Source organism: Mesorhizobium sp. M0659, assembly GCF_040320605.1.
Classification (GTDB): Bacteria; Pseudomonadota; Alphaproteobacteria; order Rhizobiales; family Rhizobiaceae; genus Mesorhizobium.
The window spans coordinates 400,582-447,837 of sequence record NZ_JAMYPY010000004.1; the positions used below are offsets into that span (position 1 = coordinate 400,582).

At 63.3% G+C, this 47,256-nt stretch carries 43 protein-coding genes and 2 tRNA genes (1 of these 45 only partly in view); 21 read left to right on the plus strand and 24 right to left on the minus strand.

All coding sequences use genetic code 11. From position 1 onward, the window contains the following. Nucleotides 1-364, plus strand: partial view of a 2'-deoxycytidine 5'-triphosphate deaminase gene (locus NKI31_RS09515; protein WP_023738218.1) — the 3' end only. The gene continues 731 nt to the left of window position 1, outside the view; the window shows 364 of its 1,095 coding nt (coding positions 732-1,095); its start codon lies beyond the left edge, outside the window; its stop codon occupies nucleotides 362-364. Between the two features lie 101 nt (nucleotides 365-465). Next, nucleotides 466-1,236, plus strand: a complete 771-nt coding sequence (locus tag NKI31_RS09520; protein WP_023699518.1) for an ABC transporter substrate-binding protein — start codon at nucleotides 466-468, stop codon at nucleotides 1,234-1,236. Between the two features lie 46 nt (nucleotides 1,237-1,282). Here the strand turns inward: NKI31_RS09520 and araD1 are convergent, their stop codons facing one another. The 4 genes from araD1 to chvE all read right to left on the minus strand — a co-directional run bounded on the left by araD1 (nucleotide 1,283) and on the right by chvE (nucleotide 6,518). After that, on the minus strand, nucleotides 1,283-2,278 hold the full coding sequence (gene araD1, locus NKI31_RS09525) for an AraD1 family protein (protein ID WP_023669636.1): 996 nt from the start codon (nucleotides 2,276-2,278) through the stop codon (nucleotides 1,283-1,285). Nucleotides 2,279-2,479: 201 nt separating this feature from the next. After that, nucleotides 2,480-3,766, minus strand: a complete 1,287-nt coding sequence (gene mmsB / locus NKI31_RS09530; protein WP_023669637.1) for a multiple monosaccharide ABC transporter permease — start codon at nucleotides 3,764-3,766, stop codon at nucleotides 2,480-2,482. Continuing rightward, nucleotides 3,763-5,295, minus strand: a complete 1,533-nt coding sequence (gene mmsA, locus NKI31_RS09535; protein ID WP_027049369.1) for a multiple monosaccharide ABC transporter ATP-binding protein — start codon at nucleotides 5,293-5,295, stop codon at nucleotides 3,763-3,765. The genes mmsB and mmsA overlap by 4 nt, the downstream gene beginning before the upstream one ends. Nucleotides 5,296-5,447: 152 nt before the next feature. Further along, the gene (gene chvE / locus NKI31_RS09540) at nucleotides 5,448-6,518 is read right to left on the minus strand and encodes a multiple monosaccharide ABC transporter substrate-binding protein (RefSeq protein WP_023681943.1); all 1,071 of its coding nucleotides are present in this window, start codon (nucleotides 6,516-6,518) and stop codon (nucleotides 5,448-5,450) included. 294 nt (nucleotides 6,519-6,812) lie between these two features. Here chvE and NKI31_RS09545 point away from each other — a divergent pair, with 294 nt between their 5' ends. Then, on the plus strand, nucleotides 6,813-7,820 hold the full coding sequence (locus NKI31_RS09545; RefSeq protein WP_023681942.1) for a LysR family transcriptional regulator: 1,008 nt from the start codon (nucleotides 6,813-6,815) through the stop codon (nucleotides 7,818-7,820). A gap of 4 nt (nucleotides 7,821-7,824) precedes the next feature. Here NKI31_RS09545 and NKI31_RS09550 read toward each other — a convergent pair. Then, nucleotides 7,825-7,898 (minus strand) — tRNA-Gly (locus NKI31_RS09550). 180 nt (nucleotides 7,899-8,078) lie between these two features. Here NKI31_RS09550 and NKI31_RS09555 point away from each other — a divergent pair. Next, entirely contained in the window at nucleotides 8,079-8,342 is a 264-nt protein-coding gene (locus NKI31_RS09555; protein ID WP_023696688.1) for a DUF6460 domain-containing protein, read from the plus strand. 67 nt (nucleotides 8,343-8,409) lie between these two features. Here NKI31_RS09555 and NKI31_RS09560 read toward each other — a convergent pair whose 3' ends face one another. After that, nucleotides 8,410-9,312 carry a histone deacetylase family protein gene (locus NKI31_RS09560; RefSeq protein ID WP_023827396.1) on the minus strand — a complete coding sequence of 301 codons (903 nt, stop codon included), beginning with the start codon at nucleotides 9,310-9,312 and terminating at the stop codon, nucleotides 8,410-8,412. Nucleotides 9,313-9,529: 217 nt separating this feature from the next. Between NKI31_RS09560 and NKI31_RS09565 the strand changes: the two genes are divergently transcribed. After that, complete coding sequence (locus NKI31_RS09565; RefSeq protein WP_023696686.1) at nucleotides 9,530-10,867, plus strand: MATE family efflux transporter; 1,338 nt, start codon at nucleotides 9,530-9,532, stop codon at nucleotides 10,865-10,867. Here the strand turns inward: NKI31_RS09565 and NKI31_RS09570 are convergent. Together NKI31_RS09570 and NKI31_RS09575 are read right to left on the minus strand one after the other, a co-directional pair. Continuing rightward, nucleotides 10,864-11,934: a quinone-dependent dihydroorotate dehydrogenase gene (locus NKI31_RS09570; RefSeq protein ID WP_352651351.1), complete on the minus strand. Its 1,071-nt coding sequence runs from the start codon at nucleotides 11,932-11,934 to the stop codon at nucleotides 10,864-10,866. The genes NKI31_RS09565 and NKI31_RS09570 overlap by 4 nt on opposite strands. After that, nucleotides 11,931-12,281, minus strand: coding sequence for a DUF952 domain-containing protein (locus tag NKI31_RS09575; protein WP_352651353.1), 351 nt, complete (start codon nucleotides 12,279-12,281; stop codon nucleotides 11,931-11,933). The genes NKI31_RS09570 and NKI31_RS09575 overlap by 4 nt, the downstream gene beginning before the upstream one ends. Before the next feature lie 105 nt (nucleotides 12,282-12,386). Here NKI31_RS09575 and NKI31_RS09580 point away from each other — a divergent pair, with 105 nt between their 5' ends. Then, nucleotides 12,387-12,821, plus strand: a complete 435-nt coding sequence (locus tag NKI31_RS09580) for a hypothetical protein (RefSeq protein WP_352651355.1) — start codon at nucleotides 12,387-12,389, stop codon at nucleotides 12,819-12,821. Nucleotides 12,822-12,954: 133 nt separating this feature from the next. Then, nucleotides 12,955-13,614 carry a response regulator transcription factor gene (locus NKI31_RS09585; protein ID WP_023715341.1) on the plus strand — a complete coding sequence of 220 codons (660 nt, stop codon included), beginning with the start codon at nucleotides 12,955-12,957 and terminating at the stop codon, nucleotides 13,612-13,614. A 104-nt stretch (nucleotides 13,615-13,718) separates the two neighbouring features. Here the strand turns inward: NKI31_RS09585 and NKI31_RS09590 are convergent, their stop codons facing one another. Further along, a complete protein-coding gene (locus NKI31_RS09590) occupies nucleotides 13,719-17,222 on the minus strand; it encodes a PAS domain-containing hybrid sensor histidine kinase/response regulator (protein WP_352651357.1) in 3,504 nt (1,167 codons plus the stop codon). A 252-nt stretch (nucleotides 17,223-17,474) separates the two neighbouring features. Here NKI31_RS09590 and mscL point away from each other — a divergent pair, with 252 nt between their 5' ends. Further along, nucleotides 17,475-17,894 carry a large conductance mechanosensitive channel protein MscL gene (mscL, locus tag NKI31_RS09595; RefSeq protein WP_023681933.1) on the plus strand — a complete coding sequence of 140 codons (420 nt, stop codon included), beginning with the start codon at nucleotides 17,475-17,477 and terminating at the stop codon, nucleotides 17,892-17,894. A 158-nt stretch (nucleotides 17,895-18,052) separates the two neighbouring features. Then, nucleotides 18,053-19,219 (plus strand): pyridoxal phosphate-dependent aminotransferase, encoded by a 1,167-nt coding sequence (locus NKI31_RS09600; protein WP_023818773.1) that lies wholly within the window; start codon nucleotides 18,053-18,055, stop codon nucleotides 19,217-19,219. An 18-nt stretch (nucleotides 19,220-19,237) separates the two neighbouring features. On the opposite strand, the gene hemA is transcribed toward NKI31_RS09600, so the two are convergent. Continuing rightward, nucleotides 19,238-20,515 (minus strand): 5-aminolevulinate synthase, encoded by a 1,278-nt coding sequence (gene hemA, locus NKI31_RS09605; protein WP_352651360.1) that lies wholly within the window; start codon nucleotides 20,513-20,515, stop codon nucleotides 19,238-19,240. Between the two features lie 279 nt (nucleotides 20,516-20,794). Here hemA and galE point away from each other — a divergent pair, with 279 nt between their 5' ends. Then, nucleotides 20,795-21,790 (plus strand): UDP-glucose 4-epimerase GalE, encoded by a 996-nt coding sequence (gene galE, locus NKI31_RS09610; protein ID WP_023669652.1) that lies wholly within the window; start codon nucleotides 20,795-20,797, stop codon nucleotides 21,788-21,790. A 97-nt stretch (nucleotides 21,791-21,887) separates the two neighbouring features. Continuing rightward, nucleotides 21,888-23,138 (plus strand): D-amino acid dehydrogenase, encoded by a 1,251-nt coding sequence (locus NKI31_RS09615; RefSeq protein ID WP_352651362.1) that lies wholly within the window; start codon nucleotides 21,888-21,890, stop codon nucleotides 23,136-23,138. Nucleotides 23,139-23,145: 7 nt separating this feature from the next. On the opposite strand, the gene NKI31_RS09620 is transcribed toward NKI31_RS09615, so the two are convergent. Further along, on the minus strand, nucleotides 23,146-23,355 hold the full coding sequence (locus tag NKI31_RS09620; protein ID WP_031203497.1) for a hypothetical protein: 210 nt from the start codon (nucleotides 23,353-23,355) through the stop codon (nucleotides 23,146-23,148). Nucleotides 23,356-23,501: 146 nt separating this feature from the next. Here NKI31_RS09620 and NKI31_RS09625 point away from each other — a divergent pair, with 146 nt between their 5' ends. Beyond that, complete coding sequence (locus NKI31_RS09625; RefSeq protein ID WP_352651365.1) at nucleotides 23,502-25,328, plus strand: alanine racemase; 1,827 nt, start codon at nucleotides 23,502-23,504, stop codon at nucleotides 25,326-25,328. Here NKI31_RS09625 and NKI31_RS09630 read toward each other — a convergent pair whose 3' ends face one another. The 7 genes from NKI31_RS09630 to NKI31_RS09660 all read right to left on the minus strand — a co-directional run bounded on the left by NKI31_RS09630 (nucleotide 25,329) and on the right by NKI31_RS09660 (nucleotide 32,458). Next, nucleotides 25,329-26,705 carry an FGGY-family carbohydrate kinase gene (locus tag NKI31_RS09630; protein ID WP_352651367.1) on the minus strand — a complete coding sequence of 459 codons (1,377 nt, stop codon included), beginning with the start codon at nucleotides 26,703-26,705 and terminating at the stop codon, nucleotides 25,329-25,331. Further along, a complete protein-coding gene (gene rhaM / locus NKI31_RS09635) occupies nucleotides 26,702-27,019 on the minus strand; it encodes an L-rhamnose mutarotase (protein WP_352651369.1) in 318 nt (105 codons plus the stop codon). Before rhaM ends, NKI31_RS09630 begins: the two co-directional genes overlap by 4 nt. After that, nucleotides 27,019-28,014: an ABC transporter permease gene (locus tag NKI31_RS09640; protein ID WP_352651371.1), complete on the minus strand. Its 996-nt coding sequence runs from the start codon at nucleotides 28,012-28,014 to the stop codon at nucleotides 27,019-27,021. The genes rhaM and NKI31_RS09640 overlap by 1 nt, the downstream gene beginning before the upstream one ends. Further along, nucleotides 28,011-28,988: an ABC transporter permease gene (locus NKI31_RS09645; RefSeq protein ID WP_352651373.1), complete on the minus strand. Its 978-nt coding sequence runs from the start codon at nucleotides 28,986-28,988 to the stop codon at nucleotides 28,011-28,013. Before NKI31_RS09645 ends, NKI31_RS09640 begins: the two co-directional genes overlap by 4 nt. Continuing rightward, the gene (locus NKI31_RS09650) at nucleotides 28,985-30,526 is read right to left on the minus strand and encodes a sugar ABC transporter ATP-binding protein (RefSeq protein ID WP_023708171.1); all 1,542 of its coding nucleotides are present in this window, start codon (nucleotides 30,524-30,526) and stop codon (nucleotides 28,985-28,987) included. Before NKI31_RS09650 ends, NKI31_RS09645 begins: the two co-directional genes overlap by 4 nt. 84 nt (nucleotides 30,527-30,610) lie before the next feature. Continuing rightward, the gene (gene rhaS / locus NKI31_RS09655; protein WP_023669661.1) at nucleotides 30,611-31,606 is read right to left on the minus strand and encodes a rhamnose ABC transporter substrate-binding protein; all 996 of its coding nucleotides are present in this window, start codon (nucleotides 31,604-31,606) and stop codon (nucleotides 30,611-30,613) included. A 48-nt stretch (nucleotides 31,607-31,654) separates the two neighbouring features. Next, nucleotides 31,655-32,458 carry a DeoR/GlpR family DNA-binding transcription regulator gene (locus NKI31_RS09660; RefSeq protein ID WP_023669662.1) on the minus strand — a complete coding sequence of 268 codons (804 nt, stop codon included), beginning with the start codon at nucleotides 32,456-32,458 and terminating at the stop codon, nucleotides 31,655-31,657. A gap of 183 nt (nucleotides 32,459-32,641) precedes the next feature. On the opposite strand from NKI31_RS09660, the gene NKI31_RS09665 reads away from it, so the two are divergent. The 3 genes from NKI31_RS09665 (at nucleotide 32,642) to ggt (ending at nucleotide 38,024) form a co-directional block, all read left to right on the plus strand. Further along, nucleotides 32,642-34,744 carry a bifunctional rhamnulose-1-phosphate aldolase/short-chain dehydrogenase gene (locus NKI31_RS09665; RefSeq protein WP_352651375.1) on the plus strand — a complete coding sequence of 701 codons (2,103 nt, stop codon included), beginning with the start codon at nucleotides 32,642-32,644 and terminating at the stop codon, nucleotides 34,742-34,744. Nucleotides 34,745-34,851: 107 nt separating this feature from the next. Continuing rightward, the gene (gene rhaI / locus NKI31_RS09670) at nucleotides 34,852-36,144 is read left to right on the plus strand and encodes an L-rhamnose catabolism isomerase (protein WP_023818765.1); all 1,293 of its coding nucleotides are present in this window, start codon (nucleotides 34,852-34,854) and stop codon (nucleotides 36,142-36,144) included. Between the two features lie 140 nt (nucleotides 36,145-36,284). Continuing rightward, nucleotides 36,285-38,024, plus strand: a complete 1,740-nt coding sequence (gene ggt, locus NKI31_RS09675; protein ID WP_352651378.1) for a gamma-glutamyltransferase — start codon at nucleotides 36,285-36,287, stop codon at nucleotides 38,022-38,024. 17 nt (nucleotides 38,025-38,041) lie between these two features. On the opposite strand, the gene NKI31_RS09680 is transcribed toward ggt, so the two are convergent. The 3 genes from NKI31_RS09680 to NKI31_RS09690 all read right to left on the minus strand — a co-directional run bounded on the left by NKI31_RS09680 (nucleotide 38,042) and on the right by NKI31_RS09690 (nucleotide 41,780). Continuing rightward, nucleotides 38,042-38,389, minus strand: coding sequence for a hypothetical protein (locus tag NKI31_RS09680; RefSeq protein ID WP_032885862.1), 348 nt, complete (start codon nucleotides 38,387-38,389; stop codon nucleotides 38,042-38,044). A 185-nt stretch (nucleotides 38,390-38,574) separates the two neighbouring features. After that, nucleotides 38,575-39,924 carry a sigma-54-dependent transcriptional regulator gene (locus NKI31_RS09685; protein ID WP_023730992.1) on the minus strand — a complete coding sequence of 450 codons (1,350 nt, stop codon included), beginning with the start codon at nucleotides 39,922-39,924 and terminating at the stop codon, nucleotides 38,575-38,577. Continuing rightward, on the minus strand, nucleotides 39,921-41,780 hold the full coding sequence (locus NKI31_RS09690; protein ID WP_023818763.1) for a sensor histidine kinase: 1,860 nt from the start codon (nucleotides 41,778-41,780) through the stop codon (nucleotides 39,921-39,923). The genes NKI31_RS09685 and NKI31_RS09690 overlap by 4 nt, the downstream gene beginning before the upstream one ends. 230 nt (nucleotides 41,781-42,010) lie before the next feature. Between NKI31_RS09690 and NKI31_RS09695 the strand changes: the two genes are divergently transcribed. Both NKI31_RS09695 and NKI31_RS09700 read left to right on the plus strand, forming a co-directional pair. Then, nucleotides 42,011-43,345, plus strand: coding sequence for a dicarboxylate/amino acid:cation symporter (locus NKI31_RS09695; RefSeq protein WP_023818762.1), 1,335 nt, complete (start codon nucleotides 42,011-42,013; stop codon nucleotides 43,343-43,345). A 135-nt stretch (nucleotides 43,346-43,480) separates the two neighbouring features. Beyond that, on the plus strand, nucleotides 43,481-44,062 hold the full coding sequence (locus tag NKI31_RS09700) for a histidine phosphatase family protein (RefSeq protein WP_352651380.1): 582 nt from the start codon (nucleotides 43,481-43,483) through the stop codon (nucleotides 44,060-44,062). 21 nt (nucleotides 44,063-44,083) lie between these two features. Here NKI31_RS09700 and NKI31_RS09705 read toward each other — a convergent pair whose 3' ends face one another. Beyond that, nucleotides 44,084-44,836 (minus strand): pseudouridine synthase, encoded by a 753-nt coding sequence (locus NKI31_RS09705; RefSeq protein WP_352651412.1) that lies wholly within the window; start codon nucleotides 44,834-44,836, stop codon nucleotides 44,084-44,086. Between the two features lie 148 nt (nucleotides 44,837-44,984). Between NKI31_RS09705 and NKI31_RS09710 the strand changes: the two genes are divergently transcribed. Both NKI31_RS09710 and NKI31_RS09715 read left to right on the plus strand, forming a co-directional pair. Next, nucleotides 44,985-45,146, plus strand: coding sequence for a hypothetical protein (locus NKI31_RS09710; protein WP_352651382.1), 162 nt, complete (start codon nucleotides 44,985-44,987; stop codon nucleotides 45,144-45,146). 28 nt (nucleotides 45,147-45,174) lie between these two features. After that, the gene (locus tag NKI31_RS09715; RefSeq protein ID WP_352651384.1) at nucleotides 45,175-45,384 is read left to right on the plus strand and encodes a hypothetical protein; all 210 of its coding nucleotides are present in this window, start codon (nucleotides 45,175-45,177) and stop codon (nucleotides 45,382-45,384) included. A gap of 102 nt (nucleotides 45,385-45,486) precedes the next feature. Here the strand turns inward: NKI31_RS09715 and NKI31_RS09720 are convergent, their stop codons facing one another. Continuing rightward, nucleotides 45,487-45,945 (minus strand): hypothetical protein, encoded by a 459-nt coding sequence (locus tag NKI31_RS09720; protein WP_023669674.1) that lies wholly within the window; start codon nucleotides 45,943-45,945, stop codon nucleotides 45,487-45,489. A 190-nt stretch (nucleotides 45,946-46,135) separates the two neighbouring features. On the opposite strand from NKI31_RS09720, the gene NKI31_RS09725 reads away from it, so the two are divergent. Beyond that, nucleotides 46,136-46,441 carry a DUF982 domain-containing protein gene (locus NKI31_RS09725; protein ID WP_352651386.1) on the plus strand — a complete coding sequence of 102 codons (306 nt, stop codon included), beginning with the start codon at nucleotides 46,136-46,138 and terminating at the stop codon, nucleotides 46,439-46,441. 26 nt (nucleotides 46,442-46,467) lie between these two features. Beyond that, a complete protein-coding gene (locus NKI31_RS09730; protein WP_352651388.1) occupies nucleotides 46,468-47,064 on the plus strand; it encodes an SOS response-associated peptidase in 597 nt (198 codons plus the stop codon). A 97-nt stretch (nucleotides 47,065-47,161) separates the two neighbouring features. On the opposite strand, the gene NKI31_RS09735 is transcribed toward NKI31_RS09730, so the two are convergent. Beyond that, nucleotides 47,162-47,237 (minus strand) — tRNA-Phe (locus NKI31_RS09735). Nucleotides 47,238-47,256: the final 19 nt, after the last annotated feature.

Genomic DNA, 47,256 nt, shown 5'->3' on the forward strand with positions numbered 1-47,256 from the left:
CGAACTGGTGCTCGACCCGGACGAGTTCTACATCCTGGTCAGCCGCGAAGCCGTGCACGTGCCGCCGCTCTACGCCGCCGAGATGACGCCCTTCGATCCGCTGGTTGGCGAATTCCGTGTTCACTATGCCGGCTTCTTCGATCCGGGCTTCGGCCATTCGGCCTCAGGCGGCACCGGCAGCCGGGCGGTGCTCGAAGTGCGCAGCCACGAAGTGCCGTTCATCCTCGACCACGGCCAGATCGTCGGCCGGCTGGTCTACGAACACATGCTGAAGCGGCCGCAGGCGCTTTACGGCACCGACCTCGGCTCGAATTACCAGGCGCAAGGCCTCAAGCTCTCCAAGCATTTCCGCCCCGCCGGCTGAACCTTCGATCACCGTCAGGCAAAATACTTGCCTGCGCTGCCTCACCATGCTTGGCTGCCTTTCGGTGGCCGGCAAGAGAACGGCGCGCAAGGGGAACCGAAATGCAGATTTCAAGATGGATCATATCGGCAGCGAGCGCTGCCATGCTGGTGATATCGGCCGGCTCGCTGGCTGAGGCGCAGGAGAAATTGAAGATCGGCACCGAGGGCGCCTATCCGCCCTTCAACACCATCACCGCGGACGGCAAGATCGAGGGCTTCGACATCGACATTGCCAATGCGCTGTGTGCGCAGATGAAGGTCGAGTGCGAGATCGTCACCCAGGACTGGGACGGCATCATCCCGGCGCTGCAGGCGAAAAAGTTCGACGCCATCATCGCCTCGATGAGCATCACCGAGGAGCGCAAGAAACAGGTCGCCTTCACCAACAAATACTACACGACGCCGCTGGCGCTGGTGGCGCCGAAGGACAGCGACCTCACTTCCACCGAACCGGCAGCCCTTGCCGGCAAGACGGTGGGCGCGCAGGCCTCGACCACCCAGGCCGACTATGCGCAGGACGCCTATGGCAAGGCCGGCGCCGAGGCGAAACTCTACCCCACCCAGGAAGAGGCGATCACCGACTTGCAGAACGGCCGTCTCGACGCCGTCATCTCCGACAAATTCGTGCTGATGGACTGGCTGAAGAAGGCGAGCGACGGCTGCTGCAAGCTTGTCGGTGACGTCAAGGGCACCGAGACGCAAGCCGGCATCGCTGTCCGCCTGGAGGACACGGCACTTCGCGACAAGCTCAACGCGGCGATAGACGCCATCGTCGCCGACGGCACCTACAAGAAGATCCAGGCCAAGTATTTCGACTTCGATATTTATTGACGGTGGGCGCTGCCAATCTCCCCCCTCAAGGAGGGAGATTACGCTCTCAAAGCGCCTTCACCGCCACCTTAACCGGCTGCTCAATCTCCAGCGGGTTGCGCAGCGGCAGGCCGAAATCCCCGGCCTCGATCTCGAACACGTCGCCAGCCTGAGTCTTGATGCCGTCGGCAAAGGACAGCGTCGCCGTGCCGAACATGTGCACATGCACGTCGCCCGGCTGGCGGAAGGCCGAATATTTGAAGTGATGATGTTCGAGATTGGCGATTGTGTGCGACATGTTCGCTTCGCCCGACAGGAACGGCTTTTCCCACAGCAAATTGCTGTCGCGATAGATTCGCGATGAGCCCCTGACGTCGGCCGGCAGGTCGCCGATCAGGATTTCCGGCCCGAACGAGGCGTTGCGCAGTTTGGAATGTGCCAGGAACAGATAGTTCACCCGCTCGGTAACATGATCGGAAAACTCGTTCGACAGCGTGAAGCCGACGCGGAACGGCGCGCCGTCGTCGCCGATGACATAGATGCCGGCGATTTCCGGCTCCTCGCCGGCGTCCTGCGCAAAGGCCGGCGACATCAGTGCGGCGCCCGGCGCCACCGCCATGGTGCCGTTGCCCTTGTAGAACCATTCCGGCTGCACGCCGGTCTGGCCCTTGGCCGGCTTGCCGCCTTCGAGCCCCATGCGGAACATCTTCATGGAATCGGTAAGCTGCTCCTCGCCGCCATCGCTGAGCTTCTTGTGCATGGAATCGCGCGTCGCCGCCGAGCCGAGATGGGTCAGGCCGGTGCCGGTCAGATGCAGATGCGCAGGATCGGGATGGTTGATCGGCGACACCAGCCGGCCCTTCTTGTAGACGGCGTCGAGGTCTATCGCTTCACCGAACCCCTTGCGCTCGATCAGCGCGGCGAGGCCCGTTCCGGTGCGCGCGGCTTCCATGGCCAGCGAATAGACGCTGCGGGCGCCGTTGATGATCCTGGTCTTGCCGCCGCCATTGCGGGCGACGACGCGGATGGTCTCGGCGTCGTCGAGGATCTGGGAGATTAGCATGATGAAATCCTCTCTCATGTGCCTTGGCCGGGTTGCCCCTTGGCAAACCTTGACCTGCGCGGCTCGGACCTCGCCGCGCCACGGGTTGAACTCTTCGTCCGGATTGCGCTCGCGAGCTCCATCCCTCGGGGGACTTCTTATGCCGACAACTTGCCGGCTGCGCCGCGACCGTATGCCTCCTGCTTGCCTCGCTGAAGCTTGTCAGGCCTTGTTCTTGTTGTAGACGTCGAAGATCACGGCGCCGAGCAGCACCAGGCCTTTGACCACCTGCTGCCAGTCGACATTGACGCCCATGATCGACATGCCGTTGTTCATCACGCCCATGATGAAGCCGCCGACGACCGCCCCGATAACCTGGCCGACGCCGCCCATCGCCGAGGCGCCGCCGATGAACACTGCGGCGATGACATCGAGCTCCGAGCCGAGACCCGCCGCCGGCACCGCCTGGCCGAGACGAGCCGCGATGATCAGGCCGCCAAGCGCCGACAGCACGCCCATATTGATGAACACCATCAGCGTCAGCCGCTCGGTGTTGATGCCCGACAGCTGCGCCGCCTTGGGATTGCCGCCCATGGCGTAGATGCGCCTCCCGATGGTCATGCGCTTGGTGACGAAGACGAACAGCGTGATCAGCACGCCCATGACCAGCAGCACCACGGGCAGGCCGCGGTAGCTGGCAAACTCATAGACCAGGAACAGCGCCAGCGCGCTGGCGACCAGCGTCTTGACGACGAACAGGGTGAAGGGCTCGGCCTCATAACCATGGCGTTCTCGTTTGCGCCGGGTGCGGACCCCGAAATAGGCATAGGCGAGCACGGCGATCAGCCCCAGCACGACCGTCGTCATGTGCAGGGTCACGCCGCTGCCCATGATGGTCTTGCCGGCTGCGTTCACGACCGGCGGGACGAGCGTCAGTGGGCCGATCACATCCGGGATGAAGCCGGAGCTGAGCATCTTGAAGTCGTCGGGAAGCGGACCCACCGACGAGCCGCCGCCAAGCAACGCCTGGCAAATGCCGCGGAAGATCAGCATGCCGGCCAGCGTGACAATGAAGCTCGGTATCCGGTGATAGGCGATCCAATACCCTTGCGCGGCGCCGATCAGGCCACCCGCGACCAGGCAGACGATCGAAACCACCAGCGGATTGCTCAGCGGTCCGAGCTGCCAGATAACCATCATGTTTGCCGCCAGCGCGCCGATGAAACCGGCGACCGATCCGACGCTGAGGTCGATATAGCCCGATACGATCACCAGCAGCATGCCGAGCGCCATCACGATGATGAAGGAGTTCTGCTGCACCAGATTGCTGAGATTGACCGGCTTGAACAACGTCCCCGACGTGGTGAACTGGAAGAACAGCATGATGACGATCAGCGCTATGATCAGCCCGTATTCGCGCAAATTCGTCGCCAGCGCCGAGACGGCGATGCGCGGGCGCTGTTCGTCGGCGACGTTGCCCTGCGGGGCGGGGGCGCTTTCGGTGCTCATGCTGCTTTTCCTTCTCCCCGGACGATGGCGCGCATTATCTTTTCCTGGCTTGCTTCCGCCGCCGGCATTTCGCCCACCATGCGCCCTTCGTTCATGACGTAGATGCGGTCGGTAATCCCTAGCAATTCCGGCATTTCCGACGAGATAACCACGATCGCCTTACCCTCCGAGGCAAGGCGCGCGATGATCGTGTAGATTTCATACTTGGCGCCGACATCGATGCCGCGTGTCGGCTCGTCGAGGATCAGCACGTCAGGGTCGGCAAACAACCATTTCGACAGCACCACCTTCTGCTGGTTGCCGCCGGAAAGATTGCCGGTCATCTGATAGACGCTGGACGCACGGATATTGGTCTTCTTGCGATAGTCGTTGGCGACCGCAAGTTCGCGCATGTCGTCGATTACGCTGTGGCGCGACACGCCGTCGAGATTGGCCAGCGTAATGTTATGCTTGATATGGTCGATGAGGTTCAGGCCGTAGGTCTTGCGGTCCTCGGTGACATAGGCGATGCCGTGTTGGACCGCCTTGCTTACCGAGGAGACATCCACCGGCTTGCCCTTGAGCAGCACTTCGCCGGTGATGCGGCGGCCATAGGAGCGGCCGAACAGGCTCATGGCGAATTCGGTGCGGCCGGCGCCCATCAGCCCGGCGATGCCGACCACCTCGCCCTTGCGCACATTGATGTCGATGCCCTTGATCACCTGCCGCTCGGCATGGAGCGGGTGATAGACCGACCAGTTTTTCACCTCGAACACGACTTCGCCGATCTTGGGCTCGCGCGGCGGATAGCGGTCGTCGAGCGAACGGCCGACCATCGAGGTGATGATGCGGTCTTCGGAGATATCCTTCTTGGCCAGCGTCTCGATGGTGCGCCCGTCACGGATGACGGTTACCTTGTCGGCGACCCGGTTGATCTCGTTGAGCTTGTGCGAGATCAGGATCGAGGTCATGCCTTGTCGCTTGAATTCGAGCAGAAGATCGAGCAGCGCCTGGCTGTCTTTCTCGCTGAGCGACGCGGTCGGCTCGTCGAGGATCAAAAGCTTGACGTCCTTGCTCAGCGCCTTGGCGATCTCGACCAGCTGCTGCTTGCCGACGCCGATATTGGTGATCAGTGTCTTGGGGTCCTCCTTGAGGCCCACCTTCTTCAACAGGGCAGCGGTGCGCGCCTCGTTGGCATCCCAGTCGATGACGCCGTATCGGGCGTTTTCGTTGCCGAGGAAGATATTTTCGGTGATCGACAGCATCGGCACCAGCGCTAGCTCCTGGTGGATGATGACGATGCCCTTGTGTTCGCTGTCATGGATACCTTTGAACTGGCATTCCTGACCCTGAAAAATGATCTGGCCGTCATATGTGCCGGCGGGATAGACGCCCGACAGAACTTTCATCAGCGTCGACTTGCCGGCGCCGTTCTCGCCAACCACGGCGTGGATCTCGCCTTCTTCGACGCTGAGGTTGACGTTCGACAGCGCCTTCACGCCGGGGAAGGTCTTGGTGATGTCGCGCATCTCCAAAATCGTCGTCATCAGGGCAAGCTCCTCCTGTTGCATGTCGCTCAAAAGTGCTTGCGGTTTGAGACAACGACATGCACGCAAATAAAGTCCGGTAGAAACAATACCGGGGTCGCTTGTGAACGGAAAGGGGTCCTGCGTCGCGCAGGACCCCTGTCTTTCTAAACGGATTACTTCAGTTCGTCGGCCTTGATGTAGCCGGAGTCGACGACCAGTGCCTGGTAGTTCGACTTGTCGACCTCATGCGGCGTCAAAAGGATCGAGGGGACGACCTTGACGTCGTTGTTGTAGGTCTTTTCATCGAGGCCGTCCGGCTTGCCGCCCGAGAGCACCTTGTCGACGAGTTCGACGGTGGCCTTGGCCAGTTCGCGGGTGTCCTTGAACACGGTCGAGTATTGCTCGCCCGTGATGATCAGCTTGACCGAAGCGGTCTCGGCGTCCTGGCCGGTCACGATCGGCCACGGCTGGGCGTCGGTGCCGTAACCCACGGCGCGCAGCGAAGCGGTGATGCCGCGCGACAGGCCGTCATAGGGCGAAAGAACGCCATCGACGCGGCTGCCGTCCGAGTAGTTGGCCGACAGAAGGTTGTCCATGCGCGCCTGGGCGGTCGCGGCGAGCCAGCGCAGCGTGCCGACCTTGTCCATGCCAGTCTGGCCGGACTTGATCTTGATCGAGCCGTCATCGATCAGCGGCTGCAGCACCGAGATTGCGCCGTTGTAGAAGAAGAAGGCGTTGTTGTCGTCCGGCGAGCCGCCGAACAGTTCGACGTTCCACGGCTTGGTGTTCGGGAAGCGCTCCTTGAGACCCTTGACCAGCGAGTTCGCCTGGATCACGCCGACGCCGAAATTGTCGAAGGTGGTGTAGTAATCGACATTGGCGGTCTTCTTGATCAGGCGGTCATAGGCGACGACGACGACGCCGGCGTCAGCGGCCTTCTGCAGCGCGTCCGACAGGGTGGTGCCGTCGATCGAAGCGATGATCAGCGCCTTCGGGCCCTTGGTGATTTCGTTTTCCAGCTGGCTGAGCTGGTTGGGGATGTCGTCCTGCGCGTACTGCAGGTCGACCGTGTAGCCGAGAGCTTCGAGCTGGGACTTGACGGCATCGCCGTCATTGATCCAGCGCTGCGAGGTCTTGGTCGGCATCAGCACGCCGACAAGACCCTTGTCGGCTGCGTGCGCCGAGTAGGTCATGGCAGCGATGCCAAGGGCCGCGACGGCGGCCAGTGTCTTGATGATTTTCACGTAAAACTCTCCCTGGTTGATGGACGCGACACCTCGGGGCTTCGCGGGCCGCGCAGTCGGGCGGATGCGCCAAAGCGCCGCCGCCGTCATAATCGATCTCCGGTATCCTCCCAATCGGCCCTCAGTCTTGATTTAAATCGATACGATTTTGCTCGTCATCGACCGTCAAGTCTTGAGGACGCGCGAAAGTGTGACCCTTTGCCATAACTGTCAAATGCGATCTTCGGTGGTTGCTATACCAAAACCGGTATATGACTAAACCGGGCTGGAACAGTGGCGGAAGCGGGAAAAGGCATGGCGGCTTTACGAGGTCCTCAGGGAATTTCAAGCGGTTACGATGAATTGCCGGGCGATGGCGAGACACTTCTGCGTAGCGGCTTGAGCCTGCGTCACATGCGCATGATCGCAGCACTCGACGATCACGGTCGGGTGAGTGCTGCCGCCCAGGTGATGAACATCTCGCAGCCGGCGGCCTCGCGCATGATTTCCGAGATGGAAGCGGTGCTCGAGGTGAAGCTCTGCGAAAGGCTGCCGCGCGGCATCACACTCACCCCTTACGGCAAGGCGCTGGCCCGGCGCGCGCGCTCGATCCTGCTCGAAATGCGCGAGGCCGACCGCGAAATATCGGAGCTCAAGGCCGGCAAGGGCGGCTCGGTGTTCCTTGGCGCGGTGACGGCGCCGGCGATCGAACTGGCGGTCCCGGCGATCCGCGAGATACGCCGCCTCTATCCGCGCATCGAGATTACCATGCAGGTCGAGACGTCGAATGTGCTGGCGCGCGAACTGATCGCCACGCGCCATGATTTCATCATCGCCCGTGTCCCCGAAGACCTCAATCCGCGCCTGTTCGAATCGCGCGTCATCGGCGTCGAGAAGGCCTGCCTGATCGTGCGCCGAGGCCACCCGCTGAGCAACGGCCATCCTCTAAACAATGGGAAGGCGGTGAGGCTGGAGGACACCGCCGCCTTCGACTGGGTGTTCCAGTCGGGCGGGTCGCCGCTGCGCCAGGCGATGGAGAGCAATTTCCTGAACCGCAACATCGCCCTGCCGGACCGCATCCTCAACACCTCGTCGCTGCTGCTCACACTGGTCATGGTGGCGCAGTCCGACGCCATCGCCCCGGTGTCGATCCAGGTGGCAAAATTCATCCAGAACCCCGACGGTCTCGCCGGCGCCATCGATGTCGTCCAGACCGAGTTCGACATCGAGGTCCGCCCCTACAGCCTGATCACGGTGAAGAACCGCGTGCTGTCGCCGGCAGCCAAGATGCTGCACGATTTTATCTTGCGGGAAGTGGGATAGGAACTGGAGCGGGTAGAGGGAATCGAACCCTCGCGTTCAGCTTGGGAAGCTGACAAGCTACCATTACATCATACCCGCGTCGGCCTCTCGATATCATGATGGGCGTGCTTCGGGCAATCGCCCTTGGACAGCTGTTCGGAAACGGCTGTTGGAAACCCGACCGATTGCGCCGTCCGCCCGCCTTGATGCGGGCGCAGCAAGTGCGTATTCGTGGGTTTGTACCCCGAATCCGGGCACACCAATCTGGAGGCAGGCCCCTTGTCCACAGTGACGCGCTTTCTCGGTGACTCGCCCGTCAGGGTGATCGTCAAGCTGCTGGTCGTGTCGTTCCTGGTCGGCCTGGTCATGAATGCGTTCGGCTGGACGCCGATGGACGTCTTCTACCGCATCCAGGGTTTCTTCATCGATCTTTGGAACCTCGGCTTCAACGCGGTCTATCGCTTCTTGGGCTATATCCTGCTCGGCGCCGCGATCGTCGTGCCGGTGTTCATCCTGCTCAGGCTCGCGAACTACCGGAAGTGAAGCGGACCACGATCCCGAAAAGTGGAAACCGGTTTTCGGAAAAGATTGTGCTCAAACCAAAGGCCACTCAGGCAAAGTCCGACGCCACCTCGAACAGGATGGCGTGGCGCGCCGCGAGCGCTGCGACATCGGTCGAATAGCCGCCGCCGATGACACCGCAGACCGGGATGCCCAGCGCGCGGAAATGACCGATCACCATGGCGTCGCGGGCACGCACGCCGTCATCGCTGAGCGATAGCCGGCCGAGCCGGTCCTCGGCATGCACGTCGACACCGGCATTGTAGAAGACGATGTCCCAGTGCGCCTTGGCCGAGAGCTCCGGCAGGAGGACACCCAGCCGTTCGAGATAGGCGCCATCGCCGGTGCCGTCCGGCAGGGCAACGTCGAGATCGGAGGCAATCTTGCGCACCGGATAATTGCGCTCGCCATGCATGGAAAAGGTGAACGCGCGTGGCTCGTCTTTCAGGATGTCCGCGGTGCCGTCGCCCTGATGCACATCGAGATCGACGATCAGGATGTTTTTCACCGCGTCTTCGGCTAGCAGCACCAGCGAAGCGACGGCAACATCGTTGAAGGTGCAGAAGCCCGCGCCTTGCGCGCGCCGCGCATGGTGGCTGCCGCCGGCGCTGTTGCAGGCAATGCCATCGATAAGCGCCAGTCGCGCCGCCAGCACCGTGCCGCCGGCGGCGAGTTGCGCCCTGAGCGAAACGCGCGGTCCCACGGGAAAGCCGATCTCGCGCTCGATCTTTTCAGGCACTGAACACGTGATGACCTGGTCGACATAATCAGCCGCATGGGCGAGCTTCAGCCAGGAGGCCGGCGCCGGCTCGGGCATCGACAGCGCCCCCGCATGGATCAGACCCCTGATATGCAAGGCCTGCATCAGCAGCGGATATTTGCTCATCGGAAAGCGATGATTGACGGCGAAGCCGGCATCGTAGTCGGGATGATGGACGATCTGCAGGGGCATGGCTAAAGCAATTCCAGGAAAAGTGTGCAGCGGTTTTCCCGGGAGAAGCGCGTAGCGCTTCCCCTTGGGAATTGCTTAAAACCAGTACTCGGATCCGGCGGGCTCGCGCCAGAAGAACATTTCGGTTGGCCGTCACGGCAAGAGTGATTGCGCGGTGGCCGGAAAATGGGGCACATCGGCTGTTCGATCAAGCCGCAATCAGCAAGGCAGCAGTCCCCTGGACACGGGTGCAATCCCAGCCGACGCGAGACCCTTCGCCGTCACCAACCGTTCGGTGCTCGCCATCGCCGTGCCGATGACGCTCGCCTATCTGACGACGCCGCTGCTCGGCATCGTCGACACGGCGGTGGTCGGGCAGTTCGGCGATGCCGCCCTGCTCGGCGGCCTGGCGGCCGGGGCGCTGGTCTTCGACGTGGTCTTCAGCACCTTCAATTTCCTGCGCTCCGGTACCACCGGCCTCGTCGCCCAGGCGTTTGGGCGCGGCGACGAACTGGAGGAGCAGGCGGTGTTCTGGCGCGCCGTGCTGATCGCGGTCGCCGCCGGCATCGTGCTTGTCGTCCTTGCGCCGCTGATTGCCATCGCCGGCCAGAAATTCATCGGCGGCGAAGCGCGCGTCGGCGAGGCGATGGGCGTCTATATCCACATCAGAATGCTCGCCGCCCCCTTCACGCTGATCAACTACGCCATCCTCGGCTATGTCCTTGGACGCGGCGAGGGCGGGCTTGGGCTGATGCTGCAGGCGGTGCTCAACGGCATCAACATCGTGCTTTGCATCCTGCTCGGCCTGAAGCTTGGCTGGGGCGTCGCCGGCGTGGCCTGGGCGACCGTCACCGGCGAATGTCTGGCCATGCTGCTGGGTCTCGCCATCGTTGTCTGGCGCTTCCGGGCCGCACCCCGCCTGCCGCGGCATCGCCTGCTCGACATGCCCGCTTTCCTGCGCATGCTGTCGCTCAACCGCGATATCATGATCCGCTCGTTCTCGCTGCTCGCCGCTTTCGCGCTGTTCACCCGCCAGGGCGCGCAGTTCGGCACGCTGACGCTGGCCGCCAATGCCGTGCTGATGAACTTCTTCCTCGTCGCCGGCTATTTTCTCGACGGTTTCGCCACCGCGGCCGAACAGTTGGCGGGACGCGCGATCGGCGCACGTGCCGAGACGGCGTTCCGCCGGGCGGTACGTCTGACCTTATTCTGGGGGTTCGGCCTCGCCGGAACCGCCACGCTGATCTTCTGGCTCGGCGGCGCCGGCCTGATTTCGTTGATCACCACGTCGCCGGATGTTCGTGCTGTTGCCGACATCTATCTGCCGTGGGCGGCACTGACACCGCTGAGCGGCGTGCTGGCCTTCCAGATGGACGGCGTCTTCATCGGCGCCACTTGGTCGCGCGACATGCGCAACATGATGCTGGTGTCGTTCCTGGCCTTCAGCGCCGCATTGTTCAGCTTGGCGCCGTCTCTCGGCAATCACGGCCTGTGGGCGGCGCTGCACGTTTTCCTGCTGGTGCGCGGCTTCAGCCTGCTGGCCATCCTGCGGCTCCGGTTGCGCACGGCGTTTTAGAGCGGCCTGGCAGCCCACTGATCGAGCTGGCTGTCGCGCAGTTCGCGCAATGATTTCAGCCGCTCCTTGTCGGCAAATCGCACCATCCCGGCAAGGATGCGCCCCGGCAGCGCCGGCCCGGCATAGATCATGCCGGTGTAGAGCTGGACGAGATCGGCGCCGGCGCGGATTTTTTCCAGCGCGGCATCAGTGGAATCGACGCCGCCGACGCCGATAATGGCGCGCTCCGGCCCGAGCAGCCGACGCATCTTGGCCAGCACGACGGTCGAGCGCTCGAACAGCGGTTTTCCCGAGAGCCCGCCGGTCTCGCTGGTGGTGTTACGCAATCCCGTTCGCGCCAGCGTCGTGTTGGAGACGATGACGCCGTCGATCTGCTTCTCGCTGACTTCGGCGGCGATGTCTTCAAGCTCGGCCTCGACCAGATCGGGCGCGATCTTGAGGAAGAGGGGCGGCTGCGCCGAAGCTGCTGCACGCACCGACATGACCCGAGACAACAGTTCGCCGAGCTGTTCGCGCGCCTGCATGGTGCGCAGGCCGGGCGTGTTGGGCGACGAGATGTTGACGGTGAGATAGCTGGCGTATTTCGCAAAGCGGGAAACGCCCAACTCATAGTCACGGACACGATCGGCGCTGTCCTTGTTGGCGCCGATGTTGACGCCGACCATGCCGACGCGTCCCTTGCGCGCGGCAAGGCGCATCTCGGCCGCTTCGTGGCCCCCATTGTTAAAACCCAGCCGGTTGATCACCGCGTCATCCTGGGTCAGCCGGAAGATGCGCGGCTTCGGATTGCCCGCTTGCGGCAGCGGCGTCACGGTACCGACTTCGGCAAAGCCGAAGCCGAGCCCAAGCAGCGCGTCCGGTACCTCGGCGTTCTTGTCGTAGCCGGCGGCCATGCCGAGCGGATTGGGAAAGGCGATGCCACAGAGGCTGACCTTCAACCTATCGTCGCGCACCACCCGTGCGCCGACCGGCAGACCGCATCGCAGCGCCGCGATCGACATGCCATGCGCCGTTTCAGGGTCGAAGGTGAACAGCAGTTTCTGGCCGATGCGGTCGAACACGCTCATTCGGCCTCCAGCGCCGGAAACTGGTGCGGGCCGTCGGCGCCGAGCGGCAATGGCCGCACCCACAGCACGGCGGTCATTTCGAGCACGCCATAGAGATGCGGAAACAGCGCGCCGCCGCGCGAGACCTCGTATTTCAGCGCGTCACCGAGCAGCGCCCCGTCGATGGCGATCAGCAGCAAATCCGTCTGGCCGGCGAAATGCTTCGCTGCCGTCTCCTTGGCCTGATCAGCGGTGGAGAAATGGATGAAGCCGTCGGCGATGTCGATCGGAGCCCCGGTGAAGCGGCCGTTTTTCTCGGCTTCGCGCCAAAGCGCTTCGGGCGCGATCTTGTAGATAATCTGAGACATTGTTGCGCTATAATCCGAACCGATCATGCGGGGAAGGGCAACTCGTCCGCATTTACGGCGCAAAGCTGTGATAGGTTGCGCACACTGGCACGTGGAGGATGGAACATGCGTCTGCAGCACATACTGATCCCCGCCGCACTGGTCTCGCTGGTCGCGGCATCGGCCTGGTCGGAGGAGGCCGACCACTACCGGCTGGAAAAATCGGCCAACGGCTATGTCCGCATGGACACCCGGACCGGCGCCATGTCGATCTGCGAGGAGCGCTCCGGCCAGCTCGTCTGCATGATGGCGGCCGACGAACGCGCCGCCTTCCAGGACGAGGTCGAGCGTTTGCAGGCCTCGATGAAGGCCATGGACGAACGCGTCGCCAGGTTGGAGAATTCGCTGTCGGCCCGTCTCGAGTCGAAATTGCCGAGCGAAGAGGATTTCGACAAGACGATGAGCTATATGGAGCGCATGCTGCGTGGCTTCATGGGCATCGTCAAGGAGATGGACAAGGACAATGGCGACGGCGCCAAGCTCAACTCGCAAAAGACCTGAGCTGCCCGGCGCAAAGTGCCGTCCGGCCATTGCCGCTTGAAAACAAAGCGCTTCGCCGCATAATCGTCCGATCCCGTAAAAGCCGTCAATCGGTAACGAAGTTTGGGCAACAACGGGATTTGGGGAGGAACATTTGCCGTCGGGCTACACCTTCGTCATTGCCGACGACCATCCGCTGTTCCGCGGCGCCTTGAAAGAGGCGCTTGCCGGCGTCGGCGATGTCGCCGCCATTCACGAGGCCGGCGATTTCGAAAGCGCCAAGGCCCTGGTCGTGGCCAATGAGGATGTCGACCTGGTGCTGCTCGACCTGTCGATGCCGGGCGCCAGCGGCCTGTCCGGTCTGATCGCGTTGCGCGGCATCCACCCGGCGGTGCCGCTGGTGGTGGTGTCGGCGCACGACGACCCGGTGACCATCCGGCGCGCGCTCGATCTCGGCGCATCCGGCTTCATCTCCAAATCGGCCAGTATGGAGGAAATCCGCAGCGCTGTGCAATCGGTGCTGGCAGGCGATATCGCAGCCCCCGTCGGCATCGACCTCGGCGTCGAGCGCGACCCGGAAATATCGGACCTGATCAAGCGGCTGCAGGCGCTGACACCGCAGCAGACGCGTGTCCTCGGCATGCTGGCCGAAGGCCTGCTCAACAAGCAGATCGCGTACGAACTCAGCGTCTCCGAAGCGACGGTCAAGGCGCATGTCTCGGCCATCCTGCAGAAGCTCGGCGTCGACAGCCGCACCCAGGCGGTGATCCAGCTGTCCAAGATCGGCAGCGATCCGTTGCAGCCAGCAGGCTAAAGCGCATCGCGCTGAACGGATTCATGCGACCCGCTTTAGCTCTTGTTCGATGCATGTCGTGGTCCCAGAACCGGGGCACACTTCTGGGCGACATGCATTGAACCCTACTCGGCCGCCGATGCCAGCGGCCTGACCCTTGCCATCATCGAACGCAGCACCGCCGGCTTCAGCGGCTTGTTGATCACCGGCACGTCGAGCGCGGCGGCAGCGGCACGGACCTCGGTGGAGCGGTCGGCGGTGACCAGCACGGCCGGCAGGTCGGAACCATGGATGTCACGCAGGCGGGCGATGATGTCGAGGCCGCTTCTGCCATCGAGATGATAGTCGGCAAGCACGATGTCGGGACGATCGGCCTTGGCGAAATCCTCCGAACCCGAAAACGTGCCGATGCTGCAGCCCCAGCCCTCGAGCAGAAGCCGCATGCCGTCGAGGATGCGGGCGTCGTTGTCGATGCACATGACGCGCAGGCCGGCCAGCGAATTCGCGGTGCGGGCAGGCGCCTTCGGCTCGACCTCGCGCCGCGGCGCCTCAACCGCCGCAACCGGCAGGATAACGGAAAAGCGCGTACCCTTGCCGGGGTTGGAAAAGATCTGGATTTCGAGCCGCAGCACCCGCGCGATGCGGTCGACGATGGACAGGCCAAGGCCGAGACCTTCGGCCTCGCGCACGCCTTCGTCCAGCCGGGTGAACTCGTTGAAGACCGTGTTCAGCTTGTCGCCGGCAATGCCGATGCCAGTGTCGATCACCTGGATCTCGGCGAGTTCGCCGCGCCGTCGCACACCGACCAGGATGCGGCCATGCCGGGTGTATTTGATGGCGTTGGAGACCAGGTTCTGGATCAACCGGCGCAGCAAGTTGCGGTCCGTCATCACGCCGAGCGACGAGGCCATGATCTTCAGATCGAGTTTCTTTTCGGCGGCGAGCGGCTGGAAGTCGTTGCCGATCTGGCGCAGCAGCCCGTCCAGGCGGAAGGCACTGTCGTCTGGTTTCATTGCGCCGGCGTCGAGGCGGGAAATGTCGAGCACGGCGCCCAGGATCGTCTCGACCGATTCGAGCGAGGATTCGATGTTGATAGCAGCCTCCCCGGCCGGGCCCTTGCCGGCCTTTTCGATCAGCGACGAGCAGTAGAGACGGGCGGCGTTCAGCGGCTGCAGGATGTCGTGGCCGGCGGCGGCGAGGAAGCGCGTCTTGCCCAAATTGGCCTCCTCGGCCAGCATCTGCGCCTGCGCCAACTCCTCATTGACCCGGGTCAACTCCTCGTTGACCCTAGTCAGTTCGATGGTACGCGTCTTGACCCGCTGCTCCAGCGATTCATTGGCCCGCTTCAGCGCCAAATCCTGTTCGACGCGTCCTGATATGTCGGCATAGGTGGCAACGATGCCACCGTCCGGCATCGGGTTGGAACGCAGTTCGAGGATTCGGCCACTGGTCGTCAACTCCATCTGCCATGGGCTGACGAAGCTGGTCAGCCGGTTGAGCATCGCCACGCGCTGGTCGGCCGGGATATCGCCGCGCTCGGCGAGGTGGCGCAGGATGCGGTCGAGCGAGACGCCGACCTGGCCCATCTCGTCGGGCAGGTCGAACAGCGCGCGATATTGTCTGTTCCAGCAGATCAGGCGGAAATCGCGGTCGAAGACGGTAATGCCCTGTTCCATCTGGTCGAGCGCGATCTGCAACAGGTCGCGATTGTGCTGCAGCGCTTCGGTGGCGTCGTCGAGCAGGCGGAAGGCATCTTTTGAGTCGCGGTCGTTGCGGCGAAACAGCAGCGACAGGATCAGCCGCGCCGACGACGAGCCGACCGCGCTCGCCAGCAGCTGCTCGGAGAAACGGATGACGTCCATGCTGGCCTGCTCATTGCCGTGCAACGAGACGCCAGTGCTCTTTTCGAAGGACTGGAAGGAGCGCTCGGTACGCTCGACGCCGAGGTAGCGCGAGATGGCGTCCTTCAGCACGTTGACCGTGATGGCGGTGCGGAAGCGGCGCAGGCTGGGCATCGGGCCGGATTCGCGCGGCACGAAGATCGACGCCTGGATCCGCTCCAGCGGCACTGACGCGCGCGACAGCGAGCCGAGGACAAAAAACAGCGTGTTGACCGACAGGCTCCACAGCACGCCGTGGTTCAACGGTTCGGCGACGGTGCCGAACAGAGCCTGCGGCCGCAGCGCCTCGAAACCGAACAACCCCTGCACGACGATGTCCGCGTCGGCTGCCGAGAGCGACGGCAAAAGCAGCGTATAGCCCCAGACGAGGATGCCGGCGACCATGCCAAGGGCCGCGCCGCGGCCATTGGCGCCGCGCCAGATCAGCCCGCCGATCAGCGCCGGCGCGAATTGGGCGATTGCCGCGAACGACATCAGGCCGATCGACGACAGCCGCGCCGAATTGGTGCTTTCGCGGTAGTAGAGGAAGGCAATGAACAACAGGATGAAGATGGCGCCGCGCCGCACGTTGAGGATCAGCGTCGACCAATCCTCATTCTCCGAGGTCGTGGTCTTGAGCAGGCGGCGCACGAACAGCGGGATGACGAGGTCGTTGGAGATCATGATCGACAGCGCCACGCTTTCGACGATCACCATGGCGGTCGCCGCCGACAGCCCACCGATGAAGGCGGCCATGGCGAGGAAGTCATGGCCGCCGAACAAGGGCAGCGCCAGCACATAGAGGTCACTGGTGGTTTTGGTGCCGACCAGCGCCAGGCCGGCGAAGGCGATCGGCAGCACGAACAGGTTTATCGCTACGAGATAGAGCGGGAACACCCAGGTCGCGGTGCGCAGTTCGGCCTCGCCGCGGTTCTCGACGATGGTGACGTAGAACTGGCGCGGCAGCATGATGATGGCAAAGCCGCTCAGGCAAGTCAGCACCAGCCAGGTGGCGAGCGAGGTGTCGTAGCCCATGGCCTGCCGCACCTGGCTGTTTTCGGCCAGCTTGTCGATCATGTCGCCCGGGCCGCCGAAGATCAGGAAGGTGACCATCAGGCCGATCGCCAGGAAGGCGGCGAGCTTGACCACGGTTTCGACCGCCACCGCCAGCACCAGCCCGTCCTGGTGCTCGGTGGCGTCGGCATGGCGGGTGCCGAACAGCACCGCAAACAGCGCCAAGAGCATGGCCACCACCAGCGAGATGTCGCTGACGAAGGGATCGAAGGAGGGCGGCGATCCCGTATAATGCTCGACCATCAGGCCGACCGAACCGGAGATCGCCTTCAATTGCAGTGCGATATAGGGCACCGCGCCGATGGTGGCGATCAGCGTGGCGATCGCCGAGACGGCAAAGCTCTTGCCGTAGCGCGCGCCGAGGAAGTCGGCGATCGAGGTGATCTTCTCGCTCTTGGCCAGCCGCACGATGCGATTGAGCAGCGGAAAGCCGAACACGAACACCAGCACCGGGCCGGTATAGATGCCGAGAAATTCGAGGCCGCGCTCGGAGGACAGGCCGACCGAGCCGAAAAAGGTCCAGGAGGTGCAGTAGATGGCGAGGCTGAGTGCATAGATGAAGGGCCGGGCGTGGCCGGGTCCCGACGCCGTCGACCGCCGGTCGCCAAGGCTGGCGATGGCGAACAGCAGCGTCACATAGGCGACGGCAATGATGACGATGAACCAGCCCTGCACGGCCCGAAAATCCTCCTCGGCCAGCTTTCACCCCGGCCTGCCCAGAGGCAATCACAGCTCTAAGGTCAAGTCCATCGCGGCTTTCCGGCGCATAGCCGCGACGCCGCCCTGTCGAACCGTGACCTAAGGTAAGGAGAAAGCGGTGTTTTCCAGCTTTTGCTTCTGTTGCAACCGCAGGTTTTTGTTATGGTGCGCACGGGCCGACGCCGGAGGGACGGCGGCAGCGCGGTCCGTCATGACAAGGAGGGTCGAATGCTGAAAGAATTCCAGGAATTCATTTCCAAAGGAAATGTGATGGACCTTGCGGTCGGCGTCATCATCGGCGCGGCCTTCAGCAAGATCGTCGATTCTCTTGTCAATGACATCATCATGCCTTTCATCGGCGCACTTGGTGGCGTCGACTTTTCCAACTACTTCATAGGCCTCTCATCAACAGTGCATTCGACCAATCTTGCCGACGCGCGTAAGGAAGGCGCGGTGTTCGCCTACGGCAATTTTATCACCGTGGCGCTGAATTTCGTCATCCTGGCTTTCATCATCTTCCTTATGGTCAAGGCCGTGAACAACATGCGCAAGCGGCTCGAGCGCGAGAAGCCGGCCGCACCTGCGGCTCCGCCGCCGGCTGACGTCGCACTGCTCACCGAAATTCGCGATCTCCTCGCCAGGAAATAGACAAGGCCAGATTTCTGGACCAAAACCCCGGTCGTTCGCGGCCGGGGTTTTCTGTTGCCGCATCTGCTAAGAGCATCCGCCAATGCATGTCGCCCACAAGTGCGCAGCGGTTCTGGATAATGACATGCATCAAAGCAGACATCAAAACGGACCTGTTCATGACCCTGATCGATAGCTTGCGCGCCGAAGCGGTGGCCGCCCCCGAAAGCGGCATTGTCGCCGTCGTCAATTACGGCCGTACGCGCGAGGGCATGATCCCGCTCTGGGCCGGTGAAGGCGATTTGCCGACGCCTGCCTTCATTTCGGAAGCCGCCGCCAAGGGGCTCGCCAATGGCGAGACATTCTATACCTGGCAGAAAGGCATTCCGGAGCTGAGGCAAGCGCTTTCTCGCTACTATGCCAGGCATTTCGGCAAGAGCTTCGCCGAAGAGGAATTCATCGCCACCGGTTCCGGCATGCATGCCATTCAGTTGGCATTAGCCGCGGTCGCCGGCAGCGGCGACGAGGTGGTCTATCTCTCCCCGGCCTGGCCGAATTTCGCTGCCGCCGCCGGTATTTCCAGCGCTACCCCGGTTGCGGTCACGCTCGACCAGTCGGGCAATGGCTGGTCCTGCGATGTCGACAAGATTGCGGCTGCGGTGACGCCGCGCACCAAGGCGCTGTTCGTCAACACGCCATCGAACCCCACCGGCTGGACGGCCGATAAGGAAACGCTGCAGGCGATCCTGAATCTCGCCCGCCAAAAGGGTCTGTGGATCATCGCCGACGAGATCTATTCGCTGTTCCACTACGGCCACGGCCGTGCGCCGTCCTTCCTCGACATTTCGACCGCGGAAGACCGCATCCTGTTCGTCAACTCCTTTTCCAAGAACTGGGCGATGACCGGCTGGCGCGTCGGCTGGATCAAGACCCATCCCGAGCTGCAGCAGGTGTTCGAGAATCTGATCCAGTATTCGACCTCAGGCGTCGCCCAGTTCATGCAGCGCGGCGCCGTCGCGGCGCTGGACCACGGTGATGCCTTCATCGTCGAGCAGGTGGAGCGCGCCAGGAAAGCGCGCGACCTGGTCTGCGATATTCTCGGCGCAACCGGCAAAGCGCGCTTCACCGTGCCGCAAGGCGCGTTCTATTTGTTTTTCACGGTCGACGGCATCACCGATCCACGCCGGGCTGCTTTCGACATCGTCGACAAGGCCAATGTCGGCCTGGCGCCGGGCACCGCCTTCGGCCCTGGCGGAGAGGCGTTTTTGCGCCTGTGCTTCCACCGCCGCCTCGACCAGCTCGAGGAAGCGGCACATCGCTTGGCGGGATGGATGAGGACGGTTTGAGATAAATGGGCGGCGGCTTCAGCCGCCCGACTTCGGCACCAGCAGCGGCACAATCCGGTCGCTCTTGGCGACAGTGGGCCGTCCGGCGGAGCCGTAGGGAATGCCGAGCGCATCCCATGTCTCGATCAGCGCGTCCTGAAGTCCCGCAATCAGCGCATCGGTATGGAACGGCGTCGGGGTGATGCGCAGCCGCTCGGTGCCGCGCGGCACGGTCGGATAGTTGATCGGCTGGATGTAGATGCCGTGCACGCCGAGCAGACGGTCGCTGGCCATCTTGCAGAGTTCGGGGTCACCGACCAGCACCGGCACGATGTGTGTCGGCGATTCCATCACCGGCAGGCCGGCTGCAGACAGAACCTCCTTGGTCCGCGACGCTTGGCGCTGTTGCGCATCGCGCTCGGCTTGCGACCGCTTGAGGTGGCGGATGGACGTGGTGGCGGCGGCGGCGACGGCCGGCGGCAGCGCCGTGGTGAAGATGAAGCCCGGCGCATAGGAGCGCACCGCGTCGATGATGGCGCTGTTGCCGGCGATATAGCCGCCCAGCGTGCCGAACGCCTTGGCCAGCGTGCCTTCGATGATGTCGATGCGGTCGGCCAGCCCCTCGCGCTCGGTGATGCCGCCGCCGCGCGGTCCGTACATGCCGACGGCATGGACCTCGTCAATATAGGTCATGGCGTTGTAGCGTTCGGCCAGTTCGACGATCTGCTTGATCGGCGCGATGTCGCCATCCATCGAATAGACGCTCTCGAACACGATCAGCTTGGCGCGTTCGCGGCCCGACACCTGCAGCAGGCTTTCGAGATGCGCGACGTCGTTGTGGCGGAAAATCTTCTTTTCGGCGCCCGAGCGCCGTACGCCTTCGATCATCGAGGCATGGTTGAGCTCGTCCGAAATGATCAGGCAATTGGGCAAAAGCCGCGCAATGGTCGAGATCGAGGCCTCGTTGGAGACGAAGCCGGAGGTGAAGACCAGCGCCGCTTCCTTGTCGTGCAGGTCGGCCAGTTCCAACTCGAGCTCGACGAGCGGGTTCGAGGTGCCGGAAATGTTGCGGGTGCCGCCGGCGCCCGAACCCATCTTGCCGGCCGCGTTCTGGAACGCGGCAATGACATCGGGGTTCTGGCCCATGCCGAGATAGTCGTTGGAGCACCAGACGGTGATTTCCTCGGCGCGACCGTTTGAACGCCAGATGGCGCGCGGAAACTTGCCGACAATGCGCTCGAGATCGGCGAAAACCCGGTAGCGCCGCTCGGCGTGGAGCTGGTCGATCGCTTCCTCGAAGAACCGCTGATAGTTCATGTCGCCTTCCCAGTTTTGCGCGGGATCATAATCGTTGGCCCATTCGTCGTCCACCGGGCCGTTTTGGTCAAAATGCCACGCCCCAAGCCTGTTCCTAACGATGCCAGATCGTGGCCTATTCCCTTGATGTGGATCAATTTTGTTTCCGTACGATGCCACAGGCCGGTGAGACTGTTACGGATTTAACATTCAGGCGTTTCTAATGGCCTTGCCGCAGGCTTTCCAGTAAGGCGGTGATTGAGACAGTTTCCGATAAATCATGAGTAAAAGAGGACGCGGATGACGGTTTTGGTAACGGGCGGCGCCGGCTATATCGGCAGCCACATGGTCTGGGAACTGCTGGATGCCGGCGAGAGCGTCGTCGTTCTCGACCGCCTTTCCACGGGCTTCGAATGGGCGGTAGCGCCGGAAGCCAAGCTTGTCGTCGGCGATGTCGCCGATAGGGAATTGGTCGGCCAGATCATCCGGGATAACAAGGTCGACGCGATCATCCACTTCGCCGGTTCCATCGTGGTGCCGGAATCGGTTGCCGATCCGCTCGCCTATTACGAGAACAACACCTCCAAGACCCGCACGCTGATCGAAACCGCCGTGCGCGAGGGCGTGCCGCATTTCATTTTCTCCTCGACCGCCGCCGTCTATGGCGGCGCCGGCCTGGAGCCGGTGCGCGAGGATGCCCGCCTGGCGCCGGAATCGCCCTACGGCCTGTCCAAGCTGATGAGCGAATGGATGCTGCGCGATGCAGCGCTTGCGCATCCCTTGCGCTACACGGCGCTTCGCTACTTCAACGTCGCCGGCGCCGATCCCAGGGGCCGGACGGGGCAGTCGACGCCTGGCGCCACGCATCTGATCAAGGTCGCCTGCGAGACCGCGCTCGGCAAACGCCCATTCATGCAGGTGTTCGGCACCGATTATCCGACGCCGGACGGCACCTGCATGCGCGATTATATCCATGTCAGCGACCTGGCCGCGGCCCACAGGCTGGCGCTGCAGCGCCTGCGCGCCGGCGGCGGCAGCCTCGTCGCCAATTGCGGCTACAGCCACGGCTATTCGGTGCTCGAGGTCATCGACAGCGTGCGGCGCGCCTTCGGCCGGGATTTCGAGGTCAAGATGGGCGACCGGCGCCCCGGCGACGCCGCCGCCGTGGTTGCCAATTCGGACCTTGCACGCGCCGAACTCGGCTGGACCCCGCAACGCGACGACCTCGACCAGATCGTCGCCGATGCGCTCGCCTGGGAGCGTATCCTCACCGGCAAGAACTCCGCGCGAGGCTGAGCCGGGCACTTCCGAGGGCTCGCAAGGCGCGCGGCGAAGCGCTATTGAAGCAATGGCGGTGCGGCGTGGAGGCGCTGTGCCGCGAAGAGGGGGTGGCATGAAGATAACGGTGCTTGGAGCCGGTGTTGTCGGCACCGCGGCCGCGTATTATCTGGCCGCCGACGGCCATGAGGTCACCGTTATCGAGCGCCATCCGGCGCCGGCGCGCGGCACCAGCCAGTCCAATGCCGGTCTGGTGTCGCCGGGCGACGCCACCGCCTGGGCCTCGCCAGCGGCGCTGAAGACCTTCCTGCGCGCGCTCTGGAACCATGATCTCGGCATCAAGGTCAGGCTGCGCTTCGATCCTTATTTCCTCGCCTGGAGCCTGCGCTTCCTGCGCCAGTGCACGGTGGCGCGCCTGCGCGCCAACAGCCAGGTCAAACTGCGCCTGGCGCTCTATTCGCGCGACTGCATCAACGCGCTCTCCGACGCCACCGGCATCCGCTATGACGAGCGCAAGAAGGGCATTCTTTATTTCTTCCGCTCGCAGCACAGCCTCGACACCGGCACCGACAACTACCAGTTTCTGGCGAAGCATGGCCTGCCGATCGAGATCGTCGGCCGCGACCGGCTGGTCGAACTGGAACCCGGCCTTGCCGGCGTCAAGGAAAAAATTGCCGGCGGCGTTTATTCGCCAATCGACCAGACCGGGGATTCCAGGATATTCGTCGACGGGCTCGCCGCCTATGCCGCCGAAAAGCTCGGCGTCAGATTCCTGTTCGACACCACGGTCGAGGGGCTCGACATAGAGGGCGACTGGGTGCGTGCGGTCATGACATCGGCCGGCCCGGTGACGGGCGACGCCGTCGTCATCGCCATGGGCCCCGAGAGCGGCCTGATCGGTCGCCGCTACGGTATCGACCTGCCCGTCTATCCGGTTAAAGGCTATAGCGCGACCATCCCGCTGGAGGACGAGAGCAAGGGACCGACCATGGGCGGCGCCGACGAGGACCGGCTGGTTGGTTACTCCAGGCTCGGAAACCGCCTGCGCATGTCCTCGACAGCCGAGTTCACCGGCTTCGACCGCAGCTTCAAGCCCAGCGACTTCAAGTCTATGCTGAGCACCGGCAAAGACCTTTTCCCTGGCGCTTTCGACGAGAAGAAGGCGCTGTTGTGGGCAGGTCTGCGGCCGATGATGCCCAACTCGGTGCCGGTCATCGGCAAGGCGAAATACAAGAACCTTTACCTCGACACTGGGCATGGCCATGTCGGCTGGACGATGGCCTGCGGCTCGGGCAAGTTCCTGGCCGACCTCGTCGCCGGCCGCAAGCCGGAGATCGACCCCCAAGGGCTGGTCTACGGGAATTGAGGGAGCTCTAGTCGTCGTGTTGGCATCGAGTCCATTCGCCGTGCACCCATTCGGCAAGCCATCCGCGCTCAAGCTGGCCAATCTGTGCCAAGTTTTCCTGCCTGGAGGTCAAATGGCCGAGACCGATAACTTCGAAATCTCCACAGTCCGCGGGATGATCATGTTCGCCGCAGGTCAGTTGCCACTCACCATCGAAATGATGAACGACCAGCGTCACCGGCCTCTCCGATCGAAAGACGTGCCCACATACAATTGCTCTGGTTTCCAACATTGAGGCCGTCACTGCGCAAAGTTTGACAAATATCGTACGACGATCTGGAAGATGCATCTGGCTGACAGATTCTACAAACCCTGAGTGACGAAATGTCGGGACCGCAAGTCGCTATCGACCTTGGCCGCATCGAGCGCAACGCCCGCACCATCGTCGAGCGCTGCGCGCTGTCCGGCATCAAGGTGTTCGGAGTTACGAAGGGCACATGCGGCATGCCGCAAGTGGCGCGGGCCATGCTGCGCGGCGGTGTTGCCGGCATCGCGGAATCGCGCTTCGAAAACATCCGCCGGCTGCGCGACAGCGGCATCAATGCGCCGGTCATGCTGCTGCGCAGCCCGCCCATGGCGCGCGTAGAGGAGGTCGTGCGCACCGTCGACATCAGCCTGCAGTCGGAACTGACCACCATCCGCGAGATATCGCGCATTGCCGAGCGCATGGGCCGCGTCCACGATATCATGCTGATGATCGATCTCGGCGATCTCCGCGAAGGCATCTGGCCAAGCGACCTGATCCCCACCGTCGAGCAGATCCTACAATTCAAGGGCGTGCGCATCGCCGGCATCGGCACCAATCTCGGCTGCTTCGGCGCCATAATGCCGACGCCGGAGAACCTTGGCCAACTCGTCGCCCATGCCTACAAAACCGAGCGCCTGTCCGGCAAAAGCCTCGACTTCATTTCCGGCGGCGCCTCGTCATCGCTGACGCTGCTGCTCGAAGGCAAGCTGCCGCCCGGCATCAACAATCTGCGCGTGGGCGAGGCGATCCTGCAAGGCGGTGTCGAAACCTTTCGCGACGTGCCGTGGCCCGAACTCGAACCCGATGCCTGCCGGCTGACCAGCGACATCATCGAGGTCAAACTCAAGCCTTCGCGGCCGATCGGCACATCCGGCTACGACGCCTTCGGCAACCAGCCGGTCTTCGCCGACGAGGGCGACCGGCTGCGCGCCATCGCCAATATAGGCCGCGAGGACGTGCTGGTCGAAGGGCTGACGCCGATCGCCAAGGGGGTGAGGGTGCTCGGCGCTTCCAGCGACCATCTGCTGCTCGATGTGCAGGATGCCGATCCGCGACCTACCGTCGGCGACCGTGTCGCCTTCCGCATGAATTATGGCGCCATGCTTCTGGCGATGACGTCGGAATATGTCGAGAAGGCCCCTATGCACGACGTCGCGGATTTCTCCGGCCGCAAGATGGTGTCGATCTCGGCCGAACCGGAATCCGGCGGGATTATCGCCCGCGAGGGAACCGGCGCGCGTCTGGAGGCGATGAATTTCGACGTGGTCGAACTCGCCGACGTCGAGCGGCCGCCCTCGGGCTTGATCCGGCTCGCTGCCGGCGCCGATCGCCGTATCGCCCACAAGGCGCTGACCGCAACGGCGCGCGCGACGCATTCCTTCGGCCTGATCTGGATCGATTCCCTCGCCGCCCTGATGCCCGAGGACGAGGAGGCCAAAGACATGCCTGAAGTCTCGGTGCTGGCCCGCGCGCTCGGTCTCGATCACAAGCCCTGCGCACTGCAGCCGCAGCTGTCGCCGGAAAATGTCGTCATCGTGGGCCTGCGCCATGCTGATCCGGCGGAGGCAAGGGTGCTCAAGGATTCGCGTGTCTCGGCCTTCACCATGACCGACATCGACGCCATGGGCATGCGCGACCTCATGCATGAGGCGATCCGCATCGCGACGTCGGGCACGCAGGGCTTTCACGTCAGCTATTCGCCGACGGCGACCGAATTTACCGGCTGGGCTGCGGGCTCGGGCGGGCTGACGGTGCGCGAGACGCATCAGGCAATGGAGGCGATCTCGCTGTCCGGCGGTCTGCTGTCGATGGATGTTTCCGGGCTGACCGCCGGTCTGGAGCCGCGGATCGGCGCCGACGCCGTCAACTTCGTCATGTCGGCCTTTGGGAAGCGGATTTTGTGATCAGCCTTGCGCGTCGACTGCCGCGCGCCACGCGGTGACATAGGCCGCCCAGACCGGGTCGGTCTGCGGCTCAATTCTTTCGCCCTTGCCGTGCGTCACTGGCTGATCGGATGCGAGCAGTGCCGCGCCGATGCTGGTGCCGGTGGCCGCCTCGGAGGCGATGACGATGCGCGCGGTCGCTGCCGCCAGCATGCCGACAAAGAGCCGGTTGCGAGCAAACGGTCCTTCCACGGTGGTCGGGCCGTCGGCGCCGATCAGCTCGAGGCAGGTCGCCGTCATCATCGCCAGATAGAAGGAAATGGCGGCGAACCGCTCGCCTTTGCTGATGCCGTCGGCATCAAGCCATTCCGCGGCATGGTGCGGGAACGGTCCCGATCCCTGCTGCGTAGAAGGTAAAAGCAGCATTTTTCCGGTCAGAACGGCCAGCACCTCGCTGCCGCTGCAGTCCTGCGGCTTGTCCTTGGTCAGCTGGGAAAACTCGCGGCCACCCATGAACCGCGCCGAGGGGACGGGAGCGCCAAGCGCGCTGACATTGACCAGCGTGTCGCGCGCAGCATCGAGCGCAATCTCTCTGCCGCCGACCGCCATCGATACCACCCAGGTGCCGGTCGAGACGACCGAGAAGGGCGGCTCGTCGGACAGAAGATGCGGCAATAGGGAGGCGTTGGAATCGTGCAGGCCACAGAATACCGGGGTCTGCGGATCGAGCCCGGTGCGCGCGGCAAGCGCCGGCAGGATCGGGCCGAGCTGGTCCCTGGCCGGCCGCACCGGCGCCATCAGCCTGCGCCAATCCAGCCTGTCGACCATCGAGGAAAAGTCCGCCTCCCAAGGGCTCCACAGATCGGTGTGGCAGCCGAGCGAGGTCACCTCGTTGGCGGCAACGCCGGTCAGGCGCAGCGCCCAGTATTGCGGATACATCAGCATCGCGGCGGCCTTGGCGAATTCGGTGGGGAAACGCTTCTCAAGCCAGAAGAATTGCGCGCCGAGATTGAGACCGACCGGCAGGCGCGGTGTACCGGTTTCGGCGAAGGGCGGACGAACAGCATCATACTCCGCCGCCAACCTGTCGGGGCCATCGAACTCATAGTCTAGGACAGGCAGCACCAGCTCGCCCGAGGCGTCGACCAGCACGCCGGTCGCACCATGCGTGGTGATCGAAATCGCGTCGATACGCTGTTCGCGGTCGAGGCTGGCAAGGCTGTTGAGGATAAACGTCCACAGCGCCTCGACATCGTGATGCGGATAGGGCGCTTGTCGCAGCGGCGCGTTCGCCATGCGGCGCAACCCCACCTCGCTCAGCGTGACGAAATCGACCAGCGCCACCTTGGCGTTGGTCTTGCCGATGTCGATGACGGCGATGTGGCGCAGCGCACTCATGCCATATGGAACATTGTTTCCAGGGGGATGGCCACCGGTTGGTTGTCCGGCCTGGTCTCCATGATGTCGGCCATGTGCGCCCACCAGCGCTGCATCACCGGATGCTTCGGCAGGTCGGCCATGCCATGGTCGTCCCGCCGCCACAGCACGCCGAACAGGATGTTGGTGTCTTCATCGAGATGGATCGAATAATCGGCGACGCCGGCCTCTCTCAGCAGCGCCGCCAGCTCCGGCCAGATCTCATCGTGGCGCTTTTTGTACTCGGCTTTCATGCCGGGTTTGAGCTGCATCTTGAAGGCGTATTTCTCAGGCATCAGCTGTTACCGCGCAGCCGCCGCCAGACGATCGGCAGTGCGATGACGACGATCAAGAGCAGGCCGATGAAGATCGACATGACGATGCCGGGCACGTTGAGCAGGCCGAGCCCGAAGGTCACCAGCCCCATGATGAAGGCGGCGAGCACGACGCCAACAATGCTGCCGGAGCCGCCCAGAATGCTGACGCCGCCCAGCACCACCATGGTGATGACCTCTAGCTCATAGCCCTGCGCGATCGACGGCCGCGTCGAGCCGAGCCGCGAGGTGATCAGCACCGAGGCGATGCCCGCCATCAGTCCGGTCATGCAAAACAGGATGAATTTGATGCGGCCGACGCGAACGCCGGAAAACTGTGCCGCGACCGGATTGTTGCCGATGGCAAAGACACGGCGGCCGAAGCTGGTGCGATGCAGCAGGAACCAGTAGGCGACGGCCGCGAGGAGGAAGAGCACCAGTTCGAACGACACCACCCACCAGACGTAACCCTGGCCGAAGAAGGCGAAGCTCTCGGTATAGCCCTTGTAGGCCTGGTCACCGAGGATGATGAAGGCAATGCCGCGAAACAGGCTCATCGTGCCGATGGTAACGACGATGGACGGCAGGCCGAGCCTCGTCACCAACAGCCCGTTGAAGGCGCCGCAACCGAGCCCGACGACGATGCCGATAGCCACCAGCACCGGCGTGTCCGCGCCGGCCTGTACCGCCATGCCCATCATGGTCGAGGCGAGCGCGATGATGGCGGCGACCGACAGGTCGATCTCGCCCGAAATGATCAGCAGCGCCATGGCGAAGGCGATCAGGCCTTTCTCGGTGAAATTGAAGGTCAGGTCCGACAGCGAATAGGCATCGAGGAAATAGGGCGATGCGAAGCTGTTGATGGCGAAGATGGCGACCGCCACGACGACCAGCAGCGCTTCCCAGGAAAAGATCGCTGAAGAGAGCGGCTTGTCGAGCCGGTCGGGAATGTGGCGCGGGGCGGGGGTGTCGGTCATGCCGCCTCCGCCTTCCTCAGAATGATCCGCCCCTGCTGGCGTTCGCCGCGCGCGTTGAGCACGACGGCCAGGATGATGGCGCTGCCTGAAATCGCCATCTGCCAGAAGGGCGAGATGTTGATCACCGGCAGTGCGTTGGAGATGATGCCGAGGAACAGCGCCCCTAACACCGCGCCCCCGACCGAGCCGATGCCGCCGGCAATCGAAATGCCGCCGATGACGCAGGCGGCGATGATATTGAGTTCATAGCCATTGGCGACCTCGACCGAGGCGATGACATAACGAGAAATCCAGAGATAACCGGCGAGCCCGCCGATCATGCCGGAAATGCAGAAGACGATGAATTTGGTTCGGCCGACATCGATGCCGGCATAGACCGACGCCGTCGGGTTGACGCCGATGGCATAGATCGAACGGCCAAGCGCGGTTCGCGTCATCACCACGAAGAACAGCGCGATGACCAGTATGGCGATCCAGGACAGAACCGGAATGCCCAGGAAAGCTGCGCGCTGGAAGCCGATGAAGTCCGGGCTCATCTTGTCGGCATTGACCCAGGCGCCGCCGGAGAGGACGAAGGTGGCGCCGCGATAGATGGTGAGCGTGCCCAATGTCACCACGATCGAAGGGATGTTCAGCCGCCACACCAGCAGGCCGTTGATGGCGCCGAGCACCAGTCCGACGGCCAGCGCAATGACGATCAGCAGCGGGATCGGGATCGCCGGATGCGCGGCGTTCAGCATCGCCACCACCATGCCGGTGAAGCACAGGCTGGAGGCCATCGACAGGTCGATCGAGCGGGTCAGGATGACGACCATCTGTCCCAGCGCCAGGATCATCAGGATCGAGGTGTCGTTGAACACCTGGGCGAGATTGCCGGGGTCGGCAAAGGCCGGGAAGCGCGTCGAGATCAGAGCAATCAAAGCGACGATCGCCGCTGCCAGCCAGATCTCGCGGAATTTCAGGAGAGCCTTCATGCCGCGATCCCCGCTGCCGTCCGGACCAGCGTTTCGGCGTCCAGCCCCTTATTATCGTAGACCGCCGCAACCAGCCCTTCGCGCATGACGACGACGCGGTCGGACATGCCCAGAATCTCCGGCAGTTCCGACGACACCATGATCACCGACAGGCCCTGCGCGACGAGCTCGGCCATGAAGCCGTGCACGGCGGCCTTGGAGCCGATGTCGATGCCCTTGGTCGGCTCATCCAGGATGATCACCTTGGGCGCCGTCGCCAGCCATTTGGCGATGACGATCTTCTGCTGGTTGCCGCCCGACAGCGTGCCGACATCCTGGCTCAGCGACGAGGCGCGCAGGTCTAGCCGCTCGGTGTAGGAGCGGGCGAGCGCGAATTCTTCCGACAATCGCAGCAGGCCGGATTTGGAGGTGCGCTTCAGCGAAGGCAGCGAGACATTCTGGAAGATCGGCAGGCCGATCACCACGCCCTGCTTGCCGCGCTCTTCCGGCACATAGACGATGCCGGCTTCGATGGAATCCGCCGCCGATTTCGGCGTGATCGTCTTGCCTTCCAGCGTGATCGTTCCACCCGATATGCGGGTGATGCCCGATATCGCCTGCATCACCTCTGACCGCCCGGCGCCGACAAGACCGTAGAAACCGAGGATCTCGCCCTTGTGCAGTTCGAAGCCGATGTCGTTGAATTCGGTCGGGTGCGAAAGGCCAGCGACCGACAGCACCGGCGCGCCGATCTCGGCCTTGCGTTGCGGAAAGATGTGATCGACCGAGCGGCCGACCATCATGCGCACGATCTGGCTCTGGCCGGTATCCTTGATAAGGCCCTCGCCAACCATCTCGCCGTCGCGGAACACGGTGTAGCGATCGGCGATCCGATAGATCTCGTCGAACTTGTGGCTGATGAACAGGATCGCCTTGCCTTCCTCCTTGAGGAATTCGATCAGCAGGAAAAGCTCCTCGATCTCCTTCATCGAAAGGGCTGCGGTCGGCTCATCCATGATGACGATCTGCGCATCGATCGACATCGCGCGAGCAACCGCTACCAGATGCTTGTTGGCGATGCCGAGGTCTTTCAGCCGCGCATCGGCGTTGATATGGCCGGCATGCATGGTGTCGAGCACTTCGCGCGCGTGTTTTCGCATGGTGCGCCAGTCGATGGTGCCTAGCCGCGTGCGCGGCGCATGGCCGAGAAAAATGTTTTCGGCGACGCTCAGATCGTCGAACAGCACGGTTTCCTGATGAATGGCGGTGACGCCGTGGCCGAAGGCGGCATGCGCGCTGGGCAGGGTGACGGCCTGGCCGTCAATGCTGATCGTGCCGGCGTCGGGCTGGTAGATGCCGGTCATGATCTTGACCAGCGTCGACTTGCCGGCACCGTTTTCACCGATCAGCGCCGTAACCTGGCCGGGGTAAAGCGACAGGCTGACATTGTGCAGCGCGCGCACGCCGGGAAAGCTTTTGGAGACGCCGGACAGCGTCAGGCGCGGGGCAGGACCCGTGGGCTCCTCCTTCGCAATGCCGTGCTGGGCTGTCGTGTCCATATCCGTATCAAGCCCTGAAACAAGGTCCGTTTAAAGTCGCGGCGGGATTTTGGTCCCGCCGCGCTTGGTCCGAGACGTCCGAGATCAATAGATCTTGGAGAACTTTTCGATGTTGGACTTGTCGAACTGGAAGGGCGGAGCCATCGCAGCCGAGTTGCTGTCATCGAGCGTGACCTTGCCGACGCGGCCGATCGACAGCGTTGCGCCCGGCTTTGCCTCTTCCTTCTTCACCGCCAGATCATGAGCGAGGTAGACGGCGGAGTAGCCGAGGTCGATCGGATTCCAGAGGGCAACCGCCTGGCTGGAACCGTTGTCGATGAACTTCTTGAACTCCGACGGCAGCGCCAGACCCGTGACATTGACCTTGCCGATCAGGTTCGCGTCGGTGACGACCTGGGCAGCGGCAACGACGCCGACGGTGGTCGGCGCGATGATCGCCTTGAGGTTCGGATAGGATTTCAGCAGGCCCTTGGCTTCGTCGGTGCTCTTGGCCGAATCGTCATCGCCGTAGACGGTGGCGACGAGTTTGATCTTGGGGAATTTCTCCGGCAGGATCTTCTTGGCCGCGTCGATCCAGGCGTTCTGGTTGGTCGCGGTCGACGAAGCCGACAGAATGGCGACTTCGCCGCCTTCCGGCAGATAGTCGGCGGCCAGCTTGATGATGGTCTCGCCGATCAGGCCGGTGTCGGACGGGTTGAGATGCAGCTGGCGGCCTTCCTTGGCGACGCCCGAATCCCACGAGATGACGGTGATGCCGCGCTCCATGGCCTTCTTCAGCACCGGCACCAGCGCGTCGGCGTCATTGGCCGAAATCGCAATGGCGTTGACCTTCTGCGCGATCAGCGAATTGACCACTTCGATCTGCGCTTCGGCGGTCGCCTTGGTCGGGCCGGTGTAGATGATGTCGACATCGCCGAGTTCCTTGGCCGCCTCTTCGGCGCCCTTATTGGCGGCGTCGAAGAAGCCGTTGCCGAGCGACTTCACCACCAGCGCGATCTTGACGTTCTCGGCATAGGCGGCATTCACGAACATGGCGGCCGAGAACGCGGCCGTCACCATCAATTTCTTCAGAAAGCTCATCGTATTTCCTCCCTTGAGCGTTGCATTCCATCGTCGCTGCGGTTGGCCTCAGGCCTGCAGCGAGGATTCTTCCTTTGCCGACTTGCGGGCGACGATCAGCGTCACACCCGCGGCCTCCAGCATGTTGGCTTCGCGATCCTCGATGCCGTCATCGGTGATGACGGTGGCGATGCGCTTGAGCCCGCACAGGATCAGGCTCGAGCGCTGGCGGAATTTCGATGAGTCGACCAGCACCACCAGTTCGTCGGCCTGGTCGATCAGTTTCTGCTCCGCCTGGATCAGCAGCGGGTCGCCTTCCATCAGGCCAAGCGGCCCGAGCCCTTGAGCGCCCATGAACATGCGGCGCGCGTAGAAATTACGCGTCACGTCATTGTCGAAGGGCGAGAGGATGATGTTCTGCTCGCGGTAGATGGTGCCGCCCGACAGCATGACGGTGTTCTTCGAATGCTTGAGCAGGTGCTCGGCGATGGGGAACGAATTGGTGAAGATCGGCATGCGGCGTCCGGTCAGGAAATGCACCATCTGGAAGGTGGTGGTGCCGCCATTGATGATGATCGGTTCGCCGTCCTTGCACAGCTCCACCGCTTCGCGCGCAATCGCGCGCTTCTGCGAAGCGTTAAGCGTTTCGTTGACGGAAAAGGGCCGGCCGGCGAGGCCGATGAACTGCGGTGGCGAGATCGCCTCGGCGCCGCCACGCACGCGACGCAGGCGCTTTTGCACATGAAGAGCCGCGATATCGCGCCGGATCGTCGCCTCGGAGGAGTCCGTCAGGTCGACCATCTCCTGCACCGTCACCACAGGCTTTTCCTGGACGGCGGACAGAATGATCCTGTGGCGCTCTTTTTCGTGCATGGTTCCTCCCTGCATGGTCATGAGGCACTAGAAAACCACCAGTGTCAATCATTTCCGCTCATATAATTTCATTGTGCAGTGCAATATGATCGATCTTGATCGTTTATGATTGACAACCGAGATGCTTGCGTAGACATTTCCGGCAAAATGGACCGCGCCTTTTGCGTCCCAGGGAGGATAATCATGCTCGACAAGCGCTCCGGCTCGCGCCTTGCCAACCTTTGGGACGATGCTAAAGCCAAGGGGCTGAGCGAGCCTGAGCTTCTGGTCTATCGCTCCAACACGCTCGGCTCCGACAAGCGTGTCACCAATTATGGCGGCGGCAACACCTCGTCCAAGATCCGGCAGAAGGACCCGCTCTCCGGCGCCGAAGTCGAAGTGCTATGGGTCAAGGGCTCGGGCGGCGACAGCGCCTCGATCAAGCTGGACGGTTTCGCCACGCTTTACATGGACAAACTGCAGGCGCTGAAAGGGCTTTATCGCGGCGTCGCGCATGAGGACGAGATGGTGGGCTATCTTCCCCACTGCACCTTCAATCTCAACCCGCGCGCGGCCTCGATCGACACGCCGCTGCACGCCTATGTGCCGAAGCCGTTCGTCGATCACATGCATCCCGATGCCATTATCGCCATTGCCGCTGCCAAGGATTCCAAGGCGTTGACCAAGGAGATCTTCGGTGACGCCATCGGCTGGCTGCCGTGGAAGCGGCCGGGCTTCGAACTTGGCCTGTGGCTGGAGAAATTCTGCGTCGAACACCCCGAGGCCAAGGGCGTCATCCTCGAAAGCCACGGCCTGTTCACCTGGGGCGACACACCCAAGGAGTGCTATGAGACGACGATCTCGGTCATCAACCAGGCGATCGAGTGGTTCGAGCGCCGCTCCGAGGGTCTCGCCATCTTCGGCGGCGAAGTCGTCAAATCGCTCGACGCCGCTGAGCGCCGCGCCATCGCGGCGAGACTGATGCCGAGGATCCGCGGCCTGATTTCGGAGAAGAGCCACAAGCTCGGCCATTTCGACGATTCCGCCGCTGTGCTCGAATTCGTCAACTCCAGGGATTTGCGCCCGCTGGCGGCACTCGGTACCTCATGCCCGGATCATTTCCTGCGCACAAAAATCCGCCCGCTGGTTATCGAGTTCGACCCAGCGAAGCCCGACGTCGAAGCCGTGATTGCGCGCCTCGCCGACGATATTGCTGAGTACCGTGTCGGCTACCAGGCCTATTACGACAGCTGCAAGCATCCGGACTCGCCCCCGATCCGCGACCCCAATGCCGTGGTCTACCTGATGCCCGGCGTCGGCATGTTCACCTTCGCCGGCGACAAGGCCACCGCCCGCATCTCTGGCGAATTCTACGTCAACGCCATCAATGTCATGCGCGGGGCCTCGACCGTTTCGTCCTATGTCGGCCTGCCGGCGCAGGAGGCCTTCGACATCGAATACTGGCTGCTCGAGGATTTGAAGCTGCAGCGCATGCCGAAGCCGAAGTCGCTCGCCGGCCAGATCGCGCTGGTCACCGGCGGCGCCGGCGGCATCGGCCGCGCCACCGCCAATCGCCTGCTGCGCGAAGGCGCCTGCGTCGTGCTGGCCGATATCGACGAGACCGCACTTGCCAGCGCCAACGACGAACTGGCGAAAGCCTATGGCAAGGACTTCGTCCGGCCGGTGCTGATCAACGTCACCGCGGAGGAGCAGGTGATTTCCGGCTTCGCCCAGACAGCCGTCGAGTTCGGCGGCATTGATATTCTCGTCTCCAACGCAGGCCTCGCCTCCTCGGCGCCGATCGAGGAGACAACGCTGGCGCTGTGGAACAAGAACATGGACATATTGTCGACCGGCTATTTCCTGGTCTCGCGCGAAGCCTTCCGGCTGTTTCGCGCCCAGAAGATCGGCGGCAATGTCGTCTTCGTCGCCTCCAAGAACGGCCTTGCCGCGTCACCCAACGCCGCCGCCTATTGCACCGCCAAGGCCGCCGAAATCCATCTCGCCCGCTGCCTCGCGCTGGAAGGCGCGGAAGCCCAGATCCGGGTCAATGTCGTGAATCCGGACGCCGTGCTGCGCGGTTCGAAGATCTGGACCGGCGAGTGGAAGGAACAGCGCGCCGCCGCCTACAAGATGTCGACCGACGATCTGGAAGAACACTACCGCTCGCGCTCGATGCTGAAGCGCTCGGTGTTTCCGGAAGACATTGCCGAAGCGATTTATTTCCTGGCGTCCGACATGTCGGCCAAATCCACCGGCAACATCATCAACGTCGACGCCGGCAACGCGCAGAGCTTTACGCGCTGAGTTAAGGGCGGAGCGCTTCTCTTCTCCCCGTCACTATACGGGGAGAAGGTGGCCCGAAGGGCCGGATGAGGGGCAGCGCTGACTGAACGCATTGGGAGGAATAGCACTTGTCCGAAACCATCATCGCCGCCGATCTCGTCTCCAGCCACAACGCCCAGCGCAAACCCGACCTCGAACGCGACTACGCCTCGCTCGGGGAACGCCTCGACCGTCGCGGCATCGCCATCGACGCCATCCGCGGCAAGGTCGAGAAATTCGCCGTCGCCATTCCGTCCTGGGGCGTCGGCACCGGCGGCACACGCTTTGCCCGCTTTCCCGGCGCCGGCGAGCCGCGCGACATTTTCGACAAGATCGAGGACTGCGCCGTCATCAGCCAACTGACGCAGGCGACACCGACCGTCTCGTTGCACATCCCGTGGGACAAGGCCGATCCGAACCGGCTGAAGCAGGCCGCCTCGCGCTTCGGCCTCGGCTTCGACGCCATGAACTCCAACACCTTTTCGGATGCCAGGGATCAGACGCTCTCCTACAAATTCGGCTCGCTTTCGCATGCCGATGCCGGCACGCGCCGCCAGGCCGTCGAGCATAATCTCGAATGCATCGAGATCGGCAAGACGCTGGGGTCCAGGGCGCTGACAGTGTGGATCGGCGACGGCTCGAATTTCCCCGGCCAGGTCAATTTCGCCAAAGCCTTCGCGCGCTATCTCGACGCCATGAAGGAGATCTATGCCGGACTGCCCGCCGACTGGAAACTGTTCACCGAACACAAAATGTACGAGCCGGCTTTCTACTCCACGGTCGTGCAGGACTGGGGCACTAACTACCTCATATCCAAGGAGCTGGGCGACAAGGCCTACTGCCTGGTCGACCTCGGCCACCATGCGCCCAACGTAAACATCGAGATGATCGTGTCGCGGCTGATCCAGTTCAAGAAACTCGGCGGCTTCCACTTCAACGATTCCAAATATGGCGACGACGACCTCGATGCCGGCTCGATCGATCCCTACCGGCTGTTCCTGGTCTTCAACGAACTGGTCGATGCCGAGCTGTCCGGCGCCGAGGGTTTCGATCCCGCCCACATGCTCGACCAGAGCCACAACGTCACCGACCCGATCGAAAGCCTGATGCTGTCGGCAGTCGAGGTGCAGCGCGCCTATGCGCAGGCGCTGCTGGTCGACCGCAAGGCGCTCGAGGGTTTCCAAGACGGCAATGATGCGCTGATGGCGACGCAGACTCTGAAAGCTGCCTACCGCACCGATGTCGAGCCGATCCTTGCCATGGCGCGGCTGAACACAGGCGGCGCCATCGATCCAGTCGCCGCATATCGCGCGGCGGGCTACCGGGCGAAGGTCGCGGCGGAACGGCCGGCGGTTGTGGGCGGTTCAGGCGGGATTGTTTGAGATTGGCTAATCTCCACCACAGGGGGGAGATCAGCTTGCCTCTGCCGGCAGGCGAACACCAATATGTGTTCGCTCATATTGATGATGGACTCGGCCGCTCCATGTAGCTCTTCTAGGCACACCGCACTTGGAGCACCGCCATGCCCTTGACCCGCCGGACGCTGATTGGCGTCACCCTTTCGCTCGCAATTGCGCTCGCGCCATCCGGCGCGCTCCATGCCGCCTCGCCTCAACCGGCGAAGGGCGAGCACGGCATGGTCGTCACTGCCCAGCATCTGGCGTCGGAAGCCGGCGTCGAGGTGCTGAAGAAGGGCGGCAATGCCGTCGATGCGGCGGTCGCCGTCGGCTATGCGCTCGCCGTCGTCTACCCTAATGCCGGCAATATCGGCGGTGGCGGGTTCATGACCATCCGCTTCAAGGACGGCAAATCGACCTTCCTCGATTTCCGCGAGCGCGCGCCGCTGGCGGCAACCAAGATCATGTATCTCGACAAGGACGGCAATCCGGTGAAGGGCGCCAGCCTTGATGGCTACCTTGCGGTCGGCGTACCGGGTTCCGTGGCAGGGTTCGAGATGGCTCGTGAAAAATATGGCACGCTGCCACGCCAGGATTTGATGGCGCCGGCAATTGCCTATGCCAAGGATGGCTTCATCCTCGACCAGGGCGACGCTGCTTCATTCGCAAGCAATGCCGCACGGCTGGCGAAGGACCCTGCCGCCGCCGCCATCTTCCTGAAGCCGGACGGCAAGCCTTATGGCGTCGGCGAGCGTCTCCTCCAGCCCGATCTTGCAGCGTCGCTCGCCGCCATCTCCGAAAATGGCGCCGACGCCTTCTACAAAGGCGCCATCGCCGGCGCCATCGTCAAGGCGAGCGGCGCCAGGGGCGGCATTCTGGCCAAGGCAGACTTCGAGCAATATAAGGTACGCGAGCTGCAACCGGTGAGCTGCACCTATCGCGGCTATGAGATCACGTCCTCGCCGCCGCCAAGCTCCGGCGGCGTTATCATCTGCGAAATCCTCAACGTGCTGGAGGGCTACCCGCTGTCCTATCTCGGCGCCGGCTCGGCCGAGACGGTGCATGTCATGGTCGAGGCGATGCGTTACGCCTATGTGGACCGCAACTCGGCGCTCGGCGATCCAGATTTCGTCGACAATCCGGTCTCGAAACTGCTCGACAAGGGTTACGCCAAGGAGATCCGCGACAAGATCGACCCGTTCCGCGCCGGCGTCTCGCAGGATTTGATGCCGAAGGGCTTCGGCGAGTCGAAGGAAACGACGCACTATTCGATCATCGACGATGACGGCAATGCGGTCGCGGTCACTTATACGCTGAACGGCTCGTTCGGCGCCGGCGTGGTCGCGGACGGCACCGGCATCCTGCTCAACAACGAGATGGATGATTTCACCCAGAAGCCTGGCGTGCCCAACCTCTACGGTCTCGTGCAGGGAGAGGCCAATGCTATCCAGCCGAAGAAGACGCCGCTGTCATCGATGAGCCCGACTATCGTCGCCAAGGACGGCAAGCCGTTCATGGTTATCGGCAGCCCCGGCGGCTCGCGCATCATCACCATCACGCTGGAAGCCATCGTCAACGTCATCGACCACGGCATGAACATCCAGGAGGCGATCGACGCATCGCGCATCCACCATCAATGGCTGCCCGACACGATCTATGTCGAACCCTTCGGCCTGTCGCCCGACACTGAAAAACTGCTGGCCGGCATGGGCTACCACCTCGATCTCGCGGATTCTACTTGGGGGCAGGCGGCCGGCATTCTTGTCGGCGGCAAGAGCCTGGCGGAAATCGAGAAGGGCGGCGGCTCCCGCTACAACGGCGCCATCGACAGCCGCGCCGCATCCGGCGAGGCGATTGGCTACTGATCAAAACAAGAGATTGATCAGAGGACGAGCGTAAGCGTCGACCCGACGAGCATCAGCGCGGCGATCACGACGAACGCCGCGTAGATGCGGGGACGGTCGAGGAGCAGCGCATTGCCCGATATCCAGGCCGCGGTTGCGCCGCCAAGCGCAAACAGGAAGCCGTTCCGGTGACCAAAGGTCATGGAAGCGGCCATCAGCCCGCCAATGATCAGCGCGCCGAAGACGATGATCACGGCAACGGCGTATTTCTCGAAGTCGTTGCCGCCGCCCATGGCCGGGCCGATCGCGTTCAAATTCGTCAGATCGTCCGGATCGAACGGATTGGTCGATCCATATTCATCTTGACCGACAGGTTCTCGCATCATTCATTCTCCGCTGACCGGCAACAAATCATCAACATCTGCCGAGCGCAACCGGATCGCGCCGTGCCGAAGGCCGCCGATGCGGTCTTCAACACTTTCTGATGCCGACTTGCCACGGTTTTTTTGCGCCGGTTCACAAAATCTACCCTGCTTTCGGGTCCACACGCCTGAATTGCCTGGAAAATGAATTACCTGGAAAAATCGCTGCGCACGATGCCGTGCCGCTGCAGCTTGTCGTAGAAGGTCTTGCGCGGAATGCCGAGCGCTTCGATCGTGCGCCGGACATCGCCGTCATTGCGGCCAAGCGCCTCGCGGATGACATTGGCTTCATAGCGTTCCAGCCGTTCCGGCAGTGAGCTGGCGTCATCCGGCTCCGCCGGGGCGGAAGGTGGCGCTTGCGCCGCTTCCTCGAGTCCCAGCACGAAACGCTCGGCGAAATGCGCGAGTTCACGCACATTGCCCGGCCAGTCGTGCTGGCTCAGATGGCGGTGCACTGAGGCAGGCACGGCTGGCATTTGCCGGCGGAAGCGGGCGGCTGCACGCTCTGCGAAGTAGAAGAACAGCAGGGCGACGTCGTCGCGGCGTTCGCGCAGCGGCGGGATCGAGATCGTCACCACATTGAGCCGGTAGTAGAGATCCTCGCGGAAGGCGCCGCGCCGGCTGGCATCGCCGAGATCGACCTTGGCGGCGGCGACGACGCGCAGGTCGACCGGCCGGATTTCATTGGTGCCGAGCGGCGTCACCTCGCGCATTTCCAGCACCCGCAGCATCTGCACCTGGGTCGAGGCCGGCATGCTTTCGATCTCGTCGAGAAACAGCGTGCCGCCGCTCGAATGCTCGATGCGGCCGATGCGCTTCTTCTGTGCGCCGGTGAACGCGCCGGCCTCATGGCCGAACAGTTCGCTTTCGATCACCGTATCCGGCAGCGTGCCGCAATTCAGCGCCACGAAATTGCCCTTGGCGCGGCGGCTCCAGCGGTGCAGCAGGCTCGCCACCACCTCCTTGCCGGAGCCGGTCTCGCCAGTCACCAGCACGTCGACATCGGTGTCGGCGATCTGCCGCAGCGTGCGGCGCAGCCGCTCCATCGCCGGCGTCTGGCCGATCAGCGGCAGGCCGTCCTGCGCCTGTTCGGCGCTTTCGCGCAGCGCGCGGTTCTCCATCACCAGCCGGCGTTTTTCCGCCGCCCGCGCCACACTTTGCGCCAGCCGGTCGGCGGCGAACGGCTTGGTGATGAAGTCGTAGGCGCCGTCCTTGATCGCCTTGACCGCAACCGCGATGTCGCCATGTCCGGTGACCAGGATTACCGGAATGTCGGCATCAAGCTGCAAGACGCGGTCGAAGAGCTGCAGGCCGTCAATGCCGGGCATGCGGATGTCGGACACCACCACGCCGGGAAAATTGGCGTCGAGCCCGGCCAGCGCCTCGGCCGCCACCGCAAAGGCCGAGACGGAAAAACCAGCGAGTTCCAGCGTCTGCCGCGTGGCCCTCAGCAATTCGCTGTCGTCGTCGATCAATACGACCGGTGCGGTGTCCATCATGCTGCCCTGGCGAGGTGAATGGTAAAGCGCGTGCCGGCCTGGCCGCTCGCCACCTCGATGCGTCCGCCATAGTCGGCGACGATGTCCTGCGAGATGACGAGGCCGAGCCCGAGGCCTTTTTCCTTCGAGGTGTTGAACGGCGTGAACAATGACTTGAGGATGGCAGGCGAAATGCCCGGCCCATTGTCGGCGACGGCAAGCGCCACGCCGTCGGCCGTCTCCTGGGCCGACACCTGCACCCTGGCGCCGTCGCGCCCGTCCAGCGCTTCCAGCGCATTCTGGAACAGGTTGATCAGCACCTGTTCGAGCCGCAGCCGGTTGCCCATCACCTTGAGCGTTACCGGCGGCAGCGTGATATCGAGCGCGTCCAGCCGGCCGGCAAAGCGGCTTCTGAGCAGCACCACGGCGCCCTCGATGACGCCGCGCAGTTCGACCGGTTCGGCTGCCGTGCGCCCCTTGCGGGCAAAGACCTTCAACTCTTCGGTGATGCCGCCGATGCGCTCGGTCAGCGCGGCAATCGCTCCAAGGTTCTCCTCGGCCGAGGCGGTCTGCTTGCGCTCCAGGAACACACGCGCATTGTCGGCATAGGCGCGGATGGTCGCCACCGGCTGGTTGATCTCATGCGCGACGCCGGCGGCAACCTGGCCGAGGGTAGCAAGACGGTTGGCCTGCACCAATTCCTGCTGCATGACCTGCAGCTTGGCTTCGGTGCTGCGGTGATCGGTGATCTCGGCCTGCAGCCGGTCGCGAGCCAGGCTGAGGTCATGCGTACGCTCGACGACGCGGCGCTCGAGCTCGATGCGCGCTGCCTGTTCGGCGGCGATGCGCATCTGCGCCGACTGACGGCGCCACAGGAGGTAGCCGGCCAGCGCCAGCAACGGCACCACGACGCCCAGCGCCAGCAGCCGCATCTCACGCACCGCAGCCGCGATCGGCGCTTCGACCGGCACGAGATAATCGAGCCGCCATGGCGTCGATTGGACCAGTGTCGAAAGCCTGAGATATTCGGCATCGCTGCCGCCCGGTGTTATCGCATGCACCATCGACACGTCAGGGCTCAATGCCTCGGGGCGTGTGATCGGCAAGGGGATCAGCGGCGCGTTGCCGAATTGCTGGCTGCTCCGGATGGCGGCAGCCACCGGGCCGGTCAGCGGCGCGGTGGTCATGAAGCGCCAGGACGGCACGCTGGTGATCAGCACGACGCCGTGGTCGTCGCTGACATAGGCCGGCCGGTTGGCCTCATGCCAGTCGGCTTCAAGCTGGTCGAATTCCATCTTGACGACGACGACGCCGAGCGGTGCCGCCGCATTGCCGACGCGACGCGAAATATAGAGGCCCGGGCGCTTGCTGATGTTGCCCAGCGCAAAATATTCGGCCGTTCCGGATTGCATGGCGCCGGAGAAATAGGCGCGGAAACCATAGTCGTTGCCGACGAAGCTGGTTGTTTCGCGCCAGTTGCTGGAGGCGATCGCAAACCCGTCGACGCCGGTGACGTAAAGCACCGAAGCCTTGGTGCCGGAGACCAGCCCTTCGAGCTTGCGGTTGAGCACGTCGATCGTGACAGCGCCCTTGTTCTGCAGGGCGTCATGCACCTGCTGGTCCTCGGACAAGAGCAGCGGCAGCGCCCGCGGGCTTTCCAGCACGGCGCGCAGCAACGCAACCTTCAGATTGGCATCGGTGCGGCCTTGCGCCGCCAGTGCCGCGACCTCAGCGCGGCGCGCGTAGAGGCCGGCGCCGGTGAGCGCCGTGGCAACGATCACCAGCGCGATCGCCGCAAACAGCAGCCAGGCGCGACGCGCGCGTTTGCCGAGTTGCTCGGGCGTCGGCGACAGGACCGCGGCAGGGCGTTGCAGCATTCCCTATTTGTGCATGATTTCGCACAAAGCACAATTCAGTCATGCGGATGTCCGCACTTGCGTTGAGCGGCAGCAGCCTCGATCGGACGAATACCCAACAAAATCAATGGCTGCGGTATGCCGCACAGTCTGGCACGGCAGTTGCAATGACCAATACAGCAGTCGCAAGGCTGCGGAAAACAACTGCCCCGGGAGGTCGAGCTTTCGATCGGGGCGCCATGGAGGACGTCATGCAGCCAGCATTCGCTGCCGCCGAACCGCGCGGCAAGCTACCCTTTTACCGTCATCTCTACGTGCAGGTCCTGACGGCGATCGCCGCCGGCGTGCTGCTCGGTCATTTCTATCCCGAACTCGGTGCTTCGCTGAAGCCGCTCGGCGATGCCTTCATCAAGCTGGTCAAGATGGTGATCGCGCCGGTCATCTTCCTGACGGTGACGACCGGCATTGCCGGCGTTTCCGACCTGAAAAAAGTCGGCCGCGTCGCCGGCAAGGCGATGATCTACTTCCTGGTCTTTTCGACGCTGGCGCTGGTCGTCGGTCTGGTCGTCTCCAACGTCGTCCAACCGGGCGCCGGCATGCACATCAATGCGGCGACGCTCGATCCCTCGAAGGTCGCCACCTTCACCGAGAAGGCGCATGACACGACCATCGTCGGCTTCCTGCTCAACATCATCCCCGACACCATCACCGGCGCCTTCGCGCAAGGCGACATTCTGCAAGTGCTGTTCTTCTCGGTACTGTTCGGCATCTCTCTCGCTCTGGTCGGCGAGCGCGGCCGCCCGGTCGTCGATTTCCTGCAGGCGCTGACCTCGCCTATCTTCCGCCTGGTCGCCATCCTGATGAAGGCCGCCCCCATCGGCGCCTTCGGCGCCATGGCCTTCACCGTCGGCAAATACGGCATCGGCGCGATTGCCAACCTCGCCTTTCTGATCGGCACCTTCTACCTGACGTCGCTGCTCTTCGTGCTGGTCGTGCTCGGCGCTGTCGCTTGGTACAACGGCTTCTCGATCCTCGCCTTGATCCGCTACATCAAGGAAGAGCTGCTGCTGGTGCTCGGCACCTCGTCCTCGGAAGCCGCTCTTCCCGGCCTGATGGCCAAGATGGAGCGCGCCGGCTGCAACCGCTCGGTGGTCGGCCTGGTCATCCCGACCGGCTATTCCTTCAACCTCGACGGCACCAACATCTACATGACGCTGGCGGCGCTGTTCATCGCCCAGGCGACCGACACGCCGCTCACCTATGGCGACCAGATCCTGCTGCTGCTGGTTGCCATGCTGAGCTCCAAGGGTGCCGCCGGCATCACCGGCGCCGGCTTTATCACGCTGGCCGCCACGCTCTCGGTGGTGCCTACTGTGCCGGTCGCCGGCATGGCACTGATCCTCGGCGTCGACCGCTTCATGTCGGAATGCCGAGCGCTGACCAATTTCGTCGGCAATGCAGTGGCGACGATCGTTGTGGCGCGCTGGGAAGGCGAACTCGACCAGACCAAGTTCGCCGCCGCCATGGCCGGCACATTGTCCGAGGAAGCCGACCTGGCGCTGTCGGGCGATCTGCAGCCCGCCTGACCGCTCCGGGCACTGACGTTTGAGCACAAGGCCGCAGCCGATTCGGTTGCGGCCTTTCCTTTTCCGCCTGCACGTGGCTGGCGCTGGCCGGGCCCTCCCGGGTAGGGTGCGGACGTAAAACCGAAAGGCCGGCGCATGAGCAATCCGTACCCCGAAATCTACCTCGTCCGTCACGGCGAGACGGAGTGGAGCGCTTCGGGAAAACACACCGGCCGCACCGACATACCGTTGACGGCAAAGGGCGAGGCGGCAGCTCGCGGCGTGGCGGACCGGCTCAAGGATCTGTCCTTCCAGGCGGTGTGGTCGAGCCCGTCGCAGCGAGCCTTCAGCACCTGCACGCTTGCCGGCTTCGGCGCTGCTGCCGTCAAGAAGCCGGACCTGCAGGAATGGGATTACGGCGCTTACGAAGGCGTAAAGACCAAGGAGATTCTTGTGCAGCGCCCCGGCTGGCAGTTGTTCCGTGATGGCTGTCCCGACGGCGAGTCGGCAGCGGATGTCGGCGCCAGGGCCGACAGGATCATCGCCGGTCTGCGGGCAATCGAGGGCAATGTGCTGGTGTTTTCGAGCTCGCATTTCCTGCGCGTGCTGGCCGCGCGCTGGCTCGGTCTGCCACCCGAAGGCGGTGCGCACTTCGTGCTTGATACCGCGAGCCTCAGCATCCTCGGCTATGAGCACGATCTGAGCGAGCCGGTGATACGCAGGTGGAACCAGAAGTAGGGTTTCGCGGCAAGCTGCCTCTTAACGCGCGAGCACCGCCAATTCCTCCGATGTCAGATGCCGCGCCTTGCCCTTGGCGAGTTCGCCGAGCTGCAAACCGCCGATCGCCACCCGAACCAGCCTCAGCACCTCGATATCGAATGCCCCGAGCAGGCGGCGGATCTGGCGGTTGCGGCCCTCGTCGAGCACGATTTCCAGCCAGGCCGTGCGGCCGCCGCTGCGCAGCAGTTCGATCGAACTTGCGGTCAGCAGTTCGCCGTCGACGATCGCTCCGTCGCGAAAGCGCGCCAGCATCGCTTCGTCGGGCGCGGTGCCGATCTGCACGTGATAGGTCTTGGCGACATGCGAGGCCGGATCGAGCAGGCCGTTGGCCCAGCGCGTGTCGTTGGTCATCAGCAACAGGCCTTCGCTGGCCTTGTCGAGGCGGCCGACCGGCGACACGAAAGGCAACTCCAGATCCATCAGGCAGTCATAGACGGTGCCACGATCCTGCGGGTCATCGCGCGTGGTGACCTGTCCGCGCGGCTTATTGATCATCAGGTAGACTTTTGCCTCGCCGACGATCTGCTCGCCGTCGACAGCGATGCGGTCGCGGCCGAGATCGACGCGCAGCGACGGATCGCGCACCACCTTGCCGCCAACCCGCACGCGCCCTTCGGCGATCAGCAGCTCGGCCTGCTTGCGCGAACACAGGCCGAGTTTGGAAAGCGCCCGGTTCAAGCTGACGCCTGCGCTCGCGGCCTGGTGTCGGGCGATGTCTGGTGGCCGTGCCATGTCCTGCTTGCCATCCCAATGATCGGCATCGACAATTGCCACGCCCCGCATTGGCTTCGCAACCTGCCGCGGCATCAACATCACGGGTTCGCGGGAGCGGGGCTGTTCTCAAATACGATGTGCCAGGGGGCGGGCTCAACAGCCCGCCATGGAACGCAGCCCCGCGAGAGACGTTGTTGCCGACGAGCGATTTGTCGCGAAAGGCACCGCCATGAAGAAAATCTACCAAAAGCCGACGCTCGTGAAGCGAGGCAGGCTCACCAGCCTGACGGCTCAGATCGTCGCTTCTGGGGTCATTCTGGGGGAATGATCCCCCAGATAACGGAAGGGATAAATCGATGAGCGAGCGCGGCGTTGATTTCCTGCAGGGCTGGATCCACGAGCACCTGCCGGGCGAACTGCCTGCCGACAAGGCAACGGCTCGAACCCTGACCACGCGAGCTGCCCTGGATGCTCGGCATTCAGGCCTTGAGGTCAGCGAGATCGAAGAGGATCTCGGTCCGCTGGAACGGGTGATTTTCGAGGCGCTCGATCAGCCCGATATCTGAGCCCCGATATCTGAGCCCCCAATATGAGCCCATTGCAGGCGATATTGGCCCATCGCCATCTGGCGGGGGCTTTTCCGTGATGGCATCCGTGGGTGCGCAGCCCTAGGCAGCCCGCGCAGCTGACGCTCCCCGTGCCGGCGGCAATTCGAACACAGTGGCGCCGTTCTCTCGGCCGCGTTCGACATAACCGATGACACGGAACCATTTGCCGACGTCGGCCCGCTGCAGCCAGCTGCGCGAGTGGATGGGCAGGTTGCCGGCCAGCGCCTGAATGTGGCGGATGTGGCGCCTGCAGAAGCGGACCGTCGCGGCGCTGAAGAAACCCTCCTGCGCGGCAAACAGCGTGTCGGCGGCGTCGCTGTTTTCGTGCCAGGCGACGATCGCCACCGTCTTGTCGCCCTCGACCAGCGCGTGCGCCCGGCCTTCCTTCAAATTCATCATCAGATTGTCGTAGGCGACCTTGCTGTCTTTGCCGGCGGCCACATACTCGTCCGACATCCGCGTGGACAGATCACGGAAGACACTTTCGAGATCGCCGATCGTAGCTGCGCGTGCTCGCATTTCTCCTCCTGCAGCCCCGGCAGGTAGTTTGCCCCAGGGAGAGGGGATCACCAAGCAAATCAAATCCGCCATTTGGCCTATGCGCGCAAAGTGATTTCAGAAGGCGGGTTTATTGCGTTGGCAAATCGCTCCCGTGGAACCGAACTTGCCTCCCCCAAATTGACTCGCGATCGCGTTCGGGAGGGGAAGCATGCAAGATCAGCATTTCGATGAGCCGGTTCGCGTGGCGCTCGGCAGGTCCAGAAACAAGATCTACAAGGTGGAGCGTGTCGCGCAGGCCGCTGACATCCTCATGAACCGATGGCCCGTGAAGACAGGCGGCTATCACGTCGCCGCCCGCAAAGCCTGCCTTGGCGTTCTGGAAGGCCTTCAAGAGGCGCGCTATGCCCGCGCCGCCTTCGTCAACGCGGCGATCGAGGCTGTATTCTGGTTGAACTCGACCGACAGGGTTGAGCGGCCACCGCTTTCCATCGCCTCTTTGTTTGGCGTGAGGTAAACTGGCAGACCGGTCGGGAGCCTTCCATGTGCAACGACTATGAGCAGCATATTCTCTGGGCTGAATATTGCCGGATGCTGGAGTCGCTGGCACTCGAGATCCCGACCCATCAGACCGAGCTTGACCTGCCGCGGGTTGATAACATCCACATCAACGATCCAGCCCCGATCATGCGCGCCACCAGCGACACCGGCGTTGAACTGACGTCGATGACGTTCGGATTTCCGCCGGCCGGACCGAAAGGCGGACCAGTGTTCAACTTCCGCTCCGAAGGCCGGCAATTCGCCGGCAGCAAACGCTGCCTCGTGCCGGCATCCGCCTTCTTCGAGTTCACGGGTACGAAGTATCCGAAGGCCAAGCATCGCTTCACGCTCAACGGCTCGCCGTTCATGGCCATCGCGGGGCTTTGGCGTGAAGCTGCCGGCAACAAGCCGCCAACCTTCACCATGCTGACAACCGAGCCTGGACCGGATATTGCGCCCTATCACAATCGGCAGGTCGTGGTGCTTCGGCCCGGCGATTGGGCAGCCTGGCTCAGTCTGACGAAGCCGGAAGCCGAACTGCTGCAGCCGCTTCCAGCCGGCTCGCTGCGCGTGGAGACCGTGCGCCCCGAAAGTTCATAACTCGGTTGCGCAGGCTTGCCGGCACAGCCGGCAGGCCGAAATCAGGAATCCGTCGGTGCGGCGCCAGGAAGTCAAGCCCTTGATGTTCAGAGAAAACTGGTGCCCAGAGGCGGATTCGAACCACCGACACGCGGATTTTCAGTCCGCTGCTCTACCAACTGAGCTATCTGGGCCTCGCCGGCAAACGAGACA

Excerpts from the sequence above, each read along its gene's own strand:
- NKI31_RS09520 (WP_023699518.1), top strand. The coding sequence starts at position 466 with ATGCAGATTTCAAGATGGATCATATCGGCAGCGAGCGCTGCCATGCTG.
- araD1 (WP_023669636.1), bottom strand. The coding sequence starts at position 2,278 with ATGCTAATCTCCCAGATCCTCGACGACGCCGAGACCATCCGCGTCGTC.
- mmsB (WP_023669637.1), bottom strand. The coding sequence starts at position 3,766 with ATGAGCACCGAAAGCGCCCCCGCCCCGCAGGGCAACGTCGCCGACGAA.
- NKI31_RS09545 (WP_023681942.1), top strand. The coding sequence starts at position 6,813 with ATGGCGGCTTTACGAGGTCCTCAGGGAATTTCAAGCGGTTACGATGAA.
- NKI31_RS09560 (WP_023827396.1), bottom strand. The coding sequence starts at position 9,312 with ATGCCCCTGCAGATCGTCCATCATCCCGACTACGATGCCGGCTTCGCC.
- NKI31_RS09570 (WP_352651351.1), bottom strand. The coding sequence starts at position 11,934 with ATGAGCGTGTTCGACCGCATCGGCCAGAAACTGCTGTTCACCTTCGAC.
- NKI31_RS09575 (WP_352651353.1), bottom strand. The coding sequence starts at position 12,281 with ATGTCTCAGATTATCTACAAGATCGCGCCCGAAGCGCTTTGGCGCGAA.
- NKI31_RS09580 (WP_352651355.1), top strand. The coding sequence starts at position 12,387 with ATGCGTCTGCAGCACATACTGATCCCCGCCGCACTGGTCTCGCTGGTC.
- mscL (WP_023681933.1), top strand. The coding sequence starts at position 17,475 with ATGCTGAAAGAATTCCAGGAATTCATTTCCAAAGGAAATGTGATGGAC.
- NKI31_RS09600 (WP_023818773.1), top strand. The coding sequence starts at position 18,053 with ATGACCCTGATCGATAGCTTGCGCGCCGAAGCGGTGGCCGCCCCCGAA.
- hemA (WP_352651360.1), bottom strand. The coding sequence starts at position 20,515 with ATGAACTATCAGCGGTTCTTCGAGGAAGCGATCGACCAGCTCCACGCC.
- galE (WP_023669652.1), top strand. The coding sequence starts at position 20,795 with ATGACGGTTTTGGTAACGGGCGGCGCCGGCTATATCGGCAGCCACATG.
- NKI31_RS09615 (WP_352651362.1), top strand. The coding sequence starts at position 21,888 with ATGAAGATAACGGTGCTTGGAGCCGGTGTTGTCGGCACCGCGGCCGCG.
- NKI31_RS09625 (WP_352651365.1), top strand. The coding sequence starts at position 23,502 with ATGTCGGGACCGCAAGTCGCTATCGACCTTGGCCGCATCGAGCGCAAC.
- NKI31_RS09630 (WP_352651367.1), bottom strand. The coding sequence starts at position 26,705 with ATGAGTGCGCTGCGCCACATCGCCGTCATCGACATCGGCAAGACCAAC.
- rhaM (WP_352651369.1), bottom strand. The coding sequence starts at position 27,019 with ATGCCTGAGAAATACGCCTTCAAGATGCAGCTCAAACCCGGCATGAAA.
- NKI31_RS09640 (WP_352651371.1), bottom strand. The coding sequence starts at position 28,014 with ATGACCGACACCCCCGCCCCGCGCCACATTCCCGACCGGCTCGACAAG.
- NKI31_RS09645 (WP_352651373.1), bottom strand. The coding sequence starts at position 28,988 with ATGAAGGCTCTCCTGAAATTCCGCGAGATCTGGCTGGCAGCGGCGATC.
- NKI31_RS09650 (WP_023708171.1), bottom strand. The coding sequence starts at position 30,526 with ATGGACACGACAGCCCAGCACGGCATTGCGAAGGAGGAGCCCACGGGT.
- rhaS (WP_023669661.1), bottom strand. The coding sequence starts at position 31,606 with ATGAGCTTTCTGAAGAAATTGATGGTGACGGCCGCGTTCTCGGCCGCC.
- NKI31_RS09660 (WP_023669662.1), bottom strand. The coding sequence starts at position 32,458 with ATGCACGAAAAAGAGCGCCACAGGATCATTCTGTCCGCCGTCCAGGAA.
- NKI31_RS09665 (WP_352651375.1), top strand. The coding sequence starts at position 32,642 with ATGCTCGACAAGCGCTCCGGCTCGCGCCTTGCCAACCTTTGGGACGAT.
- ggt (WP_352651378.1), top strand. The coding sequence starts at position 36,285 with ATGCCCTTGACCCGCCGGACGCTGATTGGCGTCACCCTTTCGCTCGCA.
- NKI31_RS09680 (WP_032885862.1), bottom strand. The coding sequence starts at position 38,389 with ATGATGCGAGAACCTGTCGGTCAAGATGAATATGGATCGACCAATCCG.
- NKI31_RS09685 (WP_023730992.1), bottom strand. The coding sequence starts at position 39,924 with ATGATGGACACCGCACCGGTCGTATTGATCGACGACGACAGCGAATTG.
- NKI31_RS09690 (WP_023818763.1), bottom strand. The coding sequence starts at position 41,780 with ATGCTGCAACGCCCTGCCGCGGTCCTGTCGCCGACGCCCGAGCAACTC.
- NKI31_RS09695 (WP_023818762.1), top strand. The coding sequence starts at position 42,011 with ATGCAGCCAGCATTCGCTGCCGCCGAACCGCGCGGCAAGCTACCCTTT.
- NKI31_RS09700 (WP_352651380.1), top strand. The coding sequence starts at position 43,481 with ATGAGCAATCCGTACCCCGAAATCTACCTCGTCCGTCACGGCGAGACG.
- NKI31_RS09705 (WP_352651412.1), bottom strand. The coding sequence starts at position 44,836 with ATGGCACGGCCACCAGACATCGCCCGACACCAGGCCGCGAGCGCAGGC.
- NKI31_RS09710 (WP_352651382.1), top strand. The coding sequence starts at position 44,985 with ATGGAACGCAGCCCCGCGAGAGACGTTGTTGCCGACGAGCGATTTGTC.
- NKI31_RS09715 (WP_352651384.1), top strand. The coding sequence starts at position 45,175 with ATGAGCGAGCGCGGCGTTGATTTCCTGCAGGGCTGGATCCACGAGCAC.
- NKI31_RS09720 (WP_023669674.1), bottom strand. The coding sequence starts at position 45,945 with ATGCGAGCACGCGCAGCTACGATCGGCGATCTCGAAAGTGTCTTCCGT.
- NKI31_RS09725 (WP_352651386.1), top strand. The coding sequence starts at position 46,136 with ATGCAAGATCAGCATTTCGATGAGCCGGTTCGCGTGGCGCTCGGCAGG.
- NKI31_RS09730 (WP_352651388.1), top strand. The coding sequence starts at position 46,468 with ATGTGCAACGACTATGAGCAGCATATTCTCTGGGCTGAATATTGCCGG.